The organism is Pedobacter sp. Leaf250, from assembly GCF_920984735.1.
GTDB lineage: Bacteria > Bacteroidota > Bacteroidia > Sphingobacteriales > Sphingobacteriaceae > Pedobacter.
The window spans coordinates 286,955-344,625 of sequence record NZ_CAKLBU010000001.1; the positions used below are offsets into that span (position 1 = coordinate 286,955).

The following is a 57,671-nucleotide window of genomic DNA, read 5'->3' on the forward strand; positions in this document are numbered from 1 at the left end:
AAACCCTTACATATGCTCGATGTTGGCGGACCAGGTATGATGCTGGCTTATGCAGTCGGCCGTATCGGTTGTCATTTATCTGGTGATGGCGATTGGGGAATTGTAAATCCAAATCCAAAACCTTTCACTTGGTTACCAGATTGGTTATGGTCTTACACATATCCAAACAATGTAGTAGGCGAAGGCGTACCAATTCCAGGTTGTACGGGCAAATTTTGTAATGAGTTGGCTCAAGGCGTTTATCCTACACCTTTATATGAAGTAATTATTTGTTTAATTCTCTTCGCTTTCTTGTGGAGCATTCGCGATAAAATAAAGGCACCAGGTTTAATGTTCGGTATTTACATGATCTTAAATGGTGTTGAACGTTTCTGTATCGAATTATATAGAGTCAATTCTAAATATCATGTTTTCGGTTTATCTTTTACCCAAGCTGAAATGATTGCCACATTTTTAGTACTAGGCGGCATTGCTTTAAGTGCTTATGCCTTAAGAAATAAGAATCAATTGGCTTAAATAGGTTCAGTAAATTTCATTTTAAAGCCAACAACCTTTAAAGGGTTTTGTTAAATAACTATGAATTACGAGTTACTATGCACTAAGGTTTCATCAATTGTTAAACTTACCGGAAATTTTATCCGTAAGGAAGCTATGCAATTTGATGCCAATAAAATTGAGTACAAAGGGTTAAATGATATGGTTTCTTATGTTGATAAAACAGCAGAACAGAAACTGGTTCAAAATTTGGAAAAATTAATTCCTGATGCGGGTTTTATTACTGAAGAGAAAACAATAAGCAGAGTAGGAAAAACTTACACCTGGATTATTGATCCTTTAGATGGAACCACAAATTTTATACATGGAATACCGGCATATGGAATTAGCGTTGCCCTTTACGAGGATGGATTGCCGGTTATAGGCGTTGTTTACGAACTTAACAGAGGTGAGATGTTTTATTCATACAAAGGTGGCAAGGCATTTATGAATAAGAAAGAAATACACGTTTCTGTAAATCCTGATTTAAAATCGAGTTTACTGGCTACAGGATTTCCTTATTATCAGTTTGAAAAGCAGGCGCAATATTTAAAACTGCTGGAAGAGATGATGCAAAAAAGCCATGGTGTTCGCCGAATTGGTGCTGCTGCTATTGATTTGGTGTATACCGCTTGCGGCCGTTTCGATACTTTTTTTGAATACAATTTGCAACAATGGGATTTCGCTGCTGGTTGTTTCATAGTCCAGCAAGCAGGCGGAGAAGTTTTCGATTTTTCCGGAGGAAATGATTATTTCGAGAAACGAGAAATATTAGCCACCAATGGCAAGCTTACCAAAGAAATGCTCATCGCGATAAGTAAGCATTTTAGCTGATAAAAATGTTTTATATAACAAAGGCTCAATTGTTTATTGAGCCTCTGTTACTATTACTTATAAAAATATGCTTTTTATAAAGCCTCAGATACAACATCCGTAACTTCAGGAACCATTCTTTGTAATAAATTTTGGATTCCTGATTTAAGCGTGATGGTAGATGATGGACAACCACTACAAGAACCTCTTAATTCAACAGTTACAACACCTTCATCAAAAGATTTATAGGTAATTGCACCGCCATCCTGCTCAACAGCCGGACGAACATAATCGTGCAAAATCTGCTGAATTTTAATTTCAGTTTCCGAACCTTCAAAAGCTGGTGCTTCTTCTGCACTGGCTTCTTTGATTTTTAATTCAGATTCTACAGCACCTTTAACAAATTCTTTTAAAATAGCTTCTATATCACTCCAGTCTGCATCATCAGTTTTAGTGATGGTTACAAAGTTACTGGCGAAAAACACACCAGAAACAAAATTGAACTTGAATAATTCTTTTGCAAATGGAGAATGCTCTGCGCTTTCTTTAGTTGCAAAATCTTCACTTCCGTTTATCAATAACTTATTAACCATGAATTTCATGGTTGCTGGATTTGGAGTTTGTTCTGTATATACGTTAATCGTCATGTCTTAATCAATTTGAATAAACAAAATTAACAATTACTCACAAATAAAACTTTGGTATGCTGTCTGTTTAGCGTCAATTTAATTTCACTAAAAAACACCTGTGTAATTAAATGGTGTAATGGTTCTCAATTGTGTTTTTATTTCTTCTGATACCGCTAAACCTTCAATAAAATCTGCAATACTAGCTGCATTTATCTTTGCGTTAGTTCTGGTTAATTCTTTTAATGCTTCATAAGGGTTTGGGAAATTCTCTCTACGTAGAACAGTTTGAATTGCTTCTGCCACTACAGCCCAGTTATCATCCAGGTCTGCATGTAGCGCAGCTTCGTTTAAAAGTATTTTGTTTAATCCTCGTAAAGTTGAGTTTATGGCAATTAAGGTGTGGCCGAATGGAACACCAATATTTCTTAACACAGTAGAATCTGTCAAATCTCTTTGTAAACGCGAAATAGGAAGTTTCGCAGCGAAAAACTCGAACAATGCATTTGCAATCCCAGCATTTCCTTCAGCATTTTCAAAATCAATAGGATTTACTTTGTGCGGCATGGCCGATGAACCAATTTCTCCCGCCTTGATCTTTTGCTTGAAATAATTCTTCGAAATGTATGTCCAAATGTCGCGATCTAAATCGATAATGATATTATTGATGCGTTTTAAAGCATCACACTGTGCCGCAAATTGATCGTAATGTTCAATTTGTGTGGTATGCTGTGCCCTGGTTAAGCCTAAAGTTTCATTTACCAATTTGTTTGAAAAATCCACCCAGTTTACCTTCGGAAAGGCGATATGGTGAGCGTTGAAATTTCCGGTTGCACCACCAAATTTGGCACTGTTTGGTATTGCCTTTAGTGCTTCAACCTGAATGCTTAACCGCTCCGCAAAAACCAGAAATTCTTTACCAAGTTTGGTAGGAGAGGCCGGCTGACCATGGGTATGAGCCAACATTGGAATATCTTTCCATTCACTAGCCAAGCCATTAATCTTTTCTATTAATGAAGCTATTGCTGGATAATAGCTCTCGTTCAAAGCCAATTTTACCGAATAAGGAATGGCCGTATTGTTAATATCTTGAGAAGTTAATCCAAAGTGGATAAATTCTTTATAATCCTGTAAAGAAAGGTGATCGAATTTAGATTTGATAAAATACTCTACAGCTTTAACGTCGTGATTGGTCACCTTTTCGGTTTCCTTAATTTCTAGTGCATCAACCTCTGAAAAATTTTCATGAATTTTACGAAGTTGGCTGTAAAGCGATCTGTCGAAATTTTCTAAACCAGGTAAATTGATTTCGCATAATGCAATGAAATATTCAATTTCTACAAAAACACGATATTTTATTAGCGCTTCTTCAGAAAAATAGTTGGCTAAATTTTCGGTAGTTTTTCTGTAACGACCATCAACAGGTGAAATTGCTTGTAGCGAAGTTAAATTCATTATGTAGATTATAATTTTGCCGCAAATTTACTACAATTGATGGATTTACAGGGTTTATATCTAAGAAATTTTAGCTTTGATTTAGTTAAATCATAAATTTAATCTTTCAAACAAAAAAATCCTTAGTTCAATTTGAACTGAGGATTTTATGGTATAAAAAAACTTTTACTTATTTTTTTACAACGGTAGTATCAGTTTTAACAACTGTATCAGCTACAGTAGTGTCAGTTTTAACAGTTGTATCAGCAGTGATAGTTGTATCAGCGCCTAAAGTATCAGTACCTTCACCTTTTTTTTCTGAAGTACAAGCTGCAACTGATAAAGATAAAGCGATAGCTAAAAAGCCTAATTTGAATGCATTTTTCATTTTGATTTTGTTTAGGGTTATTTATTAAGTTTCAGTCTTTATACTTAAAACAGGAAAAGGTAACCCTAAAAATAAATTTTAAATAAAAAGAGCTTCAATTAATTAAAATTGAAGCTCTTTTATATGATTTTAACTTTTACTTATTTTTTTACAACAGTAGTATCAGTTTTAACAACTGTATCAGCTACAGTAGTATCAGTTTTAACAGTAGTATCAGCAGTGATAGTAGTATCAGCACCTAAAGTATCAGTACCTTCGCCTTTTTTTTCTGAGTTACAAGCAGCAACTGATAAAGATAAAGCGATAGCTAAAAAGCCTAATTTGAATGCATTTTTCATTTGAAATTTCGTTTTAGTGATTAATTAATTTACACTTAATACAGTAAATAAAAAAAGGTAACCCGCAAAATTGAAAAAAAAATAAAAAAAGCTTCAAACCATAAGGAATGAAGCTTTTTATATTTTTATTAGACTATTAACTAGTGTTTTACAACAGTAGTATCAGTTTTAACAACTGTATCAGCAACAGTAGTATCAGCTTTAACTGTAGTATCAGCAGTGATTGTAGTATCAGCACCTAAAGTATCTGTACCTTCAGCTTTTTTCTCTGAATTACAAGCAACAACTGATAAAGATAAAGCGATAGCTAAAAAGCCTAATTTGAATGCATTTTTCATTTTTGAATTTTTTTTAAGTAATTAATTTTCTTGTTAATGCCGCAAAGGTAAAAAGGTAACCCAACAATTTTTAAAAAAATGAAAATATTTTTTCATGCATATTGGGTTACCCTAAATCTTATCAACGTATTAACCAATGATAGTTGCTATAAATATTTTTTTATCTAATATTGGGTTACTATTTTTAGAAAAACGTATTAACGGGTGAATAACAGTTTAAAGAGTTCAGTTCCAACAGATAGAGAAGTTATTTTAGGTATTCTAAATAACTCTGAAGATACACTTAACAAGTTATACAAAGCGTATTATGTGATGGTTTTGCAATTTATCCTCAATAATAATGGTGATGAAGATGATGCAAAAGATGTTTATCAGGAAGCCATTATCATATTGTATAATAAAATTAAGGAAGGGAACTTTGAATTAAGCAGTAAACTCAAAACATATATTTATTCAGTTTGCAGGCGAATATGGCTTAAGAAACTAAGTCAGAATAGTAAGAAAGCCGGTAACATTACTGATTATGAAGATGTGTTGGTTGTGGAGGAAGATGTAGAAACGCATGAGGAAAAAGATGCAGCTTTTGTTAAAATGCAATCGGCCCTCGAGCATTTAGGAGAGCCCTGTAAAACTATTATTCAGGATTTTTATATCCATAATTTATCCATGCAGGATATTTGCGAAAAGTTTGGTTATACCAATACTGATAATGCAAAAACACAAAAGTATAAATGCCTGCAAAGGTTAAAGAAAATATTTTTTCAACCATAATAATTGAAATGAGAAACGATTTGGAGTTAGATGCAATTATTGAAGATTATCTTTTAGGTAAACTTAATCCGCAGGAAACGGAAGCTTTTGAAACACTTCGCCGCAATGATGCGGCTGTTGATCATAAAGTTGTTTCGCATAAATTCTTTTTAGAATCGATGGAAACATTTGCTGCTCAATTAAGATTAAAAGAGCAATTAAATAATATCCATGCAGAAATTGATGTAGAGGGTTTAGCTACAGCTTTAAGACCACATCCATCAAAAGTGATTCAGTTATGGAGAAAACATAAATCCGCCATTGCAGTTGCTGCATCATTTTTAGTATTGTCTTTAGTGTCTGTTTATTCTATTCAACATAACAGTAAGCAAAAAGAACAACTTGTTTTGCTGAGTAATCAAGTTAATAAAGCAATCAAAACGCAGAATAACCTAATTAGGAAAATTAATAATACCACTAACGCAGCTGGCAAGCCCGCTATTCAAAACAGCTTTGGTGGTACAGGTTTTGCGATATCTACGAATGGTTATATTTTAACCAATTTACATGTGATTAATGGTGCTGATTCTTTGTATGTTCAAAATAACAAAGGCGAATCATTCAAGGTAAAATCGATTTATACTGATTCGCAAAATGATATCGCTATTCTTAAGATAAGTGATAAAAATTTTAATCATCTTTCATCAATTCCATATTCTATCAAAAAGACAACCAGTAGTATAGGTGAAACGGTTTACACCTTGGGTTATCCTAAAGATGATGCTGTTTTGGGTGAGGGTTACGTAAGTTCTAAAAATGGTTTTATCGGTGATACTACTCAATATCAAGTTTCCATTCCAGTAAATCCTGGTAATAGTGGAGGCCCGTTATTAGATAATAATGGAAATTTAGTGGGGATTATCAGTGGTAAGCCTGATCAGACTGAAGGTGCTGCTTTTGCTATTAAATCAAAATACATTTTAGAGGCCATGAGAGCTATTCCTCAAGATTCTTTAGGATCAAATAAGCTATCATCAAGCAATAAGAAAAGTTTGCTTTCCGGTTTAAAACGTACCAAGCAAATTGAGAAATTGCAAGACTATGTATTTATGATTAAAGTTTATAATTAATTTACCCAAACAAATTAATATTCTTGAAACCCTGTTGATTAACCTCTTCAGGGTTTTTTGTTGGCAGAATAATTTGATTGCATTATTATTATATTATGTCTATGTATTTAGTATAGTATTGTTTATTTTTGTTTAAATCAAATTAAAAGAAAAATATCATGAGTATAAGACTAGGCGATACCGCACCCAATTTTCAGGCAAATACATCAATTGGTGAAATAGATTTTTACGATTTTCTTGGCGATAGCTGGGGTGTTTTATTTTCGCACCCAGCAGATTATACACCTGTTTGCACTACTGAACTCGGACGTACGGCTGCCCTAAAAGGTGAATTTGAAAAACGTAATGTGAAAGTGTTAGCCATAAGCGTTGATACTGCCGAATCTCATAAAGGATGGATCAGCGATATCAATGAAACGCAAAATACGTCAGTTGAATTCCCGATCATTGCCGATCCAGATAGAACTGTAGCAAATCTGTACGATATGATTCATCCTAATGCATCTGAAACCTTAACAGTAAGATCGCTTTTCGTGATCAGTCCTGATAAAAAAGTAAAATTAATTATCACTTACCCGGCCTCTACAGGAAGAAATTTCAATGAAGTATTAAGAGTTATCGATTCCCTACAGCTTACTGCAAATTATAGTGTAGCAACTCCTGCAGATTGGAAGGATGGGGAAGATGTAATTGTGGTTAATAGTATTAAAACAGAAGATATACCTGCTAAATTTCCTAAAGGACACCAAATAATTAAACCTTATTTGCGTACAACACCGCAACCAAATAAATAATTGTGCAAAAAACAATGTTTCTTCGCAACATTTTTGTTGATTAATGTTCAAGAGATTGCTTTAAGTCTCTGAATTATTATATTTGATAGTTTTGTTTCAGAATTAGCGCTTAATCTGGTTGTTTTGCTTTATTATTAGATAAGAAATAATTAATTAAGATGTGAATCAAAGCATACGGGTTTATTTTTTTATAAAATTTTTTATTTTTTTATGGCAACCGGAAAAGTTAAATGGTTTAACACTCAAAAGGGCTTTGGATTTATTGTTCAAGAAGACAACAAAGATTTATTTGTACACTTTAAAGATGTTTTAGGTGGTATTGATACCCTGAAAGAAAATGATACAGTTGAATTTGAAGTAGCTGAGGGCAGAAAAGGTTTACAAGCAGTAAACGTTAAAAAAGTTTAAGCGAAATTATATAACTTAATCATCCTCAAATGAAGCCTTTCTATGGAAAGGCTTTTTGCGTTTTAGTAATATTGTAGAATGGTAGATTTTAAAATAATATTGTTACCAGTAATATCTTTTGTAAAGATGAGGAAATCACTTTTTCCTGGTTTTATTTTAAATTTTTTAGCTAAATCTTCTGCCTTTGCAGGATAGTTTCTTACAATAATATTTCCAATAAGTTCAGTTTCCTTTTTCAGATCTTTAGGCATTAGAATTTCATTTATCTTAAAAATCCTACCAGGAAATTCAGTTTTGAATGCTGTTGAGGTATACAATTGGGTTTGAGGATGTAATTTATTTAATTCATACCTATTTCCAATTAAATTAAACGCCCCCGATTTTAGTAAAGCAGCATCAGGCTCATAAAGATATTCTGATGCTGAAATATAATCTGCAAAAGTTGCCGCTACATCCATTTCCGAATGTAAAAAGGTAAAATCCTTTTCATTTTCGTTTATTGTTACTGCATGTATTCTTAATGTACCCAAGAAGTTTTTATCAATCACCCAAAGCAATTCTTTACACTCATTTTTTAAACTAACGATATGAATTTCACTTACGTTTTTCAATTCAGAAAGTCCGGCAGTGATATCAAGTAGTGGTGCAGTTTTAATAATCAGCCTTGATGATTTCTCTAATAATAAATCAAGATTGCTAACAACATCTGGTGTACAATCTTTTAACATAAATACCTTACCAGCTTGGGCTCTTCTGGCCGGATCTACGTAAACGGTATCAAAACCTTCTGATGTAAAATTTAAAAAGTCAATTCCATCACCAGCATGGAAATTGATGTTCTTTACGTTTAGAACCGAAGCATTATATTTTGCGATTTCAGACAACTGATTATTGAATTCGCAATGTGTTACACTTTTTAGGTTTTGAGCAAAGTAATAAGCATCGATACCGAAACCTCCAGAAATATCAATCAAACTGTTTCCTATAACTAATTTTGATTTATAGTTAGCTGTAATTTCTGAAGAGGTTTGTTCGATGGAGAGGGGTGCCGGATAATAAATGTTAGGTGTATTAAACCAGGTTGGTAATTTTTTTTGCGCTTTTTTTTTAGCAGTAATTTGATCGGCGAGTTCGGCTGAAGAAACATTTTCAAAAATACTTTTAGCCAAAATAATTCGATTTACATCAGCATTTAAATTTGCATCAATGTAGTTCTGAATTTCCTGATCTAATATATTTTTGTTCATTGATGTTATCAAAAACCCTTTAAATTTGGCTGTTTAAATTTTTGCTCTTCATTACCATTTGGCAGGTATGACGGCTTTTCACTTCCAGTAAAATATCTTTGTCAACAGTAACTCGATCAATCGTGTTTTGATTGTAGTATCTAATGGTAACCAATTCCAAATTTTTATTATATTTTATTGTAAACTCTGTAGAAAGATCGCCGATCAGTTTTTCTATTTGTGATGGGTGATCATCTACGCTAACAGAAAAGCTAATGGCCGAATTTAGCATGGTGTTGATTTTGATTTTATGTCTATGGAAGAGCTCAAAAATATTGCTCAAATTTTCTTCAATGATAAATGAATAATCCTTTGGGAAAATAGAAATTAATGCCTGATTAACCTTAAAAATAAAAGAGGGGATAGGAAGTGGGTTGTTTTCCTTTGTTATGGCAGTACCATATCCTTCAGGTTGAATAAATGACCTTACAAACAATGGGATACCTTTATTTTGTAAAGGTTTAATGGTTTTTGGATGGATGACAGTTGCTCCATAATATGTCAATTCGATGGCATCATGGTATGACAATTGTGCAATTTTTTCTGTTTCATCAAACCATTTTGGATCAGCATTTAACACTCCAGGAACATCTTTCCAAATGGTTAATGCAGCTGCATCCAAACACGATGCAAAAATAGCCGCTGAATAATCAGAGCCTTCTCTACCTAAAGTTGTAGTATAGTTTTCACTTGTACCTCCGATAAATCCTTGAGTAATGATGATGTTTTCTGAAATTAAAGGTGCCAAATCCCTTTGAATAATTTGATTGGTTTTTAGCCAGTCTACTTTGCCTTCCCGGTAAGTATTATCAGTTTGGATATAGTTTCTGGCATCAACCCACAAGGATTTATTCCCCATCTCATTTAACCAGGCCGATACAATTTTTGTAGAAATTACCTCGCCAATAGAAACAATTTGATCATAAATATAATCAACATCATTATCTGGCTCATCTTCAATCAGCCAATCTATTTCAACAAAAGAGTTGGCTACATCATCATAAATAGAATTCGAATTTCCTTCAAATAAGTCATCAATAACCTGAAAATGAAAGTTTTTTATCTCCTCAAAAATAGAATGGGTTTCATCACTTTGTGTTAAATAAGCCTTTGTTAAATCTTCCAAACGGTTGGTAATTTTACCCATTGCAGAAACCACAACCAAAAGGTTTCCACTTTTATAATCGCGAACAATATTGGCTAAATTTTTTACACCTGCGGCATCCTTCACAGATGCGCCACCAAACTTAAAAATATCCATAATTAAAAAGCCTTTACTTGTTCTTGAGAAAGCGCTGCGTTTAACCAACCGCTTTCTAAATGTGCCGCATATTTGTTGTAAAAATTAATTGCCGGCTCATTCCAATCCAATACCTGCCAAACCATTCCAGTATATTTGTCACTTTTGGCTTCCTCGATCACTTTCTCAAAAAGAACTTTTCCAATGCCTTTGCCACGCATGTCTTCTGTTACAATGAAATCTTCTAAATATAATCTACAGCCCTTCCAAGTCGAATATCGAGTATAAAATAAGGCAAAGCCAACAATTTTTTTATCCACTACTGCTACGAATGCTTTCCAAACCGGATTTTCTCCAAAACCAGCATCTACAAAGTGATTTAAATTCACTGTAACTTCTTGTGGAGCCTTTTCGTAAAGTGCAAGTTCATTAACTAATTCCAATATTCTTGGGCAATCATTTGCCACTGCTATTCTAATATTTAAGTCCATTTAGTTTGCAGAGAGGTTTTTAAAATGCTTGATAATTCTTTTTCCAAAAATGCTACTCCCAATTCGTACCATCGTACTTCCTTCTTCAATGGCTATATTATAGTCGGCGCTCATTCCTGTAGATATTTCTTTAAAAGAATCTTCATTGCGGAAAAAGCTTAACTTAATTCCATCAAAAAATACCTTAAGTTCATGGAATTCTATAGTAATTTGTTTTTCGTTTTTGGTATTGGTTGCAATGCCCATTAGGCCCACAATCCGAACGTTTTTCAATTGTTGATACTCTTCCGACCTTAAAATTTCTATAACCTCATCGTATCCTAAGCCAAATTTTGTATCCTCATCAGCAATGTAAACTTGCAATAAACAGTCTATTGTTCTTTTATTTTTTAAGGCTTGTTTATTAATTTCCTGAAGCAGCTTCAAACTATCTACACCATGTATCATGGTTACAAATGGCGCTATATATTTTACTTTATTGGTTTGAAGATGACCAATTAAATGCCATTCAATATCTTTCGGAAGCTTTTCTTCCTTTTCTACCATTTCTTGTACATGGTTTTCACCAAAAATACGTTGACCAGCATTGTAAGCTTCTTGCATGGCTTCGACTGTTTGTGTTTTAGAAACAGCAATTAACTTAACGCCATCAGATTCTACTTCGCTTTTATATTGTTTAAGATTATCAGCTATGCTCATTTATAACTATTTTTGGGTAAAATTAACAACCTTGCCGCAATTTGAGCAAAAAAATAATGTTTAATTAATAATGAAGAGATTAGTTTGGGTGTTGGTAGTCCTATTTTTTATAGCGGGCTGTAAACCAAAAGCTCCGCAAGGAATTATTGAAAGTGAAAAAATGGAGCAGATATTGTATGATATTCATTTAGTTGATGGTTACATTTCTACAATCTATATTCAAGATTCGGCAAGAAAAGTTGGTGCAGCTTATTATAAAGGAATTTATAAAAAATACGATACCGATTCTGTTCAATACGCTAAAAGTTTAAATTACTACAATAACAATCCAGATCAGCTTCAGGAAATGTATAAGGCAATTTCCAAAAAATTAGATAACCAAAAAGTGAGCTTAAAAAAAGCCGATTCATTGATGCTGAGAAATACTTTTGTGAAAGATTCTATAAAAATTATCAAGAAATATAAAGCTGATTCCTTGCTCATTAGGAAAAAAATGAAACCAGATTCTGCCAGTAAAGCAACTACAGAAATACAAATTAAAAAGAAGAAAGCCCAGGCCGATTCGCTTATCAATACTAAAAGAAATTATAGTGGAGCATTACAAACAGTAGCACCCACAGCAGTACAATAATATGTTATACCCCGAAAATTGTTTAGAACGTTTAGGATTTTTAGAGATAAGGCAACTGATTAGCAAGCATTGTTTAAGTCCGATGGGACAAGCAATGGTGCAAAAGATGCAAGTGATGAGTCGTTTTGACCAAATCGATAAATTTTTACGCCAAACCAACGAATTTAAAAGTATCCTGCAAAACCAGGAACCACTACAAATAAATACCTTTTTTGATATTAAATCACTTGTCGAAAAGATTAGAGTGGAGGGCACTTATCTTTTAGAAGATGAGTGGTTTCAGGTTTACACCTCTTTGCAAACTGTTTTTTCTGTATTGCGATTTTTTGAGGAAAGAGCAGAAGTGTATCCAACACTCGAGGCGCTCTTTGAACATTTGCCAATCGAAAAAAATATTTTACGCAAAATAGAAACAGTTATAGATGCAAAAGGAAAAATAAAGCCAAATGCATCAAAAGATTTGCAGGAGATCACCTCGTCCATTTCAAAGGCAGAGCAAGATGTTCGTAAGCGAATGGATTCCATTTATAAACAAGCCATTGCCAATAATTGGGTGGCCGATGGAAGTTTAACCATTCGCGATGGTAGAATGTGTATTCCTGTTTTGGCTGAAAATAAAAGAAAACTTAAAGGGTTTATCCATGATGAATCGGCAACAGGGCAAACTGTATATATTGAGCCAGAAGAAGTTTTTACCTTGAATAATAAACTTCGCGATCTCGAATTTGATAAACGTAGGGAAATTATTAAAATTTTAATTGCATTAACTGATGAATTGAGACCTTATTCACCATTATTGCTTTCCTATCATGGGTTTCTAACCAAGCTCGATTTTGTTAGGGCGAAGGCTTTATTTGCTTTAGATATTGAAGCCGAAATGCCTGGTTTGCTTAAAGAACCAAAAACTAAATTAATAAATGCAAGGCATCCATTGTTATCTATTTCCTTTGCAGCAGAGAAGAAAACGGTAACACCATTAAACATTCATATTGATGCCGAAACCCGTGTTGTTTTAGTATCTGGACCAAATGCCGGAGGAAAATCGGTTTGTATGAAAACGGTTGGGCTATTACAAATTATGCTGCAAACCGGTTTGTTAATTCCAGTAGATGCAAATAGTGAAGTAGGGATTTTCGAAAATATATTCGCCGATATTGGTGATGATCAATCGATAGAAAGTGATTTAAGTACTTATAGCGCCCACTTAAAAAAGATGCGTTATTTTGTAGAACATGCTTCGCCAAAATCATTGGTTTTGATTGATGAATTTGGAACAGGCACCGATCCACAGTTTGGTGGCCCGATGGCCGAGGCGGTTTTGGAAGTACTGAACAATAAAAAAGTTCGAGGTGTAATTACCACGCACTATTCTAATTTAAAGCTATTTGCGGGGAACACACCAGGCTTAGAAAACGCATCAATGCTGTTTGATAACGCCAAAATGAAACCATTGTATATTTTGGAAATGGGTAAACCCGGAAGTTCTTATGCCTTTGAGATTGCTCAAAACATTGGCTTGCCAAAAGAAGTGATTCAGCTGGCAAGAGAAAAAACGGGATCTAATCAAAACCGGGTTGATACCATGTTGGTTGATTTGGAACGTGAAAAGAAAACAATTTATGATGCCAAAGTTAGCCTGGCTAATCAACAAAATAAGGCCAAAAATTTAGTTGCCGAAAATGAAAAATTAAGGGCATTTCTGGATGAAAATCGGAGAGTCTTGATCAAGGAAGCAAAGCAGGAGGCGCAAAACATTATTAAAAATGCAAATAAACTTGTAGAAAATACCATTGCTGAAATTAAAGAAAAGCAGGCAGATAGAGCTGTAACTAAAGAGCTCCGTCAAACTTTGCAGCAAGAATTGGTTAAAAACACTGTTCCAAAGGAGCGACCAAAACCTGCTCCGGTTGTTGTGGGTGGCGAAATTGTAATTGGCGATTGGGTAAAATTTACTGATAGTGAAACAACTGGACAAGTACTAGAAATTAACCGAAATGAATTGGTTTTAGCCATTGGCGATTTACGTTCGAACGTGAAAAAAAATCGTGTTCAAAAAATCAGTAATAAAGAAGCTAAGAAAGTAATCCAAAGTAGCGCAGGTTCATTTGCAGGAAGAATGAATGATGCTGTTTCAGGATTTAGAGCCGAATTGGATCTTCGTGGAAAACGAACAGAAGACGCTTTATTTGAAGTAGAAAAATATTTAGATAAAGCCATTATGCTTGGTTTTCCATCAATAAAACTGATTCATGGAAAAGGCGATGGTATTCTGAGGAAAATGATTCGCGAATATTTGAGAAAGTATAGTCAGGTAAATAGGATGGAAGATGAACACGCTGATAGAGGTGGTGATGGGATAACCTATGTTTATTTAAATTAAAATCACTAATTAAGTGGTGTAGTCTTACAAAACAGATAGTGTTTTATTAATTGCGATAGGATTAGCCAATCGTCATCCTCGCCTATGCGGAATTTTTAATCGCTGAAGATTGCAGTTAATAGTTTAGAAGTAGGGGCTTCGGTATAATATCAATCGGAATTAGATTAATAGCAAGAAACTATTTTTTCTTATTTCCTGGGCATTTTTTGCAGCGTTTACCTTTTTTAAATTTCTCACAACATTTCTTATGTTCAGCTGTGCAGCTAAGAATAAAACCCATCCCTTTTTGAAATTCAGGATCGGTAGGTAGGATATAACTATTTTCTTCTCTCTCGTAAATCATTGCTGTACAAAGGTAAGCCTTGTTTAGATCAATTCCAATTAATTTAAGCCTTTAGAGATTTAAACTCTATTTATGTTGGCGTTTTATCGGCAATTTGTAAATTAGCGAACTAACCAAAAATTCATAAAATGATAAATAAAGTAGTATCAGATGCTGAAGAAGCAATTAAAGATATTTCAGATGGTGCAACGCTCATGCTTGGTGGTTTTGGTCTTTGCGGTATCCCCGAAAATTGTATTAATGCTTTGGTTGCCAAAAATGTAAAGAATTTAACTTGCATATCGAATAACGCTGGAGTAGACGATTTTGGAATCGGATTAATGCTAAAGCAACGACAGGTAAAAAAAATGATTTCCTCTTACGTAGGCGAAAATGCCGAATTCGAGCGGCAATTACTAAGCGGCGAATTGGAAGTAGATTTAATTCCGCAAGGAACTTTAGCTACACGATGTTTAGCTGCTGGATATGGTATGCCTGCAATTTTTACTCCAGCTGGCGTAGGTACGGAGGTTGCCGAAGGCAAGGAAATTAGAAATTTTGATGGAAAAGATTATTTAATGGAATATGCTTTCGATGCTGATTTTGCAATTGTAAAAGCTTGGAAAGGGGATACTGCAGGTAATTTAATTTTTAGATCGACCAGTAGAAATTTTAATCCAGTGATGGCAATGGCTGGCAAAGTGACCATTGCTGAAGTAGAAGAATTAGTTGAGGCGGGTGAACTAGATCCAGACTATATTCATACACCTGGAATTTATGTACATCGAATTTTTCAGGGTAAAAATTACGAGAAAAGGATAGAGCAAAGAACGGTTAGGAAGAATATTTGATTAATTTGTAAATGTGATAATTAGCTAATTCTGCTCTAAACCAAAAACATGGATGATAATAAAATAAATGAAAATCTTATTGTGAAATTAAGCTTTGATTTTTCTTTATTAATAATTGACTTTGCTGAAAATTTAGAACAAAGGAGAAAGTTTGTTATTTCAAATCAATTATTGAAATCGGGAACAAGTATTGGAGCCAATATATGGGAGGCTCAAAATGCAGAGAGCAAAGCCGATTTTATACATAAAATGAAGATTTCTGCAAAAGAGTGTGAAGAAACTAAATATTGGCTTTTATTGTGCAAACATTCAAGTCAATATCCAAATAGTGATAAATTACTTGAAAAAATAGAAATTTTACAAAAAGTGTTGAATAAAATCATTTCTACATCTAAACGATTAATTGGCTAATCAGCTAATTATCTAATCAACTAATTAATATGTTTACAAAAGAAGAAATAGCGCAACGTATAGCGCAAGAAATAAAAGATGGTTACTATGTTAATTTAGGCATTGGAATACCAACTTTGGTGGCCAATTATATTCCAAAGGGAATTGATGTGGTTTTACAATCAGAAAATGGATTGCTCGGAATGGGCCCATTTCCATTTGAAGGAGAAGAAGATGCCGATTTAATTAATGCCGGCAAGCAAACCATTACCACATTGCCCGGCTCATCCATTTTCGATTCGGCCATGAGCTTTGGAATGATTAGAGCACAAAAAGTTGATCTTACAATCCTTGGAGCTATGGAAGTTTCGGAAAATGGCGATATTGCAAATTGGAAAATTCCTGGAAAAATGGTGAAGGGAATGGGGGGCGCTATGGATCTGGTTGCCTCTGCAAAAAACATCATTGTTGCCATGCAACATGTAAATAAAGCTGGCGAGAGTAAGCTACTTTCTCAATGTACGCTTCCACTAACTGGCGTAAAATGTATTAAAAAAATCGTTACCGAACTGGCTGTGTTGGATATATTACCAGAAGGTGGCTTTAAACTTTTAGAACGTGCTCCAGGGGTAAGTGTCGATTTTATCAAACAATCTACTGCAGGGAAATTAATCGTTGATGGTGAAATCCCTGAAATGCAGTTGAATTAAAAAAAGGGTCAAGTTATTTTAAAAACTTGACCCTTTTTTTATGTAATACTTCTAGTTAATATCAACCAGAATGCTGTTTCTTAAGTCATTTGAAATATCCTCTGTTATAGCGATTATTTCATCTGGTTCGTTGGTATTATTCATTATCACCTTGTGGCACTGTTCCCTGTATGGCAATAAATATTCTTTATATGCCGGCACCACGTGATTGTGCCATTTATAAAGTACATCATCTTCCGGATATCCACGTTCTAAACCATCTCGTTTTATACGGCGATCCAAAGCAACTTGCTCATCAGCATCAACAAAAATAGTATGATCTAATAATGCTGCGATTTCTTTGAAGTGTAAAATGAAAAGTCCTTCGACAATGATGATTGGAGCTGATTTAATTTCCAGAATTTTCACAACTGCAAGCGGATTATTGAAATTGTATTCTTTCTTATAAACTACCTCTCCACTGGTTAATTGTTTAATGTCTCTTAAAAACTGTTCGCTATCAATAGTCGATGGAAGATCAAAATTGTACAATTTGTTTTCTTCTTGAGTCATGTCTCCAGCAGGGATGTAATAATCATCCTGCGACACTAAAGTAACTTCGTCTTGTTTAAAATGATGTAAAAAGCAGTTTAAGAAAAATGTTTTACCAGATCCGCTACCGCCAGCAATACCAATTATGAATGGCTTTTTATTCAAACTCATTGAGCACTATATGTTAAATTACAGAAAAAACGCTTGTCTAAAGCTCCTAATGAATCAGCTACAGCTTTAGTCATTACAATAATAACATCTTTTGTGGATTCGTTCTCTGTAAATTTACCAACAACTTTTGCGAATGTTGTTTTATTAGTCATCGGATTGGTAATTTTAATCACCCTTCCAACAGGAGCCGTACGGTGCAAAACCAACATTTTCGATCCGTCTAGGTCGGCATCGGCAATCCAAACAGCAGCACCTTTTTCTTCTATCTGACTCAAGCCATATACACTTGGGTCACGACGAAGTTTTGGGTCTTTTACCATTGTGCTATCTGGCTCATTCTGCTGATCTTCTTTCGAAGCATCATTCACCGATTTAGGTTGAGGAGGTTTTGGGATAATTAATTTCTGATCAACTTTAATTGAGTTATCATTTAACTTATTCGCCGCTCTAATTTGGTAAGCGGTTAAATTATACTTCTTTGCAATGCTGAAAATATTCTCACCAGTAGCTACAGTATGAATAAAGCTTTCATCTTTCGATGGTGAAACCGGAGTTTCCTTTACGGGTTCTGCTTGTTTTTCTTTTGGAACTTCAACTTCTGCAATAATTCCACCTGGCACTTTTAAAACCTGACCAATTGTAATTGCATTATCTGGTAAATTATTTAGTTTACGCAATTGATAAGCGGTAATTCCATATTGTTTCGCTACCGTGAAAATTGTTTCATTACGCAAAACGGTATGTGTGCCTGCAGCATCTGGAGTTTTTACTGTCTCTGTTGGAGTTTGCTCTGCAGCACTTATTACCTTATTTTCATCAACATTTTTTGTGGCAGGAATTTTCAGTTTCTGTCCAATACGAAGATTGTTATTCGAAAGATTATTGGCTTTCTTCACTTCTTCAACCGTGGTGCCATATTTTTCGGCTATTTTACCTAAAAACTCTTTCGGAGCAACCGTGTGCTCAATCATGGTTTGATCTGTAACTGTATTTTCTGAAGGAGCAGTAATTACTGTTTTGGTGGTCTGAGCAGGTTCGATAACGTTCGTTGGTGTTTCAGTATTGTTCTTTATAGCGATTTTTAAAACCTGACCAATGCTTAAATTATTTCCAGTTAAGTTATTTAATCTTTTAATTTCATTGATGGTAGTTCCATACTTTTCAGCAAGCATGTTTAAGTTTTCTTTGGCCTTAACAATGTGCTCAATAATGCCTCCATCTTTACCAGAAGAAACAGGGGCCGGAATATTTGTTGTTCCCCATGGGATATTGGTTGGAACTTTTATAACCACGCCAACCTGAAGATATTTGTTGTCGTTATAAGCCATGATATCCTTTGGAGAAACGTTATATCTTCTTCCAACAGAATAATAAGTGTCTTTGGCTACAATTTGATGAACGATAAGTTTCTTTCCATTGTTATTTTCAACCCCGATAGAATCTCTACTTGTGTTTGCTTTAGCATTTGCAATGTTCAGGGCAAATAGAACAAAAGCAGATAAATATATTTTGTGCATTTATTTTCTATAAATTTCTTAGTCAAAGGAAGCAATTATACGAATAAAATATTTAACCATATGGAGGTAATCATCCAGTTTTTGAGTAAAATATAATGACTTTATCTCAAAAAAATGTTCATAATATTCATATACAATATCTTGCGAAAAGATTCAATTGGCTTCTTATTGATTAATAAACGCACTAATAAATAAGGTATTGTATAGCATGAAATTTAGATTAAAACATTTGCAAATTTGAGTTGTTACGTACACATTAAAATCACATAAATATTAATAAAAATGGACGCTAAGGAAATAAGCTTAAACGAAAAAGAAGTAAAACCAGTAGTTGATCTTTTGAACGATTATTTGGCAAATTATCACATTCATTATCAAAAATTAAGAGGTTGCCATTGGAATATAAAAGGTCAGAATTTTTTTACACTTCATGTTAAATTTGAGGAGTTGTATACAAACGCACAACTTACAATTGATGAAATTGCCGAGCGTGTTTTAACTTTAGGTAAACCACCACATAGCCGTTTTGCCGATTATATTAAAGAATCGCAAATTAAAGAAATTGATACTATTGGCATGAAAGATTTAGATATGGTTGATGCCGTTTTGGATGATATGGCAAAACTTATCGAAATTGAAAGAGAACTTTTAGAAGCTACTGATAAAGCTGGCGATGATGGTTCAAACGATATGGTTAACCGATTTATGCAGTTTAAAGAGAAAAACACTTGGATGTTGAGATCTTTTGCAGGAAAAAAATAAGGATATCAGGTTAAGGTTAAGGTTAAGGCTGAAATCAAGATTGAAGTTCTAAATAACATCTTGTAAAGTCCCAACCTTGATCTCGACCTTGATCCAAATCTCAACCTCAGACTTATTCTCAGCCTCAATCTAATTACATTTTCTCTATCTTTGGGCATGGCATATAAAAGTTTAGCAGAATGTGTTTCCGATCTTGAAAAACATGGTCATCTAATTAGAATAAAAGAAGAAGTAGATCCTTATTTAGAAATGGCAGCCATCCATTTGAGGGTTTATGAAAAACAAGGACCGGCCTTATTATTTGAAAATGTAAAGGGTAGTTCTTTTCCGGCGGTATCAAATTTATTTGGAACATTAGAGCGATCAAAATTTATATTTAGAGATACTTTGCCAAAAGTACAGCAATTGGTTTCTTTGAGGGATGATCCAATAAAAGCATTAAAAAATCCTTTCAAATATGCAGGTTCTGCCATGTCGGCATTATCGGCTTTGCCGATGAAAACTCCTTCAGCTAAAAATAATTTTCTTAAAACCACTATAGATCAGCTACCTCAAATAGTGAATTGGCCAATGGACGGCGGTCCGTTTGTAACCATGCCACAGGTATATACTGAAGATGTAGAGAAACCCGGTATATTAAGTGCAAATTTAGGCATGTATCGCATTCAATTGGGTGGAAACGATTATATTCAGAATAAAGAGATTGGTTTACATTATCAGATTCATCGGGGTATAGGTGTTCACCAATCCAAAGCAAATAAAGCGGGTTTGCCTTTAAAAGTTAGCATTTTTGTGGGTGGGCCGCCATCTCATCCCTTGGCTGCAGTAATGCCATTACCAGAAGGATTATCTGAAATGACTTTTGCAGGTGCATTGGGCGATAGGCGATTCCGTTACTTTTACGATGATGAAGGATTTTGCATTTCAGCAGATGCTGATTTTATCATAACAGGAACAGTTTATCCAAATGAAAATAAGCCTGAAGGCCCTTTTGGTGATCACTTAGGTTATTATAGTCTTACGCATCCGTTCCCGTTGATGAAAGTGCACAACGTTTATCATAAAAAGGATGCCATTTGGTCGTTTACAGTTGTGGGTAGACCACCACAGGAAGACACTAGCTTCGGGGCACTAATTCATGAAATTACAGGTTCGGCTATACCTCAAGAAATTCATGGTTTAAAAGAAGTCCACGCCGTTGATGCTGCTGGCGTGCACCCATTATTATTTGCAATTGGCAGCGAGCGGTATACTCCTTATTTAAAAGAACGCAGGCCACAAGAAATTTTAACGATTGCCAATCACATCCTTGGTAAAAATCAGTTGAGTTTGGCGAAGTATGTATTTATCGCCGCAAAAGAAGACGATGAAAACCTGAGTACCCATCACATTAAAGATTTTATTACCCATATTTTGGAAAGGATAGATTTAACCAGAGATATCCATTTCTATACCAATACCACTATTGATACATTGGATTATAGTGGTGATGGTTTAAATAGTGGCTCAAAGGTTGTTGTTGCGGCGGCAGGAGAGAAGAAGCGAGATTTATGGCATGAAAAGCCCGATGGTTTGAAATTAGGCGACGGTTGCTATCAATCTCATATTGCTATGCCAGGGGTTTTGGTAATCGAATGTAATAAATACATTAGTGCCGAAAAAACAGCAGCCGAAATTGCTCTTTTAAATATTTCGCTAATTGATCAGGACCTTTCTGGTTTGCCATTGATTGTATTGGCTGATGATTCTGAATTTACAGCAGCAAGCATTGATAATATGGTTTGGATTACTTTTACAAGAAGCAACCCAGCTGCAGATATTTATGGTATAAACGATTTCACAATCAACAAACATTGGGGCTGTAAAGGCTCGCTGATTATTGATGCAAGAAAAAAACCTCATCATGCGCCCGAACTTATAAAAGATCAATCGATTGAAAATAAAATAGACCAACTTGCTAAAGAGGGCAAACCGCTCTATGGAATAATTTAGTTGAATAATTGAAATTATTTGTTGATTTTTAGTGAACATGTTATGGATTCATTCTAAAATTTCACGTGTTTGGTTAGTCGCTATTTTAATCTTTTGTTGTCAATTTAAAACATCAGGTCAGCAGATTGATAGTTTGGCTTCAGTTATTTCTGAATACGGGAAACAGAATGCAACATCAAACCTATTTGTTCATTTTGATAAAAATATTTACTCTAATAATGATCAGGTTTGGTTTACCAGCTATTTGCTTCAAGCCTTTACTCCAATATCAAATTATCACACTTTATATGTTGCGTTAGTAAACAATGTAGATAGTTCAATAGTAAATCAGCATAAATTCCTTATTCATGATGGTTATTCATTTGGCGATTTCTTAATGCCAGATTCTCTTCCTAGTGGATCTTACCGTTTTGTAGTAAATACCAATATCAAGGTTAAGGGTACTAACGATCCTGGATTTATTCAGCCCATTTCCATAAAATCGACTACAAAAAACTTGCTGGTGCCTCAAGTTTCTATATTTAAATCTTTTGATGAAGAGACAAGAACTGGAACGGCACTGCTTAAAATTTTAACAAGCGATAACCGATTTATAGAAAATGCTGAAATAAAATATACTATTGGGCGAGATCAAATTATAAAAAGTGGAGTGGCGAAAAGTAGTGTTATTGGCGAATTGATGATTGATTTTCCTGCAGATAAAATTGATGCCGGCAATAATTTATTAAATATCACCATCAAAAAGGATAATCAAATCCGATATATTAAATACGAATTACCTATTCTCAACCAAAGAAAATTTGAGATTAACTTTTATCCTGAAAGTGGTTATCTAGTGAATGGGTTGCTTAGTAAAGTAGGTGTAGAGATTAAAGATCTAACTCATGCAGCGGTTAAGGTTAAAGCTGTTTTGCTAGAAGATAATGAAGTCATCGATACCATCAATACCAATTCAATGGGGCTTGGCTTTTTCTCAATTGTTCCAAATATCAATTCAAAATACAGTTTTAAAATATTAACTATTAATACTGAACTCAATCAATATGATTTACCTAAAATTTTAAAAGATGGGGTAGTAATCAATGTGAAGGATGTTATAGCAAATAAAGATTTTAGATTAAAATTACAGAGTAGCTTTGATACCAAAATTCATGTTGTGGTGCATAATTACAATGCGATATCACTTCACAGTGAAATGGTTTTAAAGAAAGGGCTAGCTCAAAATGTTAGACTTGACTTAGATTCTGTTCCGATAGGATTAAATACCATAACTATATTAAATAGTGAATTTAAACCCCTAACCGAGCGGATTTTTTTTAGCCATTATAATGATCTGAATGAATTAAAGGTTTCTACCGACAAAGCAGAATACGAGTTAAGAGATAGCGTCAAATTGAGTATAAAAGCGAGTGCTAGTAACAAAAATTCTTCGCAGGGGCTGGTTTCAATTTCCTGTACACAAACCAATCGATTTTCTACATTGAACAATATGAATATTGTGGATTATGCAATGCTTGAAAAGGAATTAGTGAAATTGCCAGTTAACCCGATGGGAATAAAAATTACGGATCGTGACTATCTGAATAATATTCTAACGGTAAAAGGATGGAGGCGTTACAAGTGGCCATTATATAAGGATAGCATCTCAAAAGGTAAGGTAATAACTAGTGAGGAAATTACTGGGCAAATACGCAAAGGCAAAAAAAAAGTAACGTTACCGATGCAATTATTTGCAATAGCTAAGAGCAACGTCCATACCATAGAATCAGATAGTAACGGAAGGTTTATGGTTCCATATACGAACCTGATTACCGAAAATAAAAATGAAGTTTGGGTTAGTCTAAATAAAAACGCTTCCGATTATAATTTGATAATTAATGATCCGGCTGAAGAATTGAAAAAAAATATTAGAAAACAACCTTACGAAGCTGAAGTTTTTAAATCATTACTGCCAAGTGATAATCAAGTTTTTGCTGATCCTGGCGGCAATACCCTTAAAGAAGTAACCATTAAAAATATTAAGAGTGATGGAATGCAATTTGCCAAAAATGGCTACATGAATAGTTGTGGTGATTATGTCTGCCCATCGAACATTTTAAATTGTATGAATCATTTTGGAAATGCGTCGAATAAAATGCCAAGAGAAGGGGCTCAATACCGAAATCAAGGAGGTGGAACTTCTGTTTACCATGGCTGTGAAGAGCGAAAAAAAGATCCGAATATTACCATCTTAAGTGGAATAAAATTTGGGAAAGAATTTTATAAATTTAATCTAGATAATAAGGAAGAACTCATTAATGTATCAACTATATTTTGGGATTATCAAAAAACACTAAATCAACAAGGGGAGGCGAACCTTACCTTTACAACGGGCGATTTAACAGGGAGCTTCAAAATAATAGTACAAGGCGTTACCACAAATGGGCCGGTTTATGGCGAACAATATATTACAATTAAACGCCCATAAAAAAAGGCTCCCGATAAAAATTGGGAGCCTTATTAGGTGTTATTATTTCTTATTAAAATCTCACTCCAAAAGTTAAGAATACATTATCTGCAGAATTTTTCAAATTAGCAGTAGGTCCTTCACCAGTGAAATTAAAATCTGGATAATCAGATGAAATGGTATAAGGAGAACTTGTAGAATCAAATGTTGTATGTCTATAAGTAACATCCAAATAATAATTGTCAAATCGATATCCTAAACCACCACTGTAAGCTTTAGTATTTAGGTCGATGTTTTTATATGGTGATCCTGAATAATTGAATCCACCTCTAACCATAAAATTATCAACCACTTTAAATTCTGCACCAACTCTGTAATTAAAATTTCCTTTGTAAAGCGATGCGATATCACGATTGGTATTTGTTTCCTCATTAGCAAAATTTGAAGAAAAATGAATACTACTGTAGTCAACATATTCTACATCAGCACTAATTAAACCACTGTTACCAATAATATAAGATGCACCTCCATTTACTCTGTATGGTGTTCTTAAACTATATTCAGAATCATAGGTTTCTAAGTTATTTGTGTATTCAGGAATTGTGGTTCCGTTTGCTCGTTTAAACTTAGTACTTAGGTTTTCAGAGAATCTATCCGTCATACTATACCAGGTTGGCGTAATAAAACTTAAGCCTAATCTTAACTCATTGACAGGTTTGTAAATCAAACCAAGTTTAGCATTAATACCATTTCCTTTAGTCTGTTGAAGAGAGTTATAAGCAAAACTATAGGTTCCACCTGTAAAAACAGGATCCTGACCAGTGAATGATCTATTTGTACCACTTTCTGTATAAACACGATCTGAAGTATAGTTTACATTTGCTAATCCGATCGAGATACCTAGATACAACTTGTTTCCATAATTACCAGCCATTCCTAAATTAACTTCCGATTGAGAACCTGAACGATTAATAATATTTGTTTGGTTATTATTAACGTTTGTAGTTGGGAAATAACCTGAAGGATCGTATTCAATTAAAAAGTTTTTGTAAGCCATACTTTCTAATGAACCTGGAGCAAGTGCGCTTGAATTATTTGCAGGATCGCCCATACCATAAGTAGTGGCTAAATCTGCAAAATAATCTGCCATCGAACTTGTTGGATTTGCTCCACCGTAGGTAATGTTGGTATTAAAGTTATTGGTTTTATTATAGCCGATTCCAAAGTTAACACTAACCCAGCCATCGTTTAAATTAGATCCTTTAACTTTATTTACTGGAGAATAGAAAACAGCTCCAATTTGATTTAAACCTACCCGGCTTTTTTTATCATCTATACCATTGTTTAAATATGATGATCCAACTTTAAAGTTATTAAATTCCGGAGTAAAGTTAAATTCAGATTTTGTGAAAAAACCTAAACCTGCAGGATTTGACGATAAGGAACTGATATCACCACCTAAAGAAGTTTGGGCATTACCCAATCCTTTAAATCTTGAAGTTGAACCTTGCTCTGGTTGCGAAAAGCGTAATACATCACTTGTGTATTGGGCATATAAAGAATTGCTGGCAAAAACTATTCCTGCCACAATTAATATTGATCTTAGTTTCATTTTATAAATATGTGTGTGTATTACTATTAATTGCCACCTCTACTTGGTCTGCCGCCACCGCCGCCGCCTCCGCCACCAGTGCTTCCACCACCACCGCCGCCTGATGATTGACTTGGAGGTGGAGAATAACTGCCACGATCGGGTCTGCTAGATGGTTGCATAGATTGAGTTTGAGGTTGTGGTCTGTAACTATCGTCACGACTTGGTCTTGAGCTTGTACCCGATGGACGGCCATTTACTGCTTGACCATTGCCGTAGGTGTTACCATTTGACCATCTTTCCGGACGTCCAGCATTATTACCACCTGATGTAGGACGACCAGCATTACCGTTTGAGGGGTAAGTACTAGTACCTCTATTTCCATAAGCACCGCGATTATCTCCATCACGGTTAGGTCTTGGTCTGTAATTGTTGTTTGTGTAAACACCGCCGCCGTAATAGCCGCCGCCTACACCCCAGCCACCACCGTACCAGCCTCCGCCGCCCCAACCGAAGCGATCGTAATAAGAATATGGACCCCAATTGTTCCAGCCCCAGTTATTCCAACCGAAGCCCATGTTGCCATAGTAAAATGGATTATTCCAGATGCTGCCGTAGCCAAAACCACCGCCCCAGCCAAAACCGCCGCCCCAGCCACCTAAGCCATAACCATTGTTCCAGCCCATACCATAACCTAAGAAGTTGGTTGAACCATAGCTATTGCCGTAACTAAAATTTTCATAGTAAGGATCATAGTAGCCACGAAAGCTGCTTCCGTTATAGAAACGATTGATTCTAGAAGAGTAATCCATATCGTAATACGGGTTACTAGTTCCATAATATTCATCGTAATCATCATTTTGTCCCTGCGCTTGAACTTGATTTTGAGGAGGAACGTAAGCTTCAACCTCTCTAGCCTTTGCAACAGTATTATAAACATCGTCATTGGCTTTGGTTTGAGCCAATTTCGTTGTAGAGCATGATGCCACCAACCCAGCGGCGGCAATCATTACAATGGGTAAAAATTTAATTGGTTTCATTGTGTTTATATTTAGTTGTGTGTGTTCACTAATTTACTAAAAATGGATCAAATTTACTAAAAATCAACTATTTACTTAGTCAGATTTATGTATTAATATAAATGCCTTCCTTGTATAATCGTTTTGTAGGCATAAATTTATAAATTTGTGATCTGATTTTACATTTTTTAACACACAAATTACGTTCCAAATACATAATATGAGCAAAGAAATTACAAGCCGAGACGCAGATTATTCTCAATGGTATAATGATATTGTTATAAAAGCCGATCTAGCTGAACATTCGGCAGTTAGGGGTTGTATGGTTATTAAGCCCAACGGTTATGCTATATGGGAGAAAATGCAGGCTGTACTAGATAAAATGTTTAAGGATACTGGGCATCAAAATGCCTATTTTCCATTGTTCATACCGAAGTCATTTTTCTCTAAAGAAGCATCACACGTAGAAGGTTTTGCAACAGAATGTGCAGTTGTTACTCATTATCGTCTAAAAAATGATGGTAATGGCAATATTGTGGTTGATGAAACAGCAAAATTAGAGGAAGAATTGATCGTTCGTCCTACTTCAGAAACCATCATTTGGAATACTTACAAAGGTTGGATACAATCTTATCGCGATTTGCCAATTTTGATCAATCAATGGGCTAATGTAGTGCGATGGGAAATGCGGACCCGTTTATTTTTACGTACTGCAGAATTTTTATGGCAAGAAGGGCATACGGCGCATGCAACTGCCGAAGAAGCGATTGAAGAAACAGAACGTATGCTACATATTTATGCAGATTTTGCTGAAAATTGGTTAGCTGTTCCGGTAGTTAGGGGTAGAAAATCCCCAAATGAAAGATTTGCTGGCGCTTTGGATACTTATTGTATCGAAGCATTAATGCAGGATGGAAAAGCATTACAGGCAGGAACATCTCACTTTTTGGGTCAAAATTTCGCAAAAGCATTTGATGTTAAATTTACTGGTAGAGATGGTAAACTGGATCACGTTTGGGCTTCATCCTGGGGAGTTTCAACACGGTTAATGGGAGCGCTAATCATGGCACATAGTGATGATTCAGGTCTGATAATCCCACCTAAATTGGCTCCGATTCAAGTTGTAATTGTTCCCATTTATAAGAGTGATGAAGATTTAGCTAAAATTTCTGCATATGTAAATGAGTTAACCATGCGATTAAAGGGCATGGGTGTTTCAGTTAAGTATGATGACAGAGATACACAACGTCCTGGTTTCAAATTTGCGGATTATGAGTTAAAAGGCGTACCAGTGCGGGTTGCCATTGGTGGCCGCGATTTAGAAAATAAAACTGTAGAAATTGCCCGAAGAGATACCAAAGTGAAGCAAACAGTTCCACAGGAAGGTTTAGATATTTATATTGTTAAATTGCTCGAAGATATTCAAACCAGTATGTTTAACAAGGCACTGGCTTACCGTGATGAGCACATTACAGAAGCAAATAGCTACGAAGAATTTAAAGTATTACTAGATGATAAAGCTGGTTTCATTTCTGCCCATTGGGATGGAACTCCAGAAACCGAGCAAAAAATTAAAGAAGAAACAAAAGCAACTATTCGTTGTATTCCTTTAGATAACAAATTAGAAGATGGCGTTTGCATTTATTCAGGTAAACCATCTATCCAGCGTGTTTTATTCGCAAGAGCATATTAGTTGATGGTGGGTTAGTTTTTTAATTGGTTGAAAAGAAAATTCTCAACCTAAGTACTAAAAACCAAAAATTAAAAAAGATTAAAAAGAGATGAAATTCGGAACAAAAGCTATACATGCAGGTCAAGAGCCTGACCCAACAACTGGTGCAGTAATGACACCAATATACCAGACTTCAACCTATTGGCAAAAATCGCCTGGCGATAACAAAGGATATGAATACTCGAGGGGAACTAATCCAACACGTAAAGCATTAGAAGATTGCCTGGCAGCTTTAGAAAATGCCAGATATGGTTTGGCTTTTTCTAGTGGAATGGGTGCCACTGATGCGGTTTTGAAACTGCTTCAACCGGGTGATGAAGTAATTACCGGTAATGATTTATACGGTGGTTCGTATCGCATTTTTACAAAAATATTTACAAAATACGGCATCAAATTTCATTTTTTGGATTTATCAAAACCAGAAAATATTTTGCCTTACATCAATGATAAAACTAAATTGGTATGGATTGAAACACCAACAAATCCAACCATGCAGATTATTGATATTGAAGGTGTGGCAAAAATTACCAAGGAGAAAAACCTGATCTTAACAGTTGATAATACTTTTGCTTCGCCTTACTTGCAAAACCCCATTGATTTGGGTGCAGATATTGTAATGCATTCGGTAACCAAATATATTGGTGGCCATTCTGATGTGGTAATGGGCGCATTGATTACAGATGATGAGCAGTTGTTTAAAAATCTTTGGTTTATATACAATGCATGTGGTGCAACTCCTGGTCCGCAAGATTCATTTTTAGTTTTGAGAGGAATAAAGACTTTGCATTTAAGAATGAAAGCGCATTGTGAGAATGGGGAGCGTGTTGCCCATTATCTGAAATCTCATCCTAAAGTTGATAAAATTTATTGGCCAGGATTTGAAGATCATCCGAATCATGATGTAGCAAAAAAACAAATGCGTGGGTTTGGCGGGATGATTTCCATCACTTTAAAAGATGCAGATTTGCAGGAAACATTTAGGATTTCTTCCAATTTTAAGGTGTTTACTTTAGCAGAATCTTTGGGTGGCGTAGAATCTTTAATCAATCATCCGGCAACGATGACCCATGGATCGATACCCAAAGAAGAAAGAGAAAAGGTTGGGGTAACTGATAACCTTTTGCGCTTAAGCGTAGGCGTAGAGGATATTGATGATCTATTGGAAGATTTGGAAAACGCTTTGAAATAGTCGACTGATATAACTTCTTAAGAATTAATTTTGTCATTCAATTGATAGGGATGCCCCGTCAATTGGATGACTTTTTAGTATATAATTAATGGATTTTTTAGATCTTCAAAACTTCCTTGATAGTAAAGTTGACCAATATAATCGCTCAGATTTTATTGAAAACGATCCGATATGTATTCCCCATTTATTTTCTAGAAAACAGGATATAGAAATTTCTGGTTTTTTTGCATCTATTCTAGCGTGGGGTCAACGAAAAACCATCATTAATAAATGTAGGGAATTGTTGAATAGAATGGATAATGCTCCGTATGATTTTGTTTTAAACCATGGAGATAACGATCTGAAAAACCTGCTTAATTTTAAGCACAGAACATTTAACGATACAGATTTACTTTATTTTATCTCATTTTTTAAATCTCATTATTCCAGATTCTTAAGTTTGGAGCAAGCTTTTATCCCAAAAAAAACTCACATAATAACAGAATATATGGAAATGACGAATGAAAATCATTCCACATCATTATCATCATCAGTTTGTTTATCTAGTGAGTTTAGCTTCGGTATTGAAGAGTCATTAAATTATTTCAGGCAGTATTTTTTCTCAGTGGAAGATTTTCCTCACCGTACCAAAAAGCACATATCATCACCAGCACAGAAATCAACTTGTAAGCGCTTGAACATGTTTTTGAGATGGATGGTGAGAAATGATAATAAAGGAGTTGATTTTGGTATTTGGGAAACCTTGAAGCCAAATAATTTGATATGTCCTTGCGATGTCCATGTTGACCGGGTAGGGCGTTTATTAGGGCTTATCAAAAGAAAACAAACAGATTGGTTAACTGCGGTAGAGCTAACTAGCAACTTGAAAAAATTTGATGCTAACGACCCTGTAAAATATGATTTTGCTTTATTTGGGTTAGGTGTAGAAAAAATTTTATAGTGATATTTTAAATTGAGAAAAGTCAATAAAAAATTCTTTTTTTCAATCTATCTTCCTATACTTACATCAGTAATTCTAATAAATATTAGAATTTAATCTATCCCCACTTAATTATAAATGATTGCAGTTAATTTATCTGAAGAAGATAGGTGGAAAAAATATAATAATTTTTCTCCATTAATTTCAATATTTAAAAAATTTCATCCACTCAATGATGAAATAGAAGAGCGCATTAACCAGCATACTTTTCCGATAAGCTATAAAAAAAATAAGTATTTGGTTTCTCCTGTTGATCGGAATAAATATCTTTTTCTTATTGTAAAAGGTGTGGTAAGAGGTTTTATAAAGGATGGAACATCTGAAATTACTACATGGATTTCTAAAGAGAATGAAATAGTTGGAACCATTAGAAATTTGTGGATCGATGGAGATTCTGAAGAATATTTACAAGCGCTGGAAGATGTAGATCTGATTGCTATACCACACGTGCTTTCAGAATACTTGTATGAAAATTTTGCAGAAGCCAATATTGTAGGCAGAAAGATGATGGAAATTTACTACCGCTCTGCAGAAGAACGTGCTTACTTATGTAGGATTTCATCAGCCGAAAAAAGGTATAAGCGTTTTTTGCTTTCTTTTCCTGATTTAATTAACCGTGTATCGTTAAAACATATAGCCTCTTTTTTAGCTATCCGCCTGGAAACCTTAAGCAGGATTAGAGCTAAAATATAATGAATTAAGACTTTAATCAAAGTCAAATTGAAAGCTAAGATCAGTAATGGTCTTAGCTTTTTTTGTTTACATGGAGTAAACACGTTTCCCTTTAAATTTTGTATGGTTAATACTACATGTTAATTAAATGTTGTTGATTTTTATCAAGAAAATCAAAATATTTTAATCAATATTTCCAAAGCTATTTTACAATTTTTTCATAATTATCTACTTTGTAGTATTCGTAATACACTTTTTGACAAATTATGCACAAGTTAATCACTTAAAATCTAGGTAGGGCTTTGGTTGCGAGTGTATAATTTTTAATATACTTTTGCCGCCCCTGAATGATATATCTTGATGTATTATTTAGAGTTAAAATATTTAGTTATCAGATAAATAGCGATTATTTTTTTACTCACAATTTATCAATATTAATAAAAGTTTAACAGGACAAAATACACCCATAATCAGGGTTTAATTGGATTTTTTCACATAATTATTTCCACCTAAGGAAAATGAATAAAGTTTACAGACGCTCATCAATCAAATTAAAGCCAATTCTAATTGTAATTGGTTTAATGTTATCCTTATTAATCCTTACCTTTTCTAAAGCTTCAGCGCAATTTGGTGCATCAGCACTTTATACTGATTATGGTGGTTACTGGACATCAGCTGTTGGAGCAATAAATCCTAAAATGCCAGATAACAGGCACAATCTGTTAGGGTTTAGGTGGAATGGCACAAATTACTCAACTGGTGTTAACGATGTATTATTAGCGAGTAAAATCACCTTCTCACCTGGAACTTATCAGGCATTTCCTGTAAAAAATATTTCTTTGCCAGGAACAGGTTCAAACTTTATTGGTTTAGGAAAGCTGGAAGATGGCGTTGACAATGGCGGTGCATACACTTATTCTGTTCCAGTTACAGTTTCGCAAATTCTAACCCGGGGAATTAGGGGCTTAGACATGGGTTCTTGTATTACCAACATTCCTTCAACCGCACAACCATTAAGTTTTAATTTTGGAGCAATAACCAACGATTCGCAAATAGGTGATGGCGTTCCAGATATTATAATTACCCAGGTGGCTCAGGCGACAGGTGCCCTTGATGAAGTTTATTTCGAGGATGGGAGCGGTAATTTAATTGGTAATAAAATCAGTATTAATCAGGCAGCACTTTCATCTATGGGTAATTGGCTACCAGATTTTACAACCCTGCAAGGTTATAACGGTCGCAACTCTAAATTTCAATTGCTTTTCTTTTATCCGTCCGAATATTAGGATGGCAACATCAAGGTTTTTTAAATAACTTATGAATAATATTATAAATTTGTAGGATAATACTTACAATCGAAATAGATTAAAGAATGTCTTTATTTGAAATAAAAAAAAGACAAATTTACATATAAACGAAACATTTTATTAAATTGCAACATATCTAATTAACATGAAACCAAAGAATACTGGAAGTACCTTTACCGTGCTAATTGCTGATGATCACGAAATTATTCGCAGGGGTTTAAAAAGTTTGATTTCTGATTTTTGGGCAGGAGTAGAAATTATCCATGCATCAACATTAGAGCAGGCTTTAATTGAAACCGAAAAATCGCCAAATTTGATTATTATCGATGTAAATTTGCCTGGTGGCAATAATTTAAAAGTTATCGATCAAATTAAATTGGTGCAGTTAAATGCTAAGATATTAGTGTTTTCTTCATTAAATGAAAACATTTATGCGGTACCATATTTAAAATCTGGTGCATCAGGCTACTTAACTAAAAATGCAGAAGAGTCTGAAATTGTAACTGCAATTACTACCATTTTAGCGGGTAGTCGTTACTCGAGCAGAAATGTTAAAGAGAATATGTTTAATAGCATTTTAGGTAACGATGCAGACAATCCCTTTACCAAATTATCGGGAAGAGAACTGGAAGTTGCCGAATTGCTTACCAAAGGTATTGGTGTTTTGGAAATCTCCAATCAGCTCAACTTACAAATGGGTACGGTAAGTACTTATAAACTTAGGCTTTTTCAAAAGCTTAAGATTAAAAGTATTATTGAGCTTGCCGAAAAAATGAGCATATACGAAAAATAGAGTTTGCTTTAGGCAAACTCTATTTTCTGTTCTTATTTGTAGTGCCAACACCATCTTTCGCTGATTCATTAGGCGTTGATCCCGCATCACCAAATTTTTCTGAAGCACCTTTGCCATTTTGATCAAAACTTGCTTTTTCTTTTGATGTACCTTTAGTTTTACCTTTTTCGGTATCTTTCTCTTTAGTGGCCATAATGTTTATGTTTATCATTCAAACATGGTCACCGAATAAAAGTTTTATTTATTTGGAGAACTTGATAAATAGCTACCGAAAAAAACATGCTATTGATTTTTTATGGAGTCTCTAGCTCTCTTTTTAAAAAATCCACGGAATAAGAAATTGCTTTGTAATGCTTCTAAATCTTCATCGAGTTTTTTACTGCTTTTTTCTAAGTTAAGCATGATTACCCGAACCTGATCGGCAGTTTTTGCATCATTCAGCAATAAGCCCGCAGCGTTGTCACTGCTATTTAATTTACCCGATGCTTTTTCTAAATTAGCTGCCATTACTGAAGCCGACTGCGCTGTTTTTTGCAATGTCGAAGCCGATCTTTCAAGCTTAGCAAACACCGCTGTATCTGTCATCATTTTATCCATCAAACCATTTTTGGTGTTCAGGGTTTTGCCGAAAGTATTCAGGTTTTGAGCAGTTTGAGCTGTTGATGCCGTAATTCTATTCAGGTTGGAAACCATGGTTTTAAAATCCTGAGCAAGTTTTTCATCAGATAAGAGCGCACCTGCAGCACCTTTACCATCAACAAGATTACGGGCTAAAATTTTAAAATCACCTGTTACATCCACCAGGTTTTTGTTATTAACCTGCAGGGTTTTCATCATATCATCAGTAGATAAAGAGCTGTTAACTTTAAGCACATCGCCATCTTCTACAAATGGAAATTTAGGATTTCCTCCGGTGAGTACCACGATTTTATTACCGATTAAACCATCTGCTCCAATACTAGCACCAGCATCTTTATGTATGTACTTATGAACATCTTCTTCAATGCTTAAAAATACGCGTACTTGTGAACTGCCAAAAAACTCAATCTTTTTTATAGTACCTATTTTAACACCCGAAAACCACACATTATTTCCTTTCTTCAACCCTTGAATGTCATTAAAAACTACGCTAAGGGTAAAACTTTTAACGAAGGTTTTCTTTTGGCTGCCTAAAGTAAAAATGGCGAAAACGAATATCAAAATGCCTATGGCGATAAATATTCCTACCGTTATTTTCTTTTTATTGTCGTTCATGGTTATTGTATAAAATTGTAATCAAAAAATGGTTGTGCCTGCGGATCTCCCGAGTTAAAAATATCATCGAATGATCCCTGCCTTTCGAAGTTTCGCTCTACTAACATGGCCACTCGATTTCCGGTTTCTTTAGCGCAGGTTAAATCGTGTGTTATTACAATTGCACTGGTATGGTAGCGCTCCTGTACAGTATTTATGAGTTTATTTATTTCTTTTGATGTGATAGGGTCGAGTCCTGCAGTAGGTTCATCATAGAGCATAATCTCGGGTTTAAGAATCAAGGTTCGGGCAATGCCGATACGTTTTCGCTGCCCTCCAGATAACTCTGATGGCATTTGGTTTATGGTTTGAGATAATCCGACCGCATCAAGCATTTCTTCTACCAGATCATTAACTTCCTGCTTGCCTAAATCGCGGCGGTTTCTCACAAGCGGGAATTCCAGATTTTCTCTCACCGTCATACTATCATAAAGGGCACTATTCTGAAAAGAAAAGCCTACTCTAAGTCTTAAAGCCAATAATTCTTCGTAAGAAATATCATCCACAATGTGATCCAAAACTTTAACCAAACCTGAATCCGGACGGAGTAAGCCGATAATTATCTTAATCAATACAGATTTTCCTGTACCTGATTTACCCAATACAACCAGGTTTTCGCCTTTGAAAAGATCTAATGAAGCGTTTTCTAAAACCTGGTATGATCCAAAAGCCTTATAGAGATTTTTAATCTCGATTACCTTTTCGGTGCTATTTAAAATTTCCTTTTGTATCATACCCATTAGCTATTAAACAAGCTGAAAATTTGTACACAAACCACTTCTTCAATAAAAATGAGGAACATGGCAGTTACTACAGATGAGTTAGCTGCCTTGCCAACGCCTTCAGTACCTTTAGATGAATTGTAACCTTGGTAACAACCTACAATTGCTATGGTAAAACCAAATAGGATGGCTTTAAATGTTGAGGCAATTATATCGAGAAAGGTAATACTTTCCAGTGCGCTTTGAAAAAAGGTAGTTGCACTTGTGCCTTCGTTAACCGACACGTTAAGAAGAGCGCCCAACATGCCCACCATGGCCGTGTAGAATGTTAGTATAGGCATGGTGATGGTTGCAGCCAAAACCCTCGTCGACACCAAAAATTTAAATGGGTTTGTTGCAGAAACTTCCATGGCATCAATCTGCTCACTTACTTTCATCGATCCTAATTCTGCACCGATGCTGGAGCCCACTTTACCTGCTGCAATAAGTCCTGTTAGCAAGGGAGCAAGGGTTCTTAATAAAGCAATACCTACCAAAGAAGGAAGCCACGATGTGGCGCCAAATTCGGAAAGTGACGGCCTAGACTGTTTGGTAAAAACCAGTCCGGTAATAAAACCTGTTGTCGAAATCAACAATGCCGATCGATAACCAATTTCATAACATTGGCGCATTAACTCTTTAAGTTCGTAAGGTGGAAGAAATGCTTCTTTAAAAAAACGGCCAATGAATCGAAAAACATCGTAAAGGTTAATGAACATTTGAGCGAATTTGCCAACAGGTTTTGGATGATCTCTAGGATTTTCCACTTTTTCTATTCCCATCTTGGTGCCTTAGTATTTTTAGTAGAATCTTTTTTTATTTCTGCCTCTTTTTTATTACGGTATTCAAAAACTTTTAAAGTATCAATCGGAGATAAACTTTTGTATAGTACATTGTAATTTGTTGTTAAAGATTTCTTTCGTTCTTTATAATCACCAATGGATATAACACCATCAATGCGATTTTTTTCTAATTCAGATGATTGATCGACTAGCGCTTTAGTGGAATCTACAATTGCATCGTTTGATAGGGTAACCTGTTTATCCACTTTTTCCCCTCCCGAGCCTTGTTCTGGATTGGTGTTATGACAAGCCACACATAATAGCAAAGCAAATGTAAGCGCCAAAAATATTCTCATTTTAAGAATACAGATATGTAGCTCAATTGTTTGTTTAACTGAAAATAATCATTAAAACTCAGTGGTATATCGTATTGGATATTAAAATACCTTGATTAAATCAACTTAAATTCCGTGAAGGTTATAGTTTACAGATTAATTAGAAAATGTTATCAAAAAACTTCTGAACCTTGCCGGTGCTGCTGTTGAGTTAAATGAGTTGGTTAAAATTATGACTGATAATCCAACGATTTGGATCGAGCTTGGCTCACACACCGATAGCCGTGGAAAAGACTCATACAACCTAACACTTTCTCAAAAAAGAGCTGAATCGGCAGTGCAGTATATCATTTCAAAAGGTATTGATAAAAACCGCATCACCGCAAAAGGCTATGGCGAAACGCAATTGGTAAATAAATGTGCCAATGGAATTAATTGTTCGGATGAGGAACATCAATTAAATAGAAGAACTGAATTTAAGATCGTTAAACAATAGCGCACATTAAGAACGCAGCATAGTTTTAATTTTTTAGCAGATGCCTTGATAGAAATATCAGGGCATTTTTTTTGATTTTTTTAAGATTATTCAAATTTTAAAACATTCGATAAAACTAAAAATGTTAGTATTTTGTTAATAAATTGAACTGCGGTATGTTATTTAAAGCTAAATATATTAGTAATTTTGGTTTGTAAAAGTGGTAGTAACTGAAATTCGAAAACGATGATGGACAAGGACAAACATATTATTCACATGGATCAGGATGCATTTTTTGTTTCAGTAGAATTAAGGAAAAATCCTGATTTAATTGGCAAGCCTGTTGTTGTTGGTGGAAATTCCGATCGGGGCGTGGTTACATCCTGCAGTTATGAGGCTCGTAAGTTTGGCGTACACGCGGCAATGCCGGGCAGAATGGCCAAACAACTTTGTCCGCAGGCTATTTTTTTAAGAGGCAATATGGAAGAATACTCCAAAGCATCACACGAAATTACTGAAATTATTGCCGACCGTGTTCCGCTGTTCGAAAAGGCCAGTATTGATGAACATTATATCGATATGACCGGCATGGATAAGTTTTTTGGATGCATGAAGTTTGCTTCCGAACTTCGCCAAACCATTATTAAAGAGATGGGTTTACCCATTTCTTTCGGCTTATCAGTTAATAAAACAGTATCGAAAATTGGCACTAATGAGTGCAAACCAAATGGTGAATTAGAAATTCCTTTTCCAAAAGTTCGCGGATTTTTAAATCCTTTGGCGGTGCATAAAATTCCCGGTATAGGCGAAGCCACTTTTAAAAAACTAAGTGAAATGGGCGTTCGTAAAATTCAAACCTTGGCCGAAATTCCTCAGGATTTAATGTTCAAAATTTTGGGTCAGCATGGTTTGGGGCTTTGGCAAAAAGCAAACGGAATCGACCTTTCGCCGGTGGTGCCTTACAGAGAACGAAAATCGATAGGTACCCAAACTACATTTGAAAGTGATAGTATGGATATCTCAAAAATGAAAGCCATATTGAGTGGCATGGTTACCAATTTAACTTTCGATCTCCGAAGTCAACAGAAGTTAACCGCTTGCATTACCGTTACCATTCGTTACTCCAATTTTGAAACCGTAACCCAACAGGCCCGAATTCCATACACCGCACTCGATTCTTTTTTAATTACCAAAGCACACGATTTATTTAAAAAGCTATACACCAAACGAATGCTGTTGCGCTTAATTGGCGTTAAACTTTCACATTTGGTTAGTGGTTTTGAGCAAATTGGTTTGTACCACACTTCAGAAGTAGAGTACGATTTATATCAGGCGATGGATAAAGTTCGCAATCATTATGGCGTAGAATCGGTGGTGAAAGCCTGCATCGTTAAGCAACCAGAAAAAGATAAAAATGGAAAAATTATCAAATACAATCCTCGAAAAAAGAAGTCAATTGATGAAAATGGAAGCGGCGAAGAGCGGAAAAGATCGCGAATAAGAACTTTTATAAATACTGATTTGGGCACAGCAACTAAGTTAGATGGATAGATTTCCAGGTTGGAATCGGTTGGCTGAAAAAGTGTATTGGTTATTTGTGTAAACTGGTTAATTGTGAAATTCGATAACTGAAAACTGAAATGTTTCTCAATGTACATTCTTCATATAGCTTAAAATATGGAACGATTGATGTCAAAGGAATCGTAAAGCAAGCCCGTGCTTTAGGAATTCATCAATTGGTATTAACTGATATTAATAATTCTACGGGTGCTGTGGAATTCATCAGAGAGTGTTATAACCAGGAAATTGCCAAAGCAGCAGATGAGGTGCAGAATGGTAACACGCCATACCAAATCAAACCAATTGCTGGTATTGAGTTTCGAAAAGATAATCAACTTCTGTATATCGGCATCGCCCAAAACAAAGAGGGAATGCGTGAACTCAATGAATTTTTGAGCAATCATAACATTAACGGGAGTGTTTTGCCTGATGATGCACCCAACCTTCAAAATGTCTTTTTCATCTATCCCTTTACAAAAATATTCAAACGGGATTTGAAACCAAATGAATTTGTTGGGGTTAAAAGCAAACAGTTAAATTTTCTTTATAAACATGCGCTACTTCAGCATAAAGAAAAAATGGTGGTTTGGCATCCTGTTACAGTTAGCAACAAAGTCGAACATCGCTTACATGAGTATTTAAGGGCCATTGAATTAAATACACTTTTAACTATGGTACCAAAGGATGTAAAGTGCGATGAAGATGAATTTTTAATTGCTGAAAATGAGCTTAAAAATAAATTTGAACGCTTTCCTTTTATTATAGAAAACACTCAGAAAATGATTGATGCCTGCGATTTGAGCGCCTATTTTGAGCCAGGGCCACAACCCAAATCGAAGAATAGGTTTTCATATTGTAAAGAGGGTGAGGAATTTGATAAAAAATTACTCAGAAAAATTGCAGGTAAAGGATTGGAATATCGTTACGGAAAAAATGATCTCGTGGCCAGAGAGCGAATGGAAAAAGAGCTCCGCATTATCGAACTCAAACATTACTGTGGTTATTTTCTAATTACTTTTGATATCATTAGATACGCCATTGGTAGGTGTAACTTTTATCATGTTGGTAGGGGGTCTGGTGCGAACAGCATTGTGGCCTATTGTTTACGCATTACAGATGTAGATCCCATCGAGTTGGATTTATATTTCGAACGGTTTCTTCACGAAAAAAGAACAAGTCCGCCAGATTTCGATATCGATTTTGCCTGGGATGAAAGGGAAACTATCCAAAAATACATTTTTAAAAAGTACCCTAAATGGCATGTAGCTTTTTTAGGAACCATGAGCACTTTTAAAGATCGTGCAATTATTCGCGAAATTGGTAAGGTGCTTGGATTACCAAAAGGGGAGATTGATAGCTTTACCGACCCAACTAGGGTGGCCGAAAATCAAAAAAATGCTACTTACAAAAAACTGGTTGCCGTGCATCAGCACATGCAAAATATGCCCAACCAAAGATCCATTCACGCTGGTGGAATTTTAATTTCTGAAGAACCCATTACATATTATACGGCTTTAGATCTGCCTCCCAAAGGATTCGTAACGGTACAATGGGATATGTATGAGGCCGAGGCAATTGGTTATGAAAAATTCGATATTTTAAGTCAACGTGGAATTGGTCATATCCGCGAAGCAGTACATATTGTAAAAGAAAACTGCGGTAAGAATATTGATATTCATGACTTTAAAACTTTTAAACACGATCCTAAGCTGAATGGTATTTTACGGGAAGGACAGCCCATTGGATGTTTTTATATTGAATCGCCAGCCATGCGGCAATTGCTAAAAAAACTGAAATGTGAGGATTATTTAACACTCGTTGCTGCAAGTTCCATCATTAGGCCTGGGGTGGCCAGTTCTGGTATGATGAAATCTTTTATTGAGCGTTATCATGCGCCTGATAAGGTTGTTTATTTATGCGAAGAAATGGAAATTCGATTGAAAGATACCTATGGCGTAATGGTTTATCAGGAAGACGTTATTAAGGTTTGCCATTACTTTGCAGGTTTGGATTTGGCAGATGCTGATGTTTTACGCAAAGCGATGAGTGGAAAATATCGCTCAAAACTTGCTTTTGAAGAATTGGTAAACAAGTTTTTTATTTCTGCCCGAACAAAGGGGCATAGTAAAGAGCTTATTGCCGAAGTATGGCGACAGATTTCTTCTTTCGCAGGGTATAGCTTTTCAAAAGCACATTCTGCATCGTTTGCAGTAGAAAGTTACCAGAGTTTATACTTAAAAACCTATTATCCAAAAGAATTCATGGTGGCGGTTTTGAATAATTATGGTGGGTTTTATACGCGGTGGGTGTATGTGCATGAGTTGCAAAAAACTGGGGCAAAAGTACATTTACCTTGTGTAAACCAAAGTGATGAAGTAGTAAATATTCGAGGAAATGACGTTTACCTGGGTTTTGTAGGCGTGCAGGGTTTGGAAAATAAGTTTGTGGAAACTATTCCTCTCGAACGTAGATTAAATGGACCGTTTAAAGACCTTGAACAATTTGTGAAACGAACTCAAATTACCTTAGAGCAAGCCATTTTGCTTATCCGTTTAGGTGCCATGAGATTTACGGGGAAAGATAAAAAAACTTTGCTTTGGGATATTTATAATTATCTCGGACACAAGCAAAAACGGTTAAACGCTACGGAACTTTTTAATATTGAACATAAGGAATATGCATTGCCAATGCTTGAAAATTCTGCACTGGAAGATGCTTACGTGGAATGGGAACTATTAACGTTCCCGCTAAATTATAATATGTTCGATTTTTTAAAAACCAGCTATAGGGGCGATGTAATGGCTACCGATATGAATAAGCATGTGGGCGAAACGGTTAGGATGGTTGGTAATTATGTGTGCGAAAAAACAGTGCATACCATTAAAAACACTAAAATGTGGTTCGGTACTTTTTTAGATAAAAACGGCGATTTTTTTGATACCATACACTTTCCCAATTCAACTCCTATGTATCCATTTAAAGGAAGAGGTTGCTATTTAATATTAGGAAAAATTGTTGAGGATTTTGGTTTTCAAAGTGTGGAAGTTTTAAAGTTTGCTAAGCTGGATATTATGATGAATCCGGTAGCGGTTGATTGATATGAGCCGATTAAATTTCTATTCGGCTCATAAAATGGCTATTTTTTGAGCCGAATAATAATTTTTGCTATTTTTAAATCCATGATTAACCTAAAAGCCGAAATAGAAAAATTCGATAAAATGGGAGAGAAAACAGGCTGGAGTTATGTTTTTATTCCAGCTGTAACAGCTCATCAAATCAAACCAAATTGTAAAGTTAGTTTTAGAGTTAAAGGGAGAATTGATAACTTGGAAATAGGTGGAATGGCTACCGTACCAATGGGAGAGGGTGATTTTATTTTGGCATTAAAAGCCGATCTTCGGAAAAAACTTAAAAAAGAAGCGGGAGATAAAATAGAGTTGTGGCTAGAAGAAGATAAAGATTTTAAAATTGAAATGCCAGAGGATCTGGAAGTTTGTTTGACTGAGGAAAATGGATTATTGGCATTATTCTTACAGCAGCCAAAATCTCATCAAAATTATTTTATTAAATGGATTAATGAAGCTAAAACCGAAGCTACAAGAACCAAACGCTTAACCATGACGGTTATAGCAATGGAAAAAAAGCAGGATTTTGGTGCAATGATTAGAGAAAGCCATGCGAAGAATAAGTCTTAAATCAAGTGATCCAATACTTTCAACTTTAACCTTCAACTTGGAACTTTGAACTTTTCGCTCTACTGTAATTTCTAAACCAGCTGCTCACTTTCATTTGGATCACACCTAAAAAAGCCTCTCTAAAAATTTTAGTGCTCATTTTCGATGTGCCTTCAGTTCTGTCGGTAAAAATTATTGGAACCTCTACAACTTTAAAACCAAACTTAATGGCTGTAAATTTCATCTCAATTTGAAAAGCATAGCCTACAAAGCGTATTTTTTCTAGCGGAATTGTTTCCAAAACTATTCTGAGGTAACATTTAAAACCTGCTGTAGCATCCTGAATAGTGATTCGGGTTATAAATCGAACATACATAGAAGCGAAGTAAGACATTAAAACACGCCCCATTGGCCAATTGACTACATTTACCCCCCTCACATACCTCGATCCAACTGCAACATCTGCTCCTTGAATACAAGCATCTCTTAATCGCGAAAGATCATCTGGGTTGTGGGAAAAGTCAGCATCCATTTCAAAAATATATTGATATTTTCGCTGCAGTGCCCAATTGAAGCCATAAATATATGCGGTTCCTAATCCTTGTTTTCCGGCACGTTCTTCGATAAAAAGATGTCCATCATATTCAGATTGTAAAGATTTTACAATATCAGCCGTTCCATCAGGAGATCCATCATCAATAATAAGCACATGAAATGGCTGGGTTAATGAAAATACCTTACGGATAATCTTTTCAATATTTTCCTTCTCATTATAGGTTGGAATGATAACTAAACTGTCTGACACTATTAATTTACGGTTTTAGAATGATGAAGATTTTTTGAATGGGCGAAATTAGCTATTAAAAACCAAAAGCCGGAAATTTTATTTCTGGCTTTGGTTAAATATGATAAAAATAAGTTTTACCTAACTTCTCCCATTAACTTTTTAACCAATTGAGAAAAAGCAATTAATGCTACACCAGCAATTAATGAATAAAGCGCAAGTGATTTATATCCCTCGGTGTAAGCCACCAATTTAGTCATTAATGAAGCGTTATCTATGCTCGACATTTCCGCACCTAATTTTCCTGCAGCCAACTGACCGAATGCACTAGACAAAAACCAGAGGCCCATCATCATTCCGAACATTTTCTTTGGAGAAAGTTTGGTAATAATCGACATTCCTATTGGACCCAAGCAAAGTTCGCCTAAAGTAAGCAGGAGATAAGCCAAAGTGAAAATATTTAGGGAACTGATGCCTTGATCGTTTGCGAAAAATCTTGTCGCATAAAACACATAAAAACTCAATGCCAATAATAAAAACCCAATACCAAATTTTACCACTGTATTTGGTTCAATTTTTCTTTTGTACATGCCAATCCATAGTAAGCCAATTAAAGGACTGAATACAATTACAAAAAATGAATTCACGCTATTGTTTACCACATTTGGGTCGATATTAAAAAACAACAAACTGTGATCTAAATTATCTTTTGCAAAAAGCGATAAGGAGCCACCACTTTGTTCTGATATGGCCATAAAAATGAAGTAGCAAAAAATAAATACAAAAGCAGCAATCAATTTGTATTGTGCCTTAATATCTTTAATCATCGCCGTCTCATAAATGAAATAAATCATCGCCACAATGCCTATGGTATACATGAAATAATCGGTATAAGCGGTATTTTTTACCATTACAAAAATTAATGGAATACAAAGCAAAGAACCCACGTACACGGCTATTTCATAAGCTGTTCTTTTGGTTTTTTCTAAATTTAATAATGGAGAATTACCAATAGGGCCTAAATATTTTTTGGTAAAAATAAAGGTTCCTAAACCGAATGCCATTACAACTGCGGCAGAAAGAAAGCACAAATGCCATGAAACGTATTTACCTAGATAGATACACATTGCACCGCCCAAAAGCCCACCAACGTTTATACCAGCATAAAAAAGTCCGTAACCGGCGTCTCTTCTGTTATCTTTTTCGTGATAAAGCTCACCAACCATTGAAGAGATATTGGGTTTAAAAAAGCCTGTTCCGATAATTGATAGCGTAATACCCACATAAAATAAATCCTGCGGGGAAAAAGCAAGGATTAAGTTTCCAATAATCATTAATGATCCACCCCAGAAAAGGGATTTTCTAAAACCTAAAATTTTATCGGCGAATATTCCTCCTATAAAGGTAAATGCATACACGAACGCTTGTATAGCTCCATATTGAAGATTCGATTTTTGATCGGTTAACCCCAACTGATCAACCATGAAGAAAGCTAAAACGCCACGCATTCCGTAAAAACAGAAGCGTTCCCACATTTCTACCAATGATAAGTACCAAAGTTGTTTTGGGTATTTACCGTCAAAATTTTGAATTGCTTCTAAGGTTTCTATAGAAGGTGTTTTTTCTGTCGCGATTTGCATGCTATTTAACTCCGTGCATAAGTTTTTTAATGATAGGCGTAAGGAGCATGATGAATATACCTAAACCTATTGGTATTAATGTAAAAATTAGGAAGAACGTAGACATGGAATATTGCGCCGTGATTTTGTCAATCATTCCGCCCATAGTTCCTGCAATTTTATTTCCGATTGCGATTGCCAGATACCATATTCCAAACATAATCCCGATCATTCTTCCTGGAACCAGTTTTGAAACATAAGATAAACCTACCGGAGAAATAAACAGCTCGCCCATGGTATGAAAGAAATAAGCTAAAATAAGCCAGATCATACTCACTGATGCTACTTTTGCACCAGGAGGAATAGAGCTTGAACCATAAGCTAAAGCTGCGAAACCGATTCCCAATAAAATCATTCCTAATCCGTTTTTAACAGTTGCTGTAGGATTGAATTTACTTTCCCATAGTTTGGAAACAATTGGTGCACAAGAAATGATGAATAAAGAATTTAATACGCCAAACCAGGTTGCAGGAACTTCCGCTTGAACATCTGCATATTGGTTTTTAAGCATGTAAATTACCAACGCCCAGATAATGGCGAAGCCTGCAGCTAAAATAATGTTTCCTAAAGCAAATTTTGCAAAGGTTTTTCTGAATAAGCTGAAAAGTACGTAAGTAATAATCACTAAAGGAATAATAGTAATTAATGTATTGGCAATATTAAACATGATTTTTGCATTGCCTTCCAGCAATCTGGCGGTATAATCCTTTGCAAATATGGTCATTGAACCACCAGCCTGTTCGAAAGATGCCCAAAAGAAAATCGTAATAAAGGCAAGAACAATAACCACAATCATTTTATCCCGGAGCTGTGGTGTGTATTGTGCAATTCTTTTAATCAATATGAAAATAAATAATGCCAATGCAATAATAATGGCAAAATTATCTCCAGTCAATTTCCCGATTGTAAAGTTGAATACAGTTGTGCCGGTAATTTTAGAAACAGGATCGTTGATAATCCAAACCAAACCTATTATTGAAATCAATCCAATTAAAACGATATCGAAAATCGAAAAAGGATTCTTTTTGGCTTCTTTTGGATCCTCATCTTCATCAACAGTAACATTATTTTTTTCAGGCTTTAGGCCAATTGAACCAAAAATATTTTTAGTGAAATAAAACTGTAACATCCCAACAAACATAAATATACCAGCTAAGCCAAAACCGTAGCTCCAGCCCCAGTTTGGATTTTCACCAATATAACCACATAACAACATTCCTAAAAATGCTCCAGAGTTAACACCCATGTAAAAAATGGTATATGCTCCATCTTTTTTCTGTGGATGTTTTTTGTACATATGTGATAAAATGGAGGTCATGTTTGGTTTAAAGAAACCATTACCCGTTACTAAAAGGCATAAGCCTAAGTACATGAAAATCGGGTTAAATTCGAAGGCCATTGATAAGTGACCAAGTGTCATTAACAAGGCGCCAACTATTACAGCCCATCTGTAACCAATAAATCTATCGGCAATAAAACCACCTAAAATGGGTGTTAAATAGGCTAAAGAAGTGTAAGATCCATAAATGGCTAAAGCATGTTCTCTAGGCCATCCCCATCCTGGGTTATCGCCAAACATAGATGATGTTAAAAACAAAACGAGCAACGCCCGCATACCGTAGTACGAAAATCTTTCCCACATTTCGGTAAAGAAAAGCACAAATAATCCTGCCGGATGACCCAATACTTTGCTGCTAAAGAAATCGTCTTTGGTTTCAATGGATGTTTGCATAAAACATTTGTTGGTTTTAGTTTATGAATTCAGAATTTGTGTGTTGTTTAAGCTAGTTTGCGAGGCGCAATATAGGCAGTGAATGGCAAACTCACAAATTTTAACAGATAGCGAAAGGTAATGATATTGTTAAGGATTGTAAAATGCTAAAACTTTCTAATGGGTTTCACATTCTTCTTCGGATCGGCATAAAGTTCGTCCATGGCATTAGGATCATTGTTAAGTTCCAATCCCTCTTGAAGTTTCAGCTTACCTCCAATCACTTTGAACCCATCAAAAGTTCCGTCAGATCCATAATATTCAAATCGGCCAATCATTTCTGAATCGAAAGGAGCAAGGTGGTCAAATACAATCATGTCAGCTTTTTTATCAGATTTCAGAAGCATTGCGTTCGATTTGGTGTATTCGAAAATAAATCTATTTTTATCTTTAATGTTTTTTCCGTCGAAAACAGGTGCTCCAAAAGTTGCCTTATCTTTATTGAAAGATAATATTTCAATTACTTTTTTAGTAGTAGTTTGATTGTTACCCTTCCAGCCCAACAAAACGTAATAAGGTAATCTGCTGCCGCTGGTAACAGGAATGACCTCGTAATATCGGGCACCAAACCATTTTTGGTTATCAGTTACAATATTTGGATCATTTAGGTTTTCTGTTTGATCAATCAGCGGAAAGAGTTTCAATGGATTGCTGTTCATTTGAATGGCACCATAGTAACGATATGTACCATTTTCCAATTGCAAGTACCAGCTGATTATTCGGAATGCCTGATCGGGAGATTTAACAACCGAAACATTTTTTAGTGAATCAAATGCATAATTAAATGAATTTGGAGATTTTAAGGCATCTAAAAGGCTTTTAACAAATTTGCCATTTAAAGCTAGTTTTTTAGTATCAAAGGCTTCTGCATTAGCAGCATTCGAAATTTTAATAAGTGTATCTTGAAAAACATCAAGTTTTTGAAAACTTTGCTGCGCCCTAACGGTAAGGCACAACAAAGCCATCATCAATAAAAGATATAGTTTTTTACTTTTCATTTATAAATAAAGATCGCAAATAAAGCTTCGATATTATAATTTTTCAATCACAATGGCACTTGCACCACCGCCACCATTACAAATTCCAGCTACTCCAATTTTGCCTTTATTTTGTTCTAAAACTGAAAGTAATGTAACTACAATTCTAGCGCCTGATGCACCAAGTGGATGACCAAGTGAAACCGCTCCTCCATTTACATTTACGGTATTATCTGCTAAGCCTAGTAGTTGATTATTGGCGATTGAAACAACCGAAAAAGCTTCATTAATTTCAAAATAATCAACATTTTTTATATCGATGTGTGCTTTATTAAGGGCCAAAGGAATTGCCTTAGATGGTGCTGTGGTAAACCATTCGGGTGCCTGTTGTGCATCAGCATATCCCAAAATTTTAGCTAAAGGTTTAACGCCCAGCTCCTTTGCTTTATCTGCACTCATCAATACCAATGCTGCAGCACCATCATTTAATGTTGAAGCATTTGCAGCAGTTACGGTTCCATCCTTTTTAAATACTGGTTTTAATCCGGGTATTTTTTCAAATTTAACAGCGGTTGGCTCATCATCAGTATCAATTACCGATATTTCTCCCTTTCTATCCTTTACTTCAATTGTAGTAATTTCGCTTGCGAATTTCCCTGCAACTTGTGCCGCCTGAGCTCTTTTATAAGATTCTATGGCAAAATTATCTTGATCTTCGCGTGTAATATTACATTCGCTTGCACAAAGTTCTGCTGCCGATCCCATATGATAATCGTTATAAACATCCCACAAACCATCTTTTACCAAACCATCCATTACCTGACCATGACCCAAGCGGTAACCATTTCTTGCCTTATCCAAATAGTAGGGTACATTACTCATACTTTCCATGCCTCCAGCTAAAACAATATCATTATCTCCATTGGCAATGCTTTGAGCGGCTAGCATGATGGCTTTAGTTCCCGATGCACAAACTTTATTAATAGTTGTAGCAGGAAGATCTGGTAAGCCAGCAAATTTTGCGGCCTGGGTTGCAGGCGCTTGTCCTAAATTGGCAGATAATACATTGCCCATATAAACTTCTTGTATATTTTCTGGCTTTAAACCAGCTTTTTCTATAGCGGCTTTAATGGCAAAGCCACCCAATTGCGTAGCAGAAAACTGACTTAAAGAACCACCAAAGCTTCCGATGGGCGTTCTTGTAGCTGATACAATTACAACTTCTTTCATGAATAAATATTTTTATGAATTTTTGGTTAGGTTGCTAAGTTATACATTTTTTAATATTGCACTAACGAATATGCTGGCATTTTAGCGTGATTCATTCACAACGATTTTGCGAAAAAAAAGCTGCAAATCTGCAGCCTTAGTTATTCTTCTTTTGCCTTTCCCTTTTTTCTTGATTTTAATGCTTGGGTAAGGAGGAACTCAATTTGCCCATTTGTGCTTCTAAATTCATCGGCAGCCCAGGTTTCTACTTCTTTTAATAAAGCAGGACTAATTCTCAAAACAAAAGCTTTTTTATCTTTTTCTGCCATCCTTAACTTATTGCTCGTATTTGATACCTCGTTTTTAAATTGATAAGGAACAATTCCATTTCTTCAATTTTATTAGAACTGAATAAAAGTTTCTTTCCATTTTTAAATACAATTTGTAAACCTTTTGATTTGTCATTCAGAAGATAGGCCTTATCATTGCGGTTAAACCAAAGCCGGTTTTTTACGCCATATCCGCCATAATCTCCAAAAGCATCGTATTTTGTGATGAAAGCATTTTCTACATTATTCCATTCAATTGGGGTCAATTTTGTTTTAAAAGGAAAGTATTTATAAAAAATCCCATCCTGATTAATTTTTAATGTCAAAACATTTTTTTGAATGAGATATACTATAAGGAACGGAAGTAAAATAGCCCATATAGGGGCGAAATAAGCCTGTTTTAAATCCTGAAAATTCATTCCTCCTTTATCGAAAAGCACAATAGAACCCACCATAATGGCATCAACACCTATTAAAATATAGAGCCACCATAAGTTTAATTGCTGTTTTTCTTCAAATTCCATTGCCTTAATTATATAGCGTTCCGGTATTTACCACAGGTTGAACATGGCGATCTCCACAAAGCACAACCAATAAATTACTAACCATTGCAGCTTTTCTTTCTTCGTCTAAATCAACAATTCCTTTTTGAGATAATTTTTCCAAAGCCATTTCAACCATACCTACGGCGCCTTCAACAATAAGTTTTCTGGCCGCAATTACAGCGGTAGCTTGTTGTCGTTGTAACATGGCACTTGCAATTTCCGGTGCATAAGCCAAGTGCGAAATTCTGGCCTCTAAAACTTCAATTCCTGCTCTCGATAACCTTTCATTTAATTCATTCTCTAATAATTCACTCACCTTATCTGCACCATCCTTCAAAGTGATGCTATCCTCTTCTCCCTCAGAATGATCGTAAGGGAAGATATTTGCCAAATGCCTTACAGCCGCTTCACTTTGAATATTTACATATTGCATGTAATTCTCTACCGAAAAAACTGCCTTAGCTGTTTCATTAACTTTCCACACCACAACAGCTGCAATTTCAATCGGATTGCCCAATTTATCGTTAACTTTTAATTGCTGTCCGTTAAGGTTGTTAGCTTTCAGCGATAATCTTCTCTTCGCTGTAAGCGGATTTACCCAGAAAAATCCATCAGCTTTAACTGTTCCAATGTATTTTCCAAATAAAGTTAAAACCATAGATTGATTTGGATTTATGATTAAGAAGCCAGGAAAAATTAAGAAGATATCTATGGCTAATAGCAAACCGCCCCATAAAAAGTTCTCTGTAACGAAACAAAAAATCGATGCACCTAAAAGTGCTAAACATAATACGAAGGTTAAATAACCCGAAGGAGGGCTGATAATTTTTTCCTGATACATAATTGATATTAATTTGATATCATAAAGTAAAATATAAAATTTGGTAATTGCAAACAAAATCTCTAAAATGTATATTAGATAAAAATGTTAATTTTGAAAGCACAATAATCTTATCGTTTTGGCCAAAATCAAGAAAAATTCACACAAAATCCTGTACCGTAAATATTCATCAAACCTTAAATATGTGATGATGATTTTTACCGTCTTTATCATTACACTTTTTCTTCCTAAGCAGCCACGTTTTAGATATGAGTTTGAAAAGAACACCGTTTGGAAAAATAAAGATTTAATTTCTCCTTTTAGCTTTGCGATATTAAAGACCAATCCGCAGGTTAGTAACGATAAAAAAAATGCCCTAAAAAATATATTACCGGTTTATCAGTTCGATAAATCCATTTCTGATAATGCTTTAGAAGAATTTTCAAATGATTTTGATATCAAATGGAAATCCACACAACTTGATGAAAAAGATCGTTCGCAGTTCAAAACCGAAGCTTATAATCTACTGAAAATCATTTATCAAAAAGGTGTTGTCGGTTTAAACGTAAAACATCAAGGCGGCGCAAAGCATTATGATTTTTCGTTAATGGAAAACAATGTCTCCAAAACGAGAAATACACAAGATGTTTTTACTGCCGAAACAGCACTATTATTTTTTAAGGCAAACTTTAAGGCTACGAATCAGGTCATGGTCGATTTGGTGACAAATTTAGCAATGGATCACATTGTGCCAAATATTGTTTTTGATGAAAGATTAACGCAGGTGATCAAGGATAATACAATAAATAATATTTCTACTACCAAAGGAATGGTGCAAAAGGGAGAATTAATTGTTGCTAAAAACGATGTAATTGACGAAGAAATTTATCAAAAACTCGAATCTTATAAAACAACTTATGATGCCCAAACAAAAACCATAGGAAGTAGAATGCTTGTTTATGTAGGTCAGGTGGTTTTGGTCAGTTTTATTTTAACCATTTTAATGTCGTTCCTATTTCTGTTTAGGAAAGATATTTTTGCCGATAATCGACAACTGTCGCTAATACTCATTGTAACAACAGGCATGTTGCTGGCGCTTACCTGGGCAATTAAAATGGAAATTCCAAGTTTGTATTACATTCCATTCTGTGTGGTTCCGATTATAATAAGAATACTGTTTGATACCCGTTTAGCACTTTACCTTCACATGTTGGTAATTCTTATTGCCGGTTTTTTTGTCGCAAATAGCTTTGAATTTGTGTTTTACCAGGTAACTGCTGGTATGGTTGCCATATTTAGTATTAAAAATTTTGTAAAAAGGGAACGATTTCTCGTTTCGGCCATGTTTATTCTTTTATCATATTTCGTGGCATTTGTCGGCATCGCTTTACTACGTGAGGGAAGTTTTCGGGAAATCGAGTGGATAAACTTCGTTCCTTTTGTTTTTAGTGTTTTATTGTCTCTCTTGGCCTATCCATTAATTTACCTTTTCGAACGTATTTTTGGTATCACTTCCGATGTGGCTTTGATAGAACTTACCAATACCAATAACAAATTACTTCGCGAGCTGGCCTTTAAAGCACCTGGAACCTTTCAGCACTCATTACAGGTTGCAAACTTAGCAGAGGCTGCAATATTTAAAATTGGTGGTAACTCTGTTCTGGTTAGGGCAGGAGCACTTTATCATGATATTGGTAAAGTTGATAACCCCCAATATTTTATCGAGAACCAGAATACGGCAGTAAGTCCGCACGATAAATTGCCTTACGAGCAAAGTGCACAAATTATTATTCAACATGTGCACAAGGGAATTGAGATTTTAAGGAAAAATCAAATTCCCGAAGCCATTATTGATTTCATTCGGACACATCATGGAAATACTCGGGTAGATTACTTTTATCAATCCTTCTTGAAAAACACGCCCGAAAAATTCGTTGATGAAAACATTTTTCGATACCCTGGGCCGATACCTTTTAGTAAAGAGCAAGGGGTATTAATGCTCGCAGATTCTGTCGAAGCAGCGTCAAGAAGTCTAAAAAATCCCGATGCGCAGAACATTAATGACATCGTTGAAAGAATAATTAACTACAAATTGGAACAAAATCAATTAGATAATTGCGATTTAACATTAAAAGATATTGAAACTATCAAATTGATTTTCAAGACGATGCTGATGAGTATCTATCATGTGCGAATAGATTATCAACAAGTTTTGTAATTTTTTTTTGTAGAATAGGTTGTTTTACTATATTTGCAGACCTCAAAACAACGTCGGTAGGACGAAAAATGAGGAAGTTGGAGAGGTGCCTGAGTGGCCGAAAGGAACAGTTTGCTAAACTGTCGTACTGGTAACGGTACCGCGGGTTCGAATCCCGCCCTCTCCGCGAGAATAAAAAATATTTAAGCAAAAAAATTGATTTATCATTTTAAAATCGTTTCTTTGCCAACCCTTCGAAAAAGGGTTTAACAAAAGAAGATACCAAGTTCGGGATGTAGCGTAGCCCGGTATCGCGCCTGCTTTGGGAGCAGGAGGTCGTAGGTTCGAATCCTGCCATCCCGACAAAAAGTTTTAACCTACTTTTTCAAAAAAAGGTTTAACAAAAGGTGATACCTAAGTTCGGGATGTAGCGTAGCCCGGTATCGCGCCTGCTTTGGGAGCAGGAGGTCGTAGGTTCGAATCCTGCCATCCCGACACTTACAGATACAAATCGTATCAAAAACCCTCTAAATGGTTCATTTAGGGGGTTTCGTGTTTTTATTGGTATCAGTTTAGGTAAAAGAATATCAAACTTTTTTTACCAAATCCAATACCAGACTTTTCTCAGTATTATTGTTCTCTCAACAAAATCGAAATTTTTTTAGACATATTTTTTTTAAACAAAACTACCATATCCGTATATCCATTTTTTATCTGCTTTTGGTATTGGATTTGGTAAAAAAAGATGGAGGAAATTCGATGAAATCTCATCACAGTTTTAGTGTTAATTTCTACATTAGAAGTGACAGGAAGGCCTTTGGGGTCGCTCCTTTGTATGTTAGAATTACGGTTGATGGAAAGATGGTTTATTTTTCTATAAAAAAGTCGGTGGATCCATCACAATGGAACCAAAGAGCTCAGAAAATGAAAGGAAATTCACCAGAGAATAATTCTGTGCGTGACAGAATGCGACAAGTTCTGAACGATATCAATGTTGCTTACGATGAACTACGTTTTCAGAAAGAGTTGGTAACAGCAGAAAAGATTAAAATCAAAGTGGAAGGCGAGGAGCAGGGCAAGTCATTAAAAGACTTAATTAAATACCATTTCGATCAACCGGGTAAATTACTAGCTACAGGCACATTAAAAAATTACTATTCCACAGAGCGATTTCTATCAGAATTTTTAAAGAGAAAAAAGTTATCAGACATTCAGCTCGGAAGAATAGATTTTAAGTTTATTACTGATTTTGGCGTTTATTTACGAACTAAAGCACCTGATAAAGGACAGAGACCTTGCACTAACAATACAGTAATGAAACACGTGGAAAGATTTCAGAAGTTGATGGGGCTTGCGTTAAAATTTGGCTGGATTTTGAGAGATCCTTTCCTTCATTTTACTCGAAAACTTGTGACTAAAGACCGCGAGGTTCTTAATGATAATGAATTGGCTTCAATTCAACAGGTAGATTTGCCCGATACTGTTCAAGCTGTTGTGCGTGATAGGTTTATTTTCAGTTGTTACACTGGGCTTGCTTACAGTGAAATCAGCTCCCTTGCTTCCCATCACATTACGACTGATAATGAAGGAGGTGTCTGGCTCGTGATGCAAAGGAAGAAAACATTAAATACCAATGGGCGAAGTTTTCATGTATTGGTACTACCAGTAGCCATGGCTCTGATTCAAAAATATAAACTATCTCCTGAAGCGATCAATAGGGAAACAATTTTCCCCTGACCTTCGAATCAATACACAAACAGGAGTTTAAAGGTAATTGCGCAAAAGGCGGGGGTGCGCAGAGAATTGACCTTTCACGTTGCCAGGCATACATTTGCCACGACTGTGACGTTAGAGAAAGGAATCTCAATTGAGAGCGTGTCGCATATGCTAGGGCACTCAAATATCCGAACGACACAAATTTATTCGAAAGTTAATCAGAAAAAGGTAGCGAATGAGATGAAGTATCTTTTTATGGCCCAGCAGATAGTGATAACATAAGAATAAGTCTTAATATCCCAATTTCATTTTCTTTAATTTTGGTAGTAGGCTGTAATCTATCGCAGCCTGCTATCAATACTATTACGTTTTTAAACGAGGCCAGCTAAATCTGTTACTAAACGTTTTTTAAGTAGTAAGTGGGACTTTTTTGCCTGTTTTAACCGCCTCGAAGATGGCATCAATAATTTTAAGGTCTTTCAAGGCTTCTTCTCCGTTCACTGGAACTATCGGCTTTTTATTTGCAAAAATAATGTCGGCCATTTCGTCCATTTGTACCGTTTGGTGAATGGTTACCGGTTGCGTGAGTTCGCCCTGATGTGTCCTTCCCTTTATCGGACCATAACCGGTTGAGGGCTGCATTTCTGCAAATCCTTTGTCACCACTTAGAAAAAATCTATCTAGATGATTAATGTTGTAGCTAGATAAGCAGGATGCTACAGCACCACTGGTGAAACCGAGTTGGAATTGAATGGTTTCATCAACACCAACTTTAAATTTTACCGGATCCGTTTTGGTTTCCTGAGCGGTCACCCAAATCGGTTCTTCACCCACCATATACCTCGCTCCATTAAGTGCATAAATCCCGATATCCATCATTGATCCGCCGCCAGCTAGCGCTTTGTTTAAACGCCACTGTTTAGGATCCCCTGCTTTAAAACCACATTGCCCCTGGAAAAACATCACCTTACCAAATTCTCCGGCATTTCGCATCCGGATCACTTCCAATGTGCGTGGCTCAAAATGCATTCTGTAGCCAACCAGCAATTTTACATCTGCTTTTTTACAGGCGTCTATCATCTCTTGTCCCTCTCTGGCATTTAGCGCCATGGGTTTTTCGCATATCGCGTGTTTCCCCGCATTGGCTACACGGATGACCTGACTATGGTGCAATGCGTTTGGTGTAATCACATAAATCGCATCAATATCCGGATTGTTTTTCACCTGATCGAAGTTGTTATAATTGTAGCAATTTTTTTCAAGGATATTATACTTCGCTTGCCAGTCTTTGATTTTAGAAGGAGTACCACTAATAACACCTACCAGCTTAGCTTTAGTGCAGTCTTTCATTGCTTCGGCGACACGGGTACCATATCCACCCAAACCCATGATAGCAACCCTCAATACTTTTCCCTGGTAGGGCTGTTCATTATCATCTGAAGAATCAGCAAATGTTGATAATGAATTCAATTGCAGCATCAAGGCTGATGCACCTATATTTCGTAAAAAATCTCTTCTGGTATTCATAGTCAGCAATTAAGGATGGATGTAATAATATAAAATACGGATTGTTCCTCATCATTTGGTACATTACTTGATCCGTTGAATTGTGTAAACTAAAATTTAAAGGCTCTTTGTTTTATTTTGGTCGACTTCCAAATCATAAAATCCCTATTCCCGGTTATGCCTTCACTGAAACATGATCATCAAAATGTTCTACCATATTATGTAACGATATTTATTTTAAACCCATTGTCTGTTAAATTCTCCTTTTAACTCGATAATTATGATAACTACCGCGGTGTCATTGATGCTATTCAAATTTTTGATCTTCCCGAAGCTCAATAACTTCATCTTTTTTATATGGTGAGCCTTAAGATCAATGTGTTTAGTGACTACATCACCACTCGGAACTATAAACAATAAATCAAAATTGTAGTTGGTATAATTTTTTACTTTCATGGATACACCATTTTGCTTGAACCAGCTCTTTAAATCTATCTGTGCGTCTATTCGAGCGCTAGTGACATGTTGATAAGGTAATCTATCCTAATAATGTATTAAAACTCCGTTTTATACATCATCTGTGAAAATTATTGTACAAGAAATTAATCAGATTGATTTAGTAGGACTTATCGAAAAACAAAGGTATAATGGGTTCACTTCGTGAATATAACGGCAATCTTTCGAGGATTGCCGTTATGCAGATTGCTATGGTAAGATCAGTTGGTTTTTTAACTGATAACCAGGAGCTATTTTCTTTTTTTAATTAGTGCAATCGATAGTACAGTTGCAGCTATGGTAACCAACGTTTTAGTAGCGAAATTTTTTGCATTATATCGGAGCTCAGATTTTATTCCACGTTCGGCCAGGACATTAGGGAGAATGCCATTACCTATATCTTCGATGATGCCTTCCCAAGCATTAACCCGGTCCGCAAGTATCAGCGGAATCCAGTGTCGGTATCTGTCTTCACTGTGCTTAAAAGCATAACGTCTAATTATTCCGCTTAACCCTGAAGGAGGTACGGTATTTCCGAACACGGCACTATATTGTGGCCTTTCATTGGATTTTAGCAACTCCACGTCAACTTTTTGTTGTTCAGAACGCTCGTAGTTACTTCGCTTATGATCATCTCCCGTATAGTTTTTCATCGGGTAAGTTGGCTCATTATCAATGTCAATATCCATTCCCCATCCCGGGATATTTTTGTAATCTTGGTTTTCAGTTTTCATAGTTTTAGTGTTTGGCTGAAGGAATAAGTACAGTTTTGATACACTCGTCAAGTTTTTTTGAAAATATATTGTATGCATCTGAAATTTCTTCCAGTGGAACCCGATGGGTGATCAGGCCTTTTGGATTTAATCGACCTGCCTGTACATGTTCTATAAGTTTCGGAAGAAGCCTTTTAACAGATGCCTGGTTGGCTCGCAGTGTAATCCCTTTATTCAATACATTACCAATAGGCACGTAATTAAATGGCGGCCCATAAACCCCGACTACCGATACTATTCCTCCTTTTTTTACAGAGTTGATTGCCCACTGTAATGCAGTTGCAGCACCCGCCTGCATCAGGGTTACCTTACCAGTGAAAGTCTGCAGGGTATTACCTTCCGCTTCACAGCCTACACAATCAATACAGACATCCGCACCATACCAGTCTGTGGTTTTTTTAAGGAATACAACCGGATCGGCCATGGATTTAAAGCTGTAAGCTTCGCATTTTGCATAATTTTTGGCAAACTCAAGGCGGTATTCGATATGGTCAATAATGATCACCCGGGCAGCGCCAAAAAACCAGGCACACCTCGCTGCCATTATTCCAATGGGGCCAGCACCGAAAACAACCACAGTGTCACCTTCTTTGATGCCACCCATTTCGGCGGCCTGGTATCCGGTTGGAACCACATCGGTCAGTAAAACGGCATCATCAGGATCCATATCGGCAGGAATGACGGTAGGGCCAAAGTTTGCATATGGAACCCTCACATACTCTGCTTGTCCACCGTT

General features: G+C 35.5%; 54 protein-coding genes, 3 tRNA genes and 2 pseudogenes (2 of these 59 running past the window's edge). 30 read left to right on the top strand and 29 right to left on the bottom strand.

Annotated elements, in window-relative coordinates:
* Both LUA91_RS01290 and LUA91_RS01295 read left to right on the top strand, forming a co-directional pair.
* On the top strand, positions 1-516 hold the end of the coding sequence (locus tag LUA91_RS01290) for a prolipoprotein diacylglyceryl transferase (protein WP_231424145.1). Its footprint begins 633 nt before the window's first position; only the last 516 of its 1,149 coding nucleotides appear in the window; the start codon falls outside the window, past its left edge; its stop codon occupies positions 514-516.
* Between the two features lie 60 nt (positions 517-576).
* On the top strand, positions 577-1,368 hold the full coding sequence (locus tag LUA91_RS01295; protein ID WP_231424146.1) for an inositol monophosphatase family protein: 792 nt from the start codon (positions 577-579) through the stop codon (positions 1,366-1,368).
* 74 nt (positions 1,369-1,442) lie between these two features.
* On the opposite strand, the gene LUA91_RS01300 is transcribed toward LUA91_RS01295, so the two are convergent.
* From LUA91_RS01300 to LUA91_RS01320, 5 genes are all read right to left on the bottom strand, one after another.
* Positions 1,443-1,994, bottom strand: coding sequence for a NifU family protein (locus LUA91_RS01300; RefSeq protein WP_231424147.1), 552 nt, complete (start codon positions 1,992-1,994; stop codon positions 1,443-1,445).
* An 87-nt stretch (positions 1,995-2,081) separates the two neighbouring features.
* A complete protein-coding gene (gene purB / locus LUA91_RS01305) occupies positions 2,082-3,428 on the bottom strand; it encodes an adenylosuccinate lyase (RefSeq protein WP_231424148.1) in 1,347 nt (448 codons plus the stop codon).
* Between the two features lie 169 nt (positions 3,429-3,597).
* Positions 3,598-3,795, bottom strand: a complete 198-nt coding sequence (locus LUA91_RS01310) for a hypothetical protein (protein ID WP_231424149.1) — start codon at positions 3,793-3,795, stop codon at positions 3,598-3,600.
* Between the two features lie 140 nt (positions 3,796-3,935).
* A complete protein-coding gene (locus LUA91_RS01315; protein ID WP_231424150.1) occupies positions 3,936-4,133 on the bottom strand; it encodes a hypothetical protein in 198 nt (65 codons plus the stop codon).
* 140 nt (positions 4,134-4,273) lie between these two features.
* The gene (locus tag LUA91_RS01320) at positions 4,274-4,471 is read right to left on the bottom strand and encodes a hypothetical protein (protein ID WP_116167967.1); all 198 of its coding nucleotides are present in this window, start codon (positions 4,469-4,471) and stop codon (positions 4,274-4,276) included.
* Between the two features lie 204 nt (positions 4,472-4,675).
* Between LUA91_RS01320 and LUA91_RS01325 the strand changes: the two genes are divergently transcribed.
* The 4 genes from LUA91_RS01325 (at position 4,676) to LUA91_RS01340 (ending at position 7,553) form a co-directional block, all read left to right on the top strand.
* Positions 4,676-5,242 carry an RNA polymerase sigma factor gene (locus LUA91_RS01325; RefSeq protein ID WP_231424151.1) on the top strand — a complete coding sequence of 189 codons (567 nt, stop codon included), beginning with the start codon at positions 4,676-4,678 and terminating at the stop codon, positions 5,240-5,242.
* An 8-nt stretch (positions 5,243-5,250) separates the two neighbouring features.
* The gene (locus tag LUA91_RS01330; RefSeq protein WP_231424152.1) at positions 5,251-6,351 is read left to right on the top strand and encodes a serine protease; all 1,101 of its coding nucleotides are present in this window, start codon (positions 5,251-5,253) and stop codon (positions 6,349-6,351) included.
* Positions 6,352-6,509: 158 nt separating this feature from the next.
* Positions 6,510-7,145, top strand: coding sequence for a peroxiredoxin (locus LUA91_RS01335; RefSeq protein ID WP_231424153.1), 636 nt, complete (start codon positions 6,510-6,512; stop codon positions 7,143-7,145).
* 210 nt (positions 7,146-7,355) lie between these two features.
* Positions 7,356-7,553: a cold-shock protein gene (locus LUA91_RS01340; protein WP_231424154.1), complete on the top strand. Its 198-nt coding sequence runs from the start codon at positions 7,356-7,358 to the stop codon at positions 7,551-7,553.
* A gap of 62 nt (positions 7,554-7,615) precedes the next feature.
* Here the strand turns inward: LUA91_RS01340 and LUA91_RS01345 are convergent, their stop codons facing one another.
* From LUA91_RS01345 to LUA91_RS01360, 4 genes are read right to left on the bottom strand one after another with little or no spacing between them, the layout of a single operon-like run.
* Entirely contained in the window at positions 7,616-8,800 is a 1,185-nt protein-coding gene (locus tag LUA91_RS01345; protein ID WP_231424155.1) for a class I SAM-dependent methyltransferase, read from the bottom strand.
* Between the two features lie 19 nt (positions 8,801-8,819).
* Positions 8,820-10,100, bottom strand: a complete 1,281-nt coding sequence (locus LUA91_RS01350; protein WP_231424156.1) for an aspartate kinase — start codon at positions 10,098-10,100, stop codon at positions 8,820-8,822.
* Between the two features lie 2 nt (positions 10,101-10,102).
* Positions 10,103-10,570, bottom strand: coding sequence for a GNAT family N-acetyltransferase (locus tag LUA91_RS01355; protein ID WP_231424157.1), 468 nt, complete (start codon positions 10,568-10,570; stop codon positions 10,103-10,105).
* Entirely contained in the window at positions 10,571-11,269 is a 699-nt protein-coding gene (locus LUA91_RS01360; protein WP_231424158.1) for a YggS family pyridoxal phosphate-dependent enzyme, read from the bottom strand.
* A 70-nt stretch (positions 11,270-11,339) separates the two neighbouring features.
* Here LUA91_RS01360 and LUA91_RS01365 point away from each other — a divergent pair, with 70 nt between their 5' ends.
* The 5 genes from LUA91_RS01365 to LUA91_RS01385 all read left to right on the top strand — a co-directional run bounded on the left by LUA91_RS01365 (position 11,340) and on the right by LUA91_RS01385 (position 16,553).
* A complete protein-coding gene (locus tag LUA91_RS01365) occupies positions 11,340-11,900 on the top strand; it encodes a DUF4296 domain-containing protein (RefSeq protein ID WP_231424159.1) in 561 nt (186 codons plus the stop codon).
* A 1-nt stretch (position 11,901) separates the two neighbouring features.
* Positions 11,902-14,280 (top strand): endonuclease MutS2, encoded by a 2,379-nt coding sequence (locus LUA91_RS01370; RefSeq protein WP_231424160.1) that lies wholly within the window; start codon positions 11,902-11,904, stop codon positions 14,278-14,280.
* Between the two features lie 471 nt (positions 14,281-14,751).
* The gene (locus LUA91_RS01375; protein ID WP_231424161.1) at positions 14,752-15,453 is read left to right on the top strand and encodes a CoA transferase subunit A; all 702 of its coding nucleotides are present in this window, start codon (positions 14,752-14,754) and stop codon (positions 15,451-15,453) included.
* Positions 15,454-15,501: 48 nt separating this feature from the next.
* The gene (locus tag LUA91_RS01380; protein ID WP_231424162.1) at positions 15,502-15,864 is read left to right on the top strand and encodes a four helix bundle protein; all 363 of its coding nucleotides are present in this window, start codon (positions 15,502-15,504) and stop codon (positions 15,862-15,864) included.
* A 29-nt stretch (positions 15,865-15,893) separates the two neighbouring features.
* Complete coding sequence (locus LUA91_RS01385) at positions 15,894-16,553, top strand: CoA transferase subunit B (RefSeq protein WP_231424163.1); 660 nt, start codon at positions 15,894-15,896, stop codon at positions 16,551-16,553.
* Positions 16,554-16,604: 51 nt separating this feature from the next.
* Here LUA91_RS01385 and LUA91_RS01390 read toward each other — a convergent pair whose 3' ends face one another.
* On the bottom strand, positions 16,605-17,249 hold the full coding sequence (locus tag LUA91_RS01390) for a uridine kinase (protein WP_231424243.1): 645 nt from the start codon (positions 17,247-17,249) through the stop codon (positions 16,605-16,607).
* 2 nt (positions 17,250-17,251) lie between these two features.
* On the bottom strand, positions 17,252-18,772 hold the full coding sequence (locus tag LUA91_RS01395; RefSeq protein WP_231424164.1) for a LysM peptidoglycan-binding domain-containing protein: 1,521 nt from the start codon (positions 18,770-18,772) through the stop codon (positions 17,252-17,254).
* Between the two features lie 282 nt (positions 18,773-19,054).
* Between LUA91_RS01395 and LUA91_RS01400 the strand changes: the two genes are divergently transcribed.
* The 3 genes from LUA91_RS01400 (at position 19,055) to LUA91_RS01410 (ending at position 23,993) form a co-directional block, all read left to right on the top strand.
* Complete coding sequence (locus tag LUA91_RS01400; protein WP_231424165.1) at positions 19,055-19,534, top strand: Dps family protein; 480 nt, start codon at positions 19,055-19,057, stop codon at positions 19,532-19,534.
* 156 nt (positions 19,535-19,690) lie between these two features.
* Positions 19,691-21,526: a UbiD family decarboxylase gene (locus LUA91_RS01405; RefSeq protein WP_231424166.1), complete on the top strand. Its 1,836-nt coding sequence runs from the start codon at positions 19,691-19,693 to the stop codon at positions 21,524-21,526.
* A 37-nt stretch (positions 21,527-21,563) separates the two neighbouring features.
* A complete protein-coding gene (locus tag LUA91_RS01410; RefSeq protein ID WP_231424167.1) occupies positions 21,564-23,993 on the top strand; it encodes a hypothetical protein in 2,430 nt (809 codons plus the stop codon).
* A gap of 52 nt (positions 23,994-24,045) precedes the next feature.
* Here the strand turns inward: LUA91_RS01410 and LUA91_RS01415 are convergent, their stop codons facing one another.
* Both LUA91_RS01415 and LUA91_RS01420 read right to left on the bottom strand, forming a co-directional pair.
* A complete protein-coding gene (locus LUA91_RS01415) occupies positions 24,046-25,584 on the bottom strand; it encodes an OmpP1/FadL family transporter (protein WP_231424168.1) in 1,539 nt (512 codons plus the stop codon).
* Between the two features lie 26 nt (positions 25,585-25,610).
* Positions 25,611-26,603, bottom strand: coding sequence for a hypothetical protein (locus LUA91_RS01420; RefSeq protein ID WP_231424246.1), 993 nt, complete (start codon positions 26,601-26,603; stop codon positions 25,611-25,613).
* A gap of 199 nt (positions 26,604-26,802) precedes the next feature.
* Here LUA91_RS01420 and proS point away from each other — a divergent pair, with 199 nt between their 5' ends.
* The 6 genes from proS to LUA91_RS01450 all read left to right on the top strand — a co-directional run bounded on the left by proS (position 26,803) and on the right by LUA91_RS01450 (position 33,254).
* On the top strand, positions 26,803-28,275 hold the full coding sequence (gene proS, locus LUA91_RS01425) for a proline--tRNA ligase (RefSeq protein WP_231424169.1): 1,473 nt from the start codon (positions 26,803-26,805) through the stop codon (positions 28,273-28,275).
* A gap of 88 nt (positions 28,276-28,363) precedes the next feature.
* A complete protein-coding gene (locus LUA91_RS01430; RefSeq protein ID WP_231424170.1) occupies positions 28,364-29,503 on the top strand; it encodes a cystathionine gamma-synthase in 1,140 nt (379 codons plus the stop codon).
* Positions 29,504-29,591: 88 nt separating this feature from the next.
* The gene (locus LUA91_RS01435) at positions 29,592-30,443 is read left to right on the top strand and encodes a TIGR02757 family protein (protein WP_231424171.1); all 852 of its coding nucleotides are present in this window, start codon (positions 29,592-29,594) and stop codon (positions 30,441-30,443) included.
* A gap of 117 nt (positions 30,444-30,560) precedes the next feature.
* Positions 30,561-31,175, top strand: coding sequence for a Crp/Fnr family transcriptional regulator (locus LUA91_RS01440; RefSeq protein WP_231424172.1), 615 nt, complete (start codon positions 30,561-30,563; stop codon positions 31,173-31,175).
* Positions 31,176-31,672: 497 nt separating this feature from the next.
* Positions 31,673-32,440: a hypothetical protein gene (locus LUA91_RS01445; RefSeq protein WP_231424173.1), complete on the top strand. Its 768-nt coding sequence runs from the start codon at positions 31,673-31,675 to the stop codon at positions 32,438-32,440.
* Positions 32,441-32,606: 166 nt separating this feature from the next.
* Entirely contained in the window at positions 32,607-33,254 is a 648-nt protein-coding gene (locus LUA91_RS01450) for a response regulator transcription factor (protein WP_231424174.1), read from the top strand.
* A 19-nt stretch (positions 33,255-33,273) separates the two neighbouring features.
* On the opposite strand, the gene LUA91_RS01455 is transcribed toward LUA91_RS01450, so the two are convergent.
* From LUA91_RS01455 to LUA91_RS01475, 5 genes are all read right to left on the bottom strand, one after another.
* On the bottom strand, positions 33,274-33,447 hold the full coding sequence (locus LUA91_RS01455; protein ID WP_231424175.1) for a hypothetical protein: 174 nt from the start codon (positions 33,445-33,447) through the stop codon (positions 33,274-33,276).
* A gap of 89 nt (positions 33,448-33,536) precedes the next feature.
* Positions 33,537-34,508, bottom strand: coding sequence for an MlaD family protein (locus LUA91_RS01460; RefSeq protein ID WP_231424176.1), 972 nt, complete (start codon positions 34,506-34,508; stop codon positions 33,537-33,539).
* A 2-nt stretch (positions 34,509-34,510) separates the two neighbouring features.
* A complete protein-coding gene (locus LUA91_RS01465; protein ID WP_231424177.1) occupies positions 34,511-35,281 on the bottom strand; it encodes an ABC transporter ATP-binding protein in 771 nt (256 codons plus the stop codon).
* Positions 35,282-35,286: 5 nt separating this feature from the next.
* The gene (locus LUA91_RS01470) at positions 35,287-36,090 is read right to left on the bottom strand and encodes an ABC transporter permease (protein ID WP_231424178.1); all 804 of its coding nucleotides are present in this window, start codon (positions 36,088-36,090) and stop codon (positions 35,287-35,289) included.
* A complete protein-coding gene (locus LUA91_RS01475; RefSeq protein ID WP_231424179.1) occupies positions 36,081-36,446 on the bottom strand; it encodes a hypothetical protein in 366 nt (121 codons plus the stop codon). The genes LUA91_RS01470 and LUA91_RS01475 overlap by 10 nt, the downstream gene beginning before the upstream one ends.
* 178 nt (positions 36,447-36,624) lie before the next feature.
* On the opposite strand from LUA91_RS01475, the pseudogene LUA91_RS01480 reads away from it, so the two are divergent.
* The 4 genes and pseudogenes from LUA91_RS01480 to LUA91_RS01495 form a co-directional block, all read left to right on the top strand.
* A pseudogene (locus LUA91_RS01480) lies at positions 36,625-36,921 on the top strand (OmpA family protein); the annotation flags it as partial.
* A 225-nt stretch (positions 36,922-37,146) separates the two neighbouring features.
* Entirely contained in the window at positions 37,147-38,451 is a 1,305-nt protein-coding gene (dinB, locus tag LUA91_RS01485) for a DNA polymerase IV (RefSeq protein ID WP_316795730.1), read from the top strand.
* 89 nt (positions 38,452-38,540) lie between these two features.
* The gene (dnaE, locus tag LUA91_RS01490) at positions 38,541-41,558 is read left to right on the top strand and encodes a DNA polymerase III subunit alpha (RefSeq protein ID WP_231424180.1); all 3,018 of its coding nucleotides are present in this window, start codon (positions 38,541-38,543) and stop codon (positions 41,556-41,558) included.
* Positions 41,559-41,639: 81 nt separating this feature from the next.
* On the top strand, positions 41,640-42,155 hold the full coding sequence (locus LUA91_RS01495) for a YdeI/OmpD-associated family protein (protein WP_231424181.1): 516 nt from the start codon (positions 41,640-41,642) through the stop codon (positions 42,153-42,155).
* A 25-nt stretch (positions 42,156-42,180) separates the two neighbouring features.
* Here LUA91_RS01495 and LUA91_RS01500 read toward each other — a convergent pair whose 3' ends face one another.
* The 8 genes from LUA91_RS01500 to LUA91_RS01535 form a co-directional block, all read right to left on the bottom strand.
* Positions 42,181-42,939 (bottom strand): polyprenol monophosphomannose synthase, encoded by a 759-nt coding sequence (locus LUA91_RS01500; protein ID WP_231424182.1) that lies wholly within the window; start codon positions 42,937-42,939, stop codon positions 42,181-42,183.
* 116 nt (positions 42,940-43,055) lie between these two features.
* Positions 43,056-44,558 (bottom strand): peptide MFS transporter, encoded by a 1,503-nt coding sequence (locus LUA91_RS01505; protein ID WP_231424183.1) that lies wholly within the window; start codon positions 44,556-44,558, stop codon positions 43,056-43,058.
* 1 nt (position 44,559) lies between these two features.
* Complete coding sequence (locus LUA91_RS01510) at positions 44,560-46,329, bottom strand: peptide MFS transporter (RefSeq protein ID WP_231424184.1); 1,770 nt, start codon at positions 46,327-46,329, stop codon at positions 44,560-44,562.
* Between the two features lie 146 nt (positions 46,330-46,475).
* Positions 46,476-47,366, bottom strand: coding sequence for a hypothetical protein (locus LUA91_RS01515; protein ID WP_231424185.1), 891 nt, complete (start codon positions 47,364-47,366; stop codon positions 46,476-46,478).
* Positions 47,367-47,399: 33 nt separating this feature from the next.
* Positions 47,400-48,575 carry an acetyl-CoA C-acyltransferase gene (locus tag LUA91_RS01520; RefSeq protein WP_231424186.1) on the bottom strand — a complete coding sequence of 392 codons (1,176 nt, stop codon included), beginning with the start codon at positions 48,573-48,575 and terminating at the stop codon, positions 47,400-47,402.
* A gap of 140 nt (positions 48,576-48,715) precedes the next feature.
* The gene (locus LUA91_RS01525) at positions 48,716-48,883 is read right to left on the bottom strand and encodes an Arc family DNA binding domain-containing protein (RefSeq protein WP_083488688.1); all 168 of its coding nucleotides are present in this window, start codon (positions 48,881-48,883) and stop codon (positions 48,716-48,718) included.
* 2 nt (positions 48,884-48,885) lie between these two features.
* Positions 48,886-49,407, bottom strand: coding sequence for a hypothetical protein (locus LUA91_RS01530; protein WP_231424187.1), 522 nt, complete (start codon positions 49,405-49,407; stop codon positions 48,886-48,888).
* Positions 49,408-49,411: 4 nt separating this feature from the next.
* Positions 49,412-50,269 carry an SPFH domain-containing protein gene (locus tag LUA91_RS01535; protein WP_231424188.1) on the bottom strand — a complete coding sequence of 286 codons (858 nt, stop codon included), beginning with the start codon at positions 50,267-50,269 and terminating at the stop codon, positions 49,412-49,414.
* Positions 50,270-50,459: 190 nt separating this feature from the next.
* Here LUA91_RS01535 and LUA91_RS01540 point away from each other — a divergent pair, with 190 nt between their 5' ends.
* The 6 genes and pseudogenes from LUA91_RS01540 to LUA91_RS01565 all read left to right on the top strand — a co-directional run.
* A complete protein-coding gene (locus tag LUA91_RS01540; RefSeq protein ID WP_231424245.1) occupies positions 50,460-52,466 on the top strand; it encodes an HD family phosphohydrolase in 2,007 nt (668 codons plus the stop codon).
* Positions 52,467-52,545: 79 nt separating this feature from the next.
* Positions 52,546-52,632, top strand: a tRNA-Ser gene (locus LUA91_RS01545).
* 102 nt (positions 52,633-52,734) lie between these two features.
* Positions 52,735-52,808, top strand: a tRNA-Pro gene (locus LUA91_RS01550).
* 58 nt (positions 52,809-52,866) lie between these two features.
* Positions 52,867-52,940 (top strand) — tRNA-Pro (locus LUA91_RS01555).
* 264 nt (positions 52,941-53,204) lie between these two features.
* Positions 53,205-54,182, top strand: a complete 978-nt coding sequence (locus tag LUA91_RS01560) for a site-specific integrase (protein ID WP_231424189.1) — start codon at positions 53,205-53,207, stop codon at positions 54,180-54,182.
* Between the two features lie 21 nt (positions 54,183-54,203).
* Positions 54,204-54,443, top strand: a pseudogene (locus tag LUA91_RS01565) (tyrosine-type recombinase/integrase); the annotation flags it as partial.
* Positions 54,444-54,569: 126 nt separating this feature from the next.
* Here the strand turns inward: LUA91_RS01565 and LUA91_RS01570 are convergent.
* The 3 genes from LUA91_RS01570 to LUA91_RS01580 form a co-directional block, all read right to left on the bottom strand.
* Positions 54,570-55,688 (bottom strand): Gfo/Idh/MocA family protein, encoded by a 1,119-nt coding sequence (locus tag LUA91_RS01570; protein ID WP_231424191.1) that lies wholly within the window; start codon positions 55,686-55,688, stop codon positions 54,570-54,572.
* Between the two features lie 725 nt (positions 55,689-56,413).
* Positions 56,414-56,896: a hypothetical protein gene (locus tag LUA91_RS01575; protein ID WP_231424192.1), complete on the bottom strand. Its 483-nt coding sequence runs from the start codon at positions 56,894-56,896 to the stop codon at positions 56,414-56,416.
* A 4-nt stretch (positions 56,897-56,900) separates the two neighbouring features.
* Positions 56,901-57,671 carry the 3' portion of a zinc-dependent alcohol dehydrogenase gene (locus LUA91_RS01580; protein WP_231424193.1) on the bottom strand. The gene runs 372 nt beyond the window's last position, so the window shows 771 of its 1,143 coding nt (coding positions 373-1,143); its start codon lies beyond the right edge, outside the window; its stop codon occupies positions 56,901-56,903.

Bases quoted from the DNA above. Each gene is read 5' to 3' on its own strand.
- LUA91_RS01295 (WP_231424146.1), top strand. From the start codon at position 577: ATGAATTACGAGTTACTATGCACTAAGGTTTCATCAATTGTTAAACTT.
- LUA91_RS01300 (WP_231424147.1), bottom strand. From the start codon at position 1,994: ATGACGATTAACGTATATACAGAACAAACTCCAAATCCAGCAACCATG.
- purB (WP_231424148.1), bottom strand. From the start codon at position 3,428: ATGAATTTAACTTCGCTACAAGCAATTTCACCTGTTGATGGTCGTTAC.
- LUA91_RS01310 (WP_231424149.1), bottom strand. From the start codon at position 3,795: ATGAAAAATGCATTCAAATTAGGCTTTTTAGCTATCGCTTTATCTTTA.
- LUA91_RS01315 (WP_231424150.1), bottom strand. From the start codon at position 4,133: ATGAAAAATGCATTCAAATTAGGCTTTTTAGCTATCGCTTTATCTTTA.
- LUA91_RS01320 (WP_116167967.1), bottom strand. From the start codon at position 4,471: ATGAAAAATGCATTCAAATTAGGCTTTTTAGCTATCGCTTTATCTTTA.
- LUA91_RS01330 (WP_231424152.1), top strand. From the start codon at position 5,251: ATGAGAAACGATTTGGAGTTAGATGCAATTATTGAAGATTATCTTTTA.
- LUA91_RS01335 (WP_231424153.1), top strand. From the start codon at position 6,510: ATGAGTATAAGACTAGGCGATACCGCACCCAATTTTCAGGCAAATACA.
- LUA91_RS01340 (WP_231424154.1), top strand. From the start codon at position 7,356: ATGGCAACCGGAAAAGTTAAATGGTTTAACACTCAAAAGGGCTTTGGA.
- LUA91_RS01345 (WP_231424155.1), bottom strand. From the start codon at position 8,800: ATGAACAAAAATATATTAGATCAGGAAATTCAGAACTACATTGATGCA.
- LUA91_RS01350 (WP_231424156.1), bottom strand. From the start codon at position 10,100: ATGGATATTTTTAAGTTTGGTGGCGCATCTGTGAAGGATGCCGCAGGT.
- LUA91_RS01355 (WP_231424157.1), bottom strand. From the start codon at position 10,570: ATGGACTTAAATATTAGAATAGCAGTGGCAAATGATTGCCCAAGAATA.
- LUA91_RS01360 (WP_231424158.1), bottom strand. From the start codon at position 11,269: ATGAGCATAGCTGATAATCTTAAACAATATAAAAGCGAAGTAGAATCT.
- LUA91_RS01365 (WP_231424159.1), top strand. From the start codon at position 11,340: ATGAAGAGATTAGTTTGGGTGTTGGTAGTCCTATTTTTTATAGCGGGC.
- LUA91_RS01370 (WP_231424160.1), top strand. From the start codon at position 11,902: ATGTTATACCCCGAAAATTGTTTAGAACGTTTAGGATTTTTAGAGATA.
- LUA91_RS01375 (WP_231424161.1), top strand. From the start codon at position 14,752: ATGATAAATAAAGTAGTATCAGATGCTGAAGAAGCAATTAAAGATATT.
- LUA91_RS01380 (WP_231424162.1), top strand. From the start codon at position 15,502: ATGGATGATAATAAAATAAATGAAAATCTTATTGTGAAATTAAGCTTT.
- LUA91_RS01385 (WP_231424163.1), top strand. From the start codon at position 15,894: ATGTTTACAAAAGAAGAAATAGCGCAACGTATAGCGCAAGAAATAAAA.
- LUA91_RS01395 (WP_231424164.1), bottom strand. From the start codon at position 18,772: ATGCACAAAATATATTTATCTGCTTTTGTTCTATTTGCCCTGAACATT.
- LUA91_RS01400 (WP_231424165.1), top strand. From the start codon at position 19,055: ATGGACGCTAAGGAAATAAGCTTAAACGAAAAAGAAGTAAAACCAGTA.
- LUA91_RS01405 (WP_231424166.1), top strand. From the start codon at position 19,691: ATGGCATATAAAAGTTTAGCAGAATGTGTTTCCGATCTTGAAAAACAT.
- LUA91_RS01410 (WP_231424167.1), top strand. From the start codon at position 21,564: ATGTTATGGATTCATTCTAAAATTTCACGTGTTTGGTTAGTCGCTATT.
- LUA91_RS01415 (WP_231424168.1), bottom strand. From the start codon at position 25,584: ATGAAACTAAGATCAATATTAATTGTGGCAGGAATAGTTTTTGCCAGC.
- LUA91_RS01420 (WP_231424246.1), bottom strand. From the start codon at position 26,603: ATGAAACCAATTAAATTTTTACCCATTGTAATGATTGCCGCCGCTGGG.
- proS (WP_231424169.1), top strand. From the start codon at position 26,803: ATGAGCAAAGAAATTACAAGCCGAGACGCAGATTATTCTCAATGGTAT.
- LUA91_RS01430 (WP_231424170.1), top strand. From the start codon at position 28,364: ATGAAATTCGGAACAAAAGCTATACATGCAGGTCAAGAGCCTGACCCA.
- LUA91_RS01435 (WP_231424171.1), top strand. From the start codon at position 29,592: ATGGATTTTTTAGATCTTCAAAACTTCCTTGATAGTAAAGTTGACCAA.
- LUA91_RS01440 (WP_231424172.1), top strand. From the start codon at position 30,561: ATGATTGCAGTTAATTTATCTGAAGAAGATAGGTGGAAAAAATATAAT.
- LUA91_RS01445 (WP_231424173.1), top strand. From the start codon at position 31,673: ATGAATAAAGTTTACAGACGCTCATCAATCAAATTAAAGCCAATTCTA.
- LUA91_RS01450 (WP_231424174.1), top strand. From the start codon at position 32,607: ATGAAACCAAAGAATACTGGAAGTACCTTTACCGTGCTAATTGCTGAT.
- LUA91_RS01455 (WP_231424175.1), bottom strand. From the start codon at position 33,447: ATGGCCACTAAAGAGAAAGATACCGAAAAAGGTAAAACTAAAGGTACA.
- LUA91_RS01460 (WP_231424176.1), bottom strand. From the start codon at position 34,508: ATGAACGACAATAAAAAGAAAATAACGGTAGGAATATTTATCGCCATA.
- LUA91_RS01465 (WP_231424177.1), bottom strand. From the start codon at position 35,281: ATGATACAAAAGGAAATTTTAAATAGCACCGAAAAGGTAATCGAGATT.
- LUA91_RS01470 (WP_231424178.1), bottom strand. From the start codon at position 36,090: ATGGGAATAGAAAAAGTGGAAAATCCTAGAGATCATCCAAAACCTGTT.
- LUA91_RS01475 (WP_231424179.1), bottom strand. From the start codon at position 36,446: ATGAGAATATTTTTGGCGCTTACATTTGCTTTGCTATTATGTGTGGCT.
- dinB (WP_316795730.1), top strand. From the start codon at position 37,147: ATGATGGACAAGGACAAACATATTATTCACATGGATCAGGATGCATTT.
- dnaE (WP_231424180.1), top strand. From the start codon at position 38,541: ATGTTTCTCAATGTACATTCTTCATATAGCTTAAAATATGGAACGATT.
- LUA91_RS01495 (WP_231424181.1), top strand. From the start codon at position 41,640: ATGATTAACCTAAAAGCCGAAATAGAAAAATTCGATAAAATGGGAGAG.
- LUA91_RS01505 (WP_231424183.1), bottom strand. From the start codon at position 44,558: ATGCAAATCGCGACAGAAAAAACACCTTCTATAGAAACCTTAGAAGCA.
- LUA91_RS01510 (WP_231424184.1), bottom strand. From the start codon at position 46,329: ATGCAAACATCCATTGAAACCAAAGACGATTTCTTTAGCAGCAAAGTA.
- LUA91_RS01515 (WP_231424185.1), bottom strand. From the start codon at position 47,366: ATGAAAAGTAAAAAACTATATCTTTTATTGATGATGGCTTTGTTGTGC.
- LUA91_RS01520 (WP_231424186.1), bottom strand. From the start codon at position 48,575: ATGAAAGAAGTTGTAATTGTATCAGCTACAAGAACGCCCATCGGAAGC.
- LUA91_RS01525 (WP_083488688.1), bottom strand. From the start codon at position 48,883: ATGGCAGAAAAAGATAAAAAAGCTTTTGTTTTGAGAATTAGTCCTGCT.
- LUA91_RS01530 (WP_231424187.1), bottom strand. From the start codon at position 49,407: ATGGAATTTGAAGAAAAACAGCAATTAAACTTATGGTGGCTCTATATT.
- LUA91_RS01535 (WP_231424188.1), bottom strand. From the start codon at position 50,269: ATGTATCAGGAAAAAATTATCAGCCCTCCTTCGGGTTATTTAACCTTC.
- LUA91_RS01540 (WP_231424245.1), top strand. From the start codon at position 50,460: ATGATTTTTACCGTCTTTATCATTACACTTTTTCTTCCTAAGCAGCCA.
- LUA91_RS01560 (WP_231424189.1), top strand. From the start codon at position 53,205: ATGAAATCTCATCACAGTTTTAGTGTTAATTTCTACATTAGAAGTGAC.
- LUA91_RS01570 (WP_231424191.1), bottom strand. From the start codon at position 55,688: ATGAATACCAGAAGAGATTTTTTACGAAATATAGGTGCATCAGCCTTG.
- LUA91_RS01575 (WP_231424192.1), bottom strand. From the start codon at position 56,896: ATGAAAACTGAAAACCAAGATTACAAAAATATCCCGGGATGGGGAATG.